Annotated in this window: 51 protein-coding genes (2 of these 51 cut by a window edge); 11 read left to right on the top strand and 40 right to left on the bottom strand. The window is 60.7% G+C overall.

From position 1 onward, the window contains the following. Positions 1-573, bottom strand: partial view of a DUF1826 domain-containing protein gene (locus AC3A5O_RS02870; protein WP_305468913.1) — the 5' portion only. Its footprint begins 78 nt before the window's first position; 573 of the gene's 651 nt are visible here — the first part of the coding sequence; the start codon lies at positions 571-573; its stop codon lies off the left edge, out of view. Further along, the gene (gene zigA, locus AC3A5O_RS02865) at positions 573-1,781 is read right to left on the bottom strand and encodes a zinc metallochaperone GTPase ZigA (RefSeq protein ID WP_122567645.1); all 1,209 of its coding nucleotides are present in this window, start codon (positions 1,779-1,781) and stop codon (positions 573-575) included. The genes AC3A5O_RS02870 and zigA overlap by 1 nt, the downstream gene beginning before the upstream one ends. A 146-nt stretch (positions 1,782-1,927) precedes the next feature. On the opposite strand from zigA, the gene AC3A5O_RS02860 reads away from it, so the two are divergent. From AC3A5O_RS02860 to AC3A5O_RS02840, 5 genes are all read left to right on the top strand, one after another. Next, on the top strand, positions 1,928-2,320 hold the full coding sequence (locus AC3A5O_RS02860) for a glutamine synthetase (RefSeq protein WP_122567646.1): 393 nt from the start codon (positions 1,928-1,930) through the stop codon (positions 2,318-2,320). 118 nt (positions 2,321-2,438) lie between these two features. After that, positions 2,439-3,335 carry a GTP cyclohydrolase FolE2 gene (folE2, locus tag AC3A5O_RS02855; RefSeq protein WP_305468916.1) on the top strand — a complete coding sequence of 299 codons (897 nt, stop codon included), beginning with the start codon at positions 2,439-2,441 and terminating at the stop codon, positions 3,333-3,335. After that, positions 3,332-4,000: a metal ABC transporter ATP-binding protein gene (locus AC3A5O_RS02850; protein WP_122567648.1), complete on the top strand. Its 669-nt coding sequence runs from the start codon at positions 3,332-3,334 to the stop codon at positions 3,998-4,000. The genes folE2 and AC3A5O_RS02850 overlap by 4 nt, the downstream gene beginning before the upstream one ends. Then, positions 4,000-4,866, top strand: a complete 867-nt coding sequence (locus AC3A5O_RS02845; protein WP_122567649.1) for a metal ABC transporter permease — start codon at positions 4,000-4,002, stop codon at positions 4,864-4,866. The genes AC3A5O_RS02850 and AC3A5O_RS02845 overlap by 1 nt, the downstream gene beginning before the upstream one ends. 11 nt (positions 4,867-4,877) lie before the next feature. Continuing rightward, on the top strand, positions 4,878-5,753 hold the full coding sequence (locus AC3A5O_RS02840) for a metal ABC transporter substrate-binding protein (protein ID WP_305468920.1): 876 nt from the start codon (positions 4,878-4,880) through the stop codon (positions 5,751-5,753). Positions 5,754-5,879: 126 nt separating this feature from the next. Here AC3A5O_RS02840 and AC3A5O_RS02835 read toward each other — a convergent pair whose 3' ends face one another. Further along, entirely contained in the window at positions 5,880-6,401 is a 522-nt protein-coding gene (locus tag AC3A5O_RS02835) for a DUF3617 domain-containing protein (protein ID WP_063323704.1), read from the bottom strand. Positions 6,402-6,542: 141 nt separating this feature from the next. Here AC3A5O_RS02835 and cls point away from each other — a divergent pair, with 141 nt between their 5' ends. Continuing rightward, on the top strand, positions 6,543-7,982 hold the full coding sequence (gene cls / locus AC3A5O_RS02830) for a cardiolipin synthase (RefSeq protein ID WP_305468924.1): 1,440 nt from the start codon (positions 6,543-6,545) through the stop codon (positions 7,980-7,982). On the opposite strand, the gene cfaB is transcribed toward cls, so the two are convergent. The 5 genes from cfaB to AC3A5O_RS02805 all read right to left on the bottom strand — a co-directional run bounded on the left by cfaB (position 7,979) and on the right by AC3A5O_RS02805 (position 15,311). Further along, the gene (gene cfaB / locus AC3A5O_RS02825; protein ID WP_487752828.1) at positions 7,979-9,166 is read right to left on the bottom strand and encodes a C17 cyclopropane fatty acid synthase CfaB; all 1,188 of its coding nucleotides are present in this window, start codon (positions 9,164-9,166) and stop codon (positions 7,979-7,981) included. The genes cls and cfaB overlap by 4 nt on opposite strands. A gap of 181 nt (positions 9,167-9,347) precedes the next feature. Then, positions 9,348-11,267 carry a heavy metal translocating P-type ATPase gene (locus tag AC3A5O_RS02820; RefSeq protein ID WP_487752827.1) on the bottom strand — a complete coding sequence of 640 codons (1,920 nt, stop codon included), beginning with the start codon at positions 11,265-11,267 and terminating at the stop codon, positions 9,348-9,350. Beyond that, the gene (gene hflK, locus AC3A5O_RS02815; protein ID WP_305491378.1) at positions 11,264-12,316 is read right to left on the bottom strand and encodes a protease modulator HflK; all 1,053 of its coding nucleotides are present in this window, start codon (positions 12,314-12,316) and stop codon (positions 11,264-11,266) included. Before hflK ends, AC3A5O_RS02820 begins: the two co-directional genes overlap by 4 nt. Further along, entirely contained in the window at positions 12,313-13,353 is a 1,041-nt protein-coding gene (gene hflC, locus AC3A5O_RS02810; protein WP_487752826.1) for a protease modulator HflC, read from the bottom strand. The genes hflK and hflC overlap by 4 nt, the downstream gene beginning before the upstream one ends. Next, positions 13,350-15,311 (bottom strand): SPFH domain-containing protein, encoded by a 1,962-nt coding sequence (locus tag AC3A5O_RS02805; protein WP_487752825.1) that lies wholly within the window; start codon positions 15,309-15,311, stop codon positions 13,350-13,352. The genes hflC and AC3A5O_RS02805 overlap by 4 nt, the downstream gene beginning before the upstream one ends. A 222-nt stretch (positions 15,312-15,533) precedes the next feature. Between AC3A5O_RS02805 and lpdA the strand changes: the two genes are divergently transcribed. Continuing rightward, positions 15,534-16,934 (top strand): dihydrolipoyl dehydrogenase, encoded by a 1,401-nt coding sequence (gene lpdA / locus AC3A5O_RS02800; protein WP_305491381.1) that lies wholly within the window; start codon positions 15,534-15,536, stop codon positions 16,932-16,934. Between the two features lie 134 nt (positions 16,935-17,068). On the opposite strand, the gene AC3A5O_RS02795 is transcribed toward lpdA, so the two are convergent. The 4 genes from AC3A5O_RS02795 to AC3A5O_RS02780 all read right to left on the bottom strand — a co-directional run bounded on the left by AC3A5O_RS02795 (position 17,069) and on the right by AC3A5O_RS02780 (position 22,258). Beyond that, on the bottom strand, positions 17,069-19,219 hold the full coding sequence (locus AC3A5O_RS02795; RefSeq protein ID WP_487752824.1) for a hypothetical protein: 2,151 nt from the start codon (positions 19,217-19,219) through the stop codon (positions 17,069-17,071). Then, a complete protein-coding gene (locus AC3A5O_RS02790; RefSeq protein WP_487752823.1) occupies positions 19,206-20,393 on the bottom strand; it encodes a DUF3142 domain-containing protein in 1,188 nt (395 codons plus the stop codon). The genes AC3A5O_RS02795 and AC3A5O_RS02790 overlap by 14 nt, the downstream gene beginning before the upstream one ends. A 210-nt stretch (positions 20,394-20,603) precedes the next feature. Further along, positions 20,604-21,230, bottom strand: a complete 627-nt coding sequence (locus AC3A5O_RS02785; protein ID WP_122567660.1) for a glutathione S-transferase family protein — start codon at positions 21,228-21,230, stop codon at positions 20,604-20,606. Positions 21,231-21,355: 125 nt separating this feature from the next. After that, a complete protein-coding gene (locus tag AC3A5O_RS02780; protein WP_305468939.1) occupies positions 21,356-22,258 on the bottom strand; it encodes a LysR family transcriptional regulator in 903 nt (300 codons plus the stop codon). A 333-nt stretch (positions 22,259-22,591) separates the two neighbouring features. Here AC3A5O_RS02780 and AC3A5O_RS02775 point away from each other — a divergent pair, with 333 nt between their 5' ends. Beyond that, on the top strand, positions 22,592-24,805 hold the full coding sequence (locus AC3A5O_RS02775; protein ID WP_305468940.1) for an LTA synthase family protein: 2,214 nt from the start codon (positions 22,592-22,594) through the stop codon (positions 24,803-24,805). A 60-nt stretch (positions 24,806-24,865) separates the two neighbouring features. On the opposite strand, the gene AC3A5O_RS02770 is transcribed toward AC3A5O_RS02775, so the two are convergent. Continuing rightward, positions 24,866-25,855, bottom strand: coding sequence for an aspartate-semialdehyde dehydrogenase (locus tag AC3A5O_RS02770; protein WP_305468941.1), 990 nt, complete (start codon positions 25,853-25,855; stop codon positions 24,866-24,868). Positions 25,856-25,986: 131 nt separating this feature from the next. Between AC3A5O_RS02770 and ftrA the strand changes: the two genes are divergently transcribed. After that, positions 25,987-26,973, top strand: coding sequence for a transcriptional regulator FtrA (gene ftrA / locus AC3A5O_RS02765; RefSeq protein WP_305468943.1), 987 nt, complete (start codon positions 25,987-25,989; stop codon positions 26,971-26,973). Here ftrA and nudK read toward each other — a convergent pair. The 4 genes from nudK to AC3A5O_RS02745 are packed head-to-tail and all read right to left on the bottom strand — an operon-like array spanning position 26,970 to position 30,329. Further along, a complete protein-coding gene (gene nudK / locus AC3A5O_RS02760) occupies positions 26,970-27,566 on the bottom strand; it encodes a GDP-mannose pyrophosphatase NudK (protein ID WP_305468945.1) in 597 nt (198 codons plus the stop codon). The genes ftrA and nudK overlap by 4 nt on opposite strands. 47 nt (positions 27,567-27,613) lie before the next feature. Next, complete coding sequence (gene nadE / locus AC3A5O_RS02755; protein ID WP_122567666.1) at positions 27,614-28,441, bottom strand: NAD(+) synthase; 828 nt, start codon at positions 28,439-28,441, stop codon at positions 27,614-27,616. Between the two features lies 1 nt (position 28,442). Continuing rightward, positions 28,443-29,672 carry a nicotinate phosphoribosyltransferase gene (pncB, locus tag AC3A5O_RS02750; RefSeq protein ID WP_122567667.1) on the bottom strand — a complete coding sequence of 410 codons (1,230 nt, stop codon included), beginning with the start codon at positions 29,670-29,672 and terminating at the stop codon, positions 28,443-28,445. A 9-nt stretch (positions 29,673-29,681) separates the two neighbouring features. Continuing rightward, positions 29,682-30,329, bottom strand: a complete 648-nt coding sequence (locus tag AC3A5O_RS02745; RefSeq protein ID WP_487752822.1) for a nicotinamidase — start codon at positions 30,327-30,329, stop codon at positions 29,682-29,684. Between the two features lie 183 nt (positions 30,330-30,512). Between AC3A5O_RS02745 and AC3A5O_RS02740 the strand changes: the two genes are divergently transcribed. Further along, positions 30,513-31,070 carry an adenylyltransferase/cytidyltransferase family protein gene (locus AC3A5O_RS02740; protein ID WP_122567669.1) on the top strand — a complete coding sequence of 186 codons (558 nt, stop codon included), beginning with the start codon at positions 30,513-30,515 and terminating at the stop codon, positions 31,068-31,070. Next, complete coding sequence (locus tag AC3A5O_RS02735; RefSeq protein ID WP_122567670.1) at positions 31,060-31,767, top strand: NUDIX hydrolase; 708 nt, start codon at positions 31,060-31,062, stop codon at positions 31,765-31,767. Before AC3A5O_RS02740 ends, AC3A5O_RS02735 begins: the two co-directional genes overlap by 11 nt. Positions 31,768-31,837: 70 nt before the next feature. Here AC3A5O_RS02735 and AC3A5O_RS02730 read toward each other — a convergent pair whose 3' ends face one another. The 23 genes from AC3A5O_RS02730 to yidC form a co-directional block, all read right to left on the bottom strand. Next, a complete protein-coding gene (locus tag AC3A5O_RS02730) occupies positions 31,838-33,274 on the bottom strand; it encodes an FAD-binding oxidoreductase (RefSeq protein WP_122567671.1) in 1,437 nt (478 codons plus the stop codon). A 9-nt stretch (positions 33,275-33,283) separates the two neighbouring features. After that, positions 33,284-34,441 (bottom strand): L-talarate/galactarate dehydratase, encoded by a 1,158-nt coding sequence (locus tag AC3A5O_RS02725; protein ID WP_122567672.1) that lies wholly within the window; start codon positions 34,439-34,441, stop codon positions 33,284-33,286. A gap of 70 nt (positions 34,442-34,511) precedes the next feature. After that, the gene (locus tag AC3A5O_RS02720) at positions 34,512-36,032 is read right to left on the bottom strand and encodes a tripartite tricarboxylate transporter permease (protein ID WP_014340981.1); all 1,521 of its coding nucleotides are present in this window, start codon (positions 36,030-36,032) and stop codon (positions 34,512-34,514) included. Between the two features lie 9 nt (positions 36,033-36,041). Continuing rightward, positions 36,042-36,515: a tripartite tricarboxylate transporter TctB family protein gene (locus AC3A5O_RS02715; protein ID WP_122567673.1), complete on the bottom strand. Its 474-nt coding sequence runs from the start codon at positions 36,513-36,515 to the stop codon at positions 36,042-36,044. A 76-nt stretch (positions 36,516-36,591) separates the two neighbouring features. After that, complete coding sequence (locus tag AC3A5O_RS02710) at positions 36,592-37,563, bottom strand: tripartite tricarboxylate transporter substrate binding protein (protein WP_122567674.1); 972 nt, start codon at positions 37,561-37,563, stop codon at positions 36,592-36,594. 521 nt (positions 37,564-38,084) lie between these two features. Continuing rightward, on the bottom strand, positions 38,085-39,917 hold the full coding sequence (glmS, locus tag AC3A5O_RS02705) for a glutamine--fructose-6-phosphate transaminase (isomerizing) (RefSeq protein ID WP_122567675.1): 1,833 nt from the start codon (positions 39,915-39,917) through the stop codon (positions 38,085-38,087). A 1-nt stretch (position 39,918) separates the two neighbouring features. After that, a complete protein-coding gene (locus AC3A5O_RS02700; protein WP_060739917.1) occupies positions 39,919-40,695 on the bottom strand; it encodes a DeoR/GlpR family DNA-binding transcription regulator in 777 nt (258 codons plus the stop codon). 208 nt (positions 40,696-40,903) lie between these two features. Continuing rightward, entirely contained in the window at positions 40,904-42,271 is a 1,368-nt protein-coding gene (glmU, locus tag AC3A5O_RS02695) for a bifunctional UDP-N-acetylglucosamine diphosphorylase/glucosamine-1-phosphate N-acetyltransferase GlmU (RefSeq protein ID WP_305468950.1), read from the bottom strand. Positions 42,272-42,386: 115 nt separating this feature from the next. Next, positions 42,387-42,812: a F0F1 ATP synthase subunit epsilon gene (locus AC3A5O_RS02690; protein WP_060739915.1), complete on the bottom strand. Its 426-nt coding sequence runs from the start codon at positions 42,810-42,812 to the stop codon at positions 42,387-42,389. Between the two features lie 45 nt (positions 42,813-42,857). Then, entirely contained in the window at positions 42,858-44,234 is a 1,377-nt protein-coding gene (gene atpD / locus AC3A5O_RS02685) for a F0F1 ATP synthase subunit beta (protein WP_003187186.1), read from the bottom strand. A 27-nt stretch (positions 44,235-44,261) separates the two neighbouring features. After that, positions 44,262-45,122 (bottom strand): F0F1 ATP synthase subunit gamma, encoded by an 861-nt coding sequence (atpG, locus tag AC3A5O_RS02680; RefSeq protein ID WP_030139034.1) that lies wholly within the window; start codon positions 45,120-45,122, stop codon positions 44,262-44,264. A gap of 50 nt (positions 45,123-45,172) precedes the next feature. Beyond that, complete coding sequence (atpA, locus tag AC3A5O_RS02675) at positions 45,173-46,717, bottom strand: F0F1 ATP synthase subunit alpha (protein WP_053126819.1); 1,545 nt, start codon at positions 46,715-46,717, stop codon at positions 45,173-45,175. A 21-nt stretch (positions 46,718-46,738) separates the two neighbouring features. After that, positions 46,739-47,275 carry a F0F1 ATP synthase subunit delta gene (locus AC3A5O_RS02670; RefSeq protein ID WP_122567678.1) on the bottom strand — a complete coding sequence of 179 codons (537 nt, stop codon included), beginning with the start codon at positions 47,273-47,275 and terminating at the stop codon, positions 46,739-46,741. Positions 47,276-47,287: 12 nt separating this feature from the next. After that, positions 47,288-47,758 carry a F0F1 ATP synthase subunit B gene (locus AC3A5O_RS02665; protein WP_122567679.1) on the bottom strand — a complete coding sequence of 157 codons (471 nt, stop codon included), beginning with the start codon at positions 47,756-47,758 and terminating at the stop codon, positions 47,288-47,290. 58 nt (positions 47,759-47,816) lie between these two features. Further along, a complete protein-coding gene (gene atpE, locus AC3A5O_RS02660) occupies positions 47,817-48,074 on the bottom strand; it encodes a F0F1 ATP synthase subunit C (protein ID WP_003097235.1) in 258 nt (85 codons plus the stop codon). A gap of 130 nt (positions 48,075-48,204) precedes the next feature. After that, entirely contained in the window at positions 48,205-49,074 is an 870-nt protein-coding gene (gene atpB, locus AC3A5O_RS02655) for a F0F1 ATP synthase subunit A (RefSeq protein ID WP_039593180.1), read from the bottom strand. 16 nt (positions 49,075-49,090) lie between these two features. Continuing rightward, positions 49,091-49,498, bottom strand: coding sequence for a F0F1 ATP synthase subunit I (locus tag AC3A5O_RS02650; RefSeq protein ID WP_122567680.1), 408 nt, complete (start codon positions 49,496-49,498; stop codon positions 49,091-49,093). Positions 49,499-49,646: 148 nt separating this feature from the next. Further along, positions 49,647-50,519, bottom strand: coding sequence for a ParB/RepB/Spo0J family partition protein (locus tag AC3A5O_RS02645; protein ID WP_060739912.1), 873 nt, complete (start codon positions 50,517-50,519; stop codon positions 49,647-49,649). Positions 50,520-50,528: 9 nt separating this feature from the next. After that, entirely contained in the window at positions 50,529-51,326 is a 798-nt protein-coding gene (locus AC3A5O_RS02640) for a ParA family protein (RefSeq protein ID WP_003207100.1), read from the bottom strand. A gap of 18 nt (positions 51,327-51,344) precedes the next feature. Next, positions 51,345-51,980, bottom strand: a complete 636-nt coding sequence (gene rsmG, locus AC3A5O_RS02635; RefSeq protein ID WP_487752897.1) for a 16S rRNA (guanine(527)-N(7))-methyltransferase RsmG — start codon at positions 51,978-51,980, stop codon at positions 51,345-51,347. Between the two features lie 5 nt (positions 51,981-51,985). Further along, positions 51,986-53,884, bottom strand: coding sequence for a tRNA uridine-5-carboxymethylaminomethyl(34) synthesis enzyme MnmG (gene mnmG, locus AC3A5O_RS02630; protein ID WP_122567681.1), 1,899 nt, complete (start codon positions 53,882-53,884; stop codon positions 51,986-51,988). A gap of 565 nt (positions 53,885-54,449) precedes the next feature. After that, positions 54,450-55,820: a tRNA uridine-5-carboxymethylaminomethyl(34) synthesis GTPase MnmE gene (gene mnmE, locus AC3A5O_RS02625; protein WP_122567682.1), complete on the bottom strand. Its 1,371-nt coding sequence runs from the start codon at positions 55,818-55,820 to the stop codon at positions 54,450-54,452. 79 nt (positions 55,821-55,899) lie between these two features. Further along, on the bottom strand, positions 55,900-56,743 hold the 3' portion of the coding sequence (gene yidC, locus AC3A5O_RS02620) for a membrane protein insertase YidC (RefSeq protein ID WP_122567683.1). Its footprint extends 839 nt past the window's final position; the window shows 844 of its 1,683 coding nt (coding positions 840-1,683); the start codon falls outside the window, past its right edge; it ends in the stop codon at positions 55,900-55,902.

Genomic DNA, 56,743 nt, shown 5'->3' with positions numbered 1-56,743 from the left:
CCCCTCATTACCGTGCCATTTTTCGCCTTTAAGCAAGCCGACATCACCGCAACCAAACTGCTGGATCACCAGCGGATCCGCCGGCTCTGCCTCAGGCTGTGCCAGGCGCCGGCGATCCATGGCCTCTTCCTTGAGCCACTGGCTGCCGACGCCCGCATAGGTGGTCAGCAGCCGCACCGGCACGTGATCAACGTGGAAGCGCGGGCACATGGCCTTGTCCAGCGTGCGCAGGCGCAGACCGACCCGTTGGGCGCCCAGTAGGCAGGCAAACGCACTGACCAGCCAGGACACATCGGCGATGAAGCCTTCATAGCCTTGCAGGTCGCTGAAACCTGCGGCCAAGCCGTGCAGCGTTGGCTGGGAGTCTTCCTCTGGCAAGTCGAGCACCCGTGACTCAGCCAACGGCTGGTCCATCGCCAGCACCATGGCCGCGAAGTCGCTGATGTGTGCGGGAAGCTGTCGCTGCCAGACCGCCAGGTTGGTGCCATCCTCCAGGATCTGCGTGAATATCCCCGGCGTATCACCTTGGACCTGCCGCACCCGCACCGCTCTTTTCAGACTGGGCGCCAGCATCACGCTGCAACCTCTTCACGCCATGGACCGAACGGATCCGGCAACAAACGCCAACTTTCGACGCCCTGGGCCATTTCCGCATCGGTGAGCAGGCAAGCGTCCAGTTCAGCGGCGAGTTGGCCAAAATCAATGTCCTGACCAATGAAGACCAGCTCCTGACGGCAATCGCCTGTGGCAGCCAGCCAGTTCTTCATGATCGCCGCTGTGCTCTCTTCATCCTGCGGCCATTGGTTTTTCGGCACGAACCGCCACCAGCGCCCGGCGAAGCCATGCCGCATCAAACCGCCGGCCTGGGACCAACTGCCCGCCTCCTCAGGTTTGCTGGCCAGCCAGAAGAACCCCTTGGAGCGCAGGAGTTTGCCATTGGGCCACGGCCGGTCGATGAAGTTGAAGAACCGCTGGGGATGGAACGGCCGGCGTGCCCGATAAGCGGTCGAGGCGATGCCATATTCCTCGGTTTCCGGCACGTGCTCACCGCGCAGTTCCTGCAGCCAACCAGGTGCCTGGGCGGCGCGTTCGAAGTCGAAAAGGCCTGTGTCGAGGATTCTGCCCAGTGGCACCTGCCCCATGACCATGGGAATGATCTGCGCCTGGGCGTTGAGACGCCGCAGAATCGCGGTCAGTTCTTCCCGCTCGTGCTGGCTGATCAGGTCGATCTTGCTGATCAGAATCACGTCGGCGAACTCGATCTGTTCGATCAGCAGGTCGGTGATCGAGCGCTCATCCTCCTCTCCCAGGGTTTCGCCCCGTGACGCCAGGCTTTCGGCGGCCTGGTAATCCAGCAGGAAATTCACCCCATCAACCACCGTTACCATGGTGTCGAGTCGCGCCACATCGGCCAGGCTTCGGCCCTCTTCATCACGAAAGGTGAAGGTTTCCGCCACTGGCAACGGCTCGGAAATACCCGTGGATTCGATCAGCAGGTAATCAAAACGCCCTTCCCTGGCGAGTTGCCCGACTTCTTCGAGCAGGTCCTCACGCAACGTGCAGCAGATGCAGCCGTTGCTCATTTCCACCAATTTCTCTTCGGAACGACTCAGGGTGACATCTCGCTGGACTTCGCTGCCATCGATGTTGATCTCGCTCATATCGTTGACGATCACGGCAACTCGCAGATTGTCGCGATTGCGCAGGACGTGGTTGAGCAGCGTGCTTTTACCGGCACCGAGGAATCCGGACAGCACGGTTACGGGAAGGCGATTGGGCATCGGTATATCCTCATCGGGCGGCCGCTTCGACGACGGCTCATTTCCAGGGTTTGGCTAGGTTCAGGGCCTGGATAGTTTTTATGTTATAGTATAACGATACGATTCAGCCAGCCCCGCCAGTCCTCTCATTGGTCTGAGATCAATCCATGCACAATCATCTGAAAATCGTTTTTGCCGTCCCGCTGTTGCTGTGGGCGCTAGGCGCTGCGGCCCAAACTCCGCTCTTGGCCAACTGCACCCGCAGCGCGAATTTGCTGGCCTGCGTGGATATACAGGGCAATGCCTATAGCGTCGCGACGGCTGGAAACACGATCTATTTGCGCGGCTTTGAAGCCGCCAGTCGCCGGTACTGGGCGCAAACGAACAGCCGTTACGGTCAGCTCACGTTCTTTACCGGCTTGGCGTCCGATGGAGAAAGTTGGGTGGGGTACAGTCGGCGTGTGGGCTGGACAACCCTCAATCGCTTTTCAAGCTCGGGCGGTAGCACCGGCGCATTTACATGCGGCCGCATGAACGGTTGCCAGGACTCATCGCGCTGATGTTTCACGTGGAACGTGGCGGTTGTTGGGGAGATGAAACTCCTTTCATGGAAAAGGTTTCTTAAAATTTACCGTTATACTATAACATCTAGTTTTGAACCTTCGATGGGCCTTGACCATGAATGCGTTAACGCTGCCCGACGTGGCTGCGCAGGTTTCACGTCAAACCCTGCCCCTTGATTGGGTAGGCATGTGTGGCATCGCAACGCCAGTGTTGATTGACGGCCAGCGTCTCAGAGCAACGGCCGATGCCGGTGTCAGTCTCGATGACGGCGAGGCGCGGGGCATTCATATGTCGCGCTTATACCTGGCGCTGGGGCTACTTGAAGAGACACCACTGTCGCCAGCGCTATTGCGCCGAATCCTCGAGCAATTTCTCGATAGCCATGAAGGCTTGTCCCAGGCGGCTTCGCTCAGCGTGCATACCGATCTGCTGCTCAAACGTCCGGCGCTAGTCAGCCCGCTGTCGGGCTGGAAAAGTTATCCGGTGAGCATCGAAGCTCACCTGAAAAACAAAATGTTCCACGTGGAACTGAAAATTCAGATCCCCTATTCTTCGACTTGCCCTTGTTCGGCAGCCCTTGCCCGACAGTTGATCCAACAGCAATTCGTCGACGACTTTGCCAACAAGAAACTTGAGCACGCCGAAATTCTCGCCTGGTTGGGTTCATCGAACGGCATTGTCGCCACTCCTCATAGCCAGCGCAGTACCGCGACCCTGACTTTGCGCCTTAACGCCGATGTCGAGGAATTGCCCCTGCAGTCCTTCATCAACGAGGCCGAAGCAGCTCTCGGTACCGCCGTACAGACCGCCGTCAAACGCGCCGATGAACAAGCATTCGCCCTGGCCAACGGCCAAAACCTGATGTTCTGCGAAGACGCCGCGCGGCGATTGAGCACGGCCCTGACCCGCTCATCGGCGATCACCGCCCTGGATGTCCGCGTCGTGCACGCCGAAAGCCTTCATGCCCATGACGCCGTGGCGCAAAGCCGCTGGACCCGGGAGCCATCATGATCAACTGCCAAGCACTGCGCTGGGGTGCGCCCGGACAACCCCTTACACCGCCCCTCGCCATGGAGCGACCGGCAGGCAGCCTCACCGCCATCATCGGTGCCAACGGCTCGGGCAAAAGCAGCCTGTTGAAAGTGCTCGCGGGGCTACAAAAGCCGCTAGCCGGAAAAGTCGCGTTGAATGTTCCACGGCGTGGCGGGATTTCATTCCTGCCCCAGCAGCAACATTTGGATCGGCAATTCCCCATCAGCTTGCAAGACCTGGTGGCGGCCGGCTCTTGGGGCAATCGCCACACACCAGCCATGCGTAGACAGTTGCTGCAAACCGTACTGGAGGACTGGGCACTGAACGGCCTTGAGCATCGTCCACTGATGGCGCTGTCGGGAGGCGAGTTGCAACGTGCCCTGCTCGCGCGCTTGGGCTTGGCCGAAGCGCCCTTGCTGTTGCTCGACGAACCCCACGCCGCCCTCGACGAACAAGGCCAAGCACTGCTGTGGAAGCACATTCATCGCTGGCACGCCGCAGGCAGGACCCTCGTGGTGGTGTGTCATGATCTGGCAGCGGTCCGCCAACATGTCCCCCATACGCTGCTCATAAAAAACACCGGCTGCGTGCTGGGCCGCAGTGTCGACTTGATTGCCCAACAACCCCATACGTGGGTGGCCTGATGCTTGCGGCCACTCATCTCTGGCAACCGTTCCAAGAGTTTGTCTTCATGCGCCGGGCTTTGCTAGGTGGTCTGGTGTTGGCGTGCAGCACGGCGCCGTTGGGCGTATTCCTGATTCTTCGGCGCATGAGCTTGATTGGTGACGCCGTGGCTCACGGTATTCTGCCCGGCGCCGCCCTCGGGTTCTGGTTCGCCGGGCTGAGCCTGCCGGCCTTGACTCTGGGCGGCCTGGGCGCGGGCCTGAGCATGGCCGGGCTCGCCGCCTGGATTACCCGGCGCACTGGCCTACGGGAGGACGCCAGCCTCGCGGCGATTTATCCCATTTCCCTGGCGGCCGGCGTGCTGATCCTCGGCATGGCCGGCAAACGCCTGGACTTACTACACCTGCTGTTTGGTTCGGCCTTGGCGGTAGACGGTCCGACACTTACAGGCATGCTGTGGGTTTCCGGCGCCAGCCTGGTGGCGATGGCGTTGATTTATCGACCGCTGCTGCTCGACACCCTGGACCCATTGTTCCTGCAAACCGTCAGTCGCCTCGGTCCGTTGGCCCATGGCGTGTTCTTGACCCTGGTGGTGCTGAACCTGGTGATCGGCTTCCAGGCCATCGGCGCGCTGATGGTGGTCGGCCTGATGATGCTGCCAGCCGCCGCGTCGCGATTCTGGAGCCGTCGCCTGCCGCTACTGATGCTGATCGCCGGGCTGCTCGGTTGCCTCTCGGTTTGGCTTGGCCTGCTGCTGTCTTTCTATTACTCACTGCCCAGCGGGCCGTCCATCGTTCTGGTGGCAGGCGTGTTGTATCTGTTGTCGGTGGTATTCGGTCCGGTGCACGGTTTGCTGCGCCGCCCGCCTTTGCTCACATCCCAATGAGGTGTCTCCCGATGCGCGTTCTGCTCGTGCTACTCAGTCTGATGCTGTCCATGTCCGTGTCCGCCGCCGAAAAACTCCAGGTCGTGACCAGCTTCAGCATCCTCGCCGACATGACTCGCCAGGTCGGCGGTGAGCATATTCAAATCACCAACATGGTCGGGCCGGACGCCGATGCGCACACCTACGAACCAACGCCAGACGACGCCAAGGCGTTGCTCAGGGCAAAACTGATCATCAAGAATGGCTTGGGCTTCGAGCCATGGCTGGATCGCCTGGTGACCAGCACCGAAACCAGCGCCCCGGTGATCAGCGCCAGCCGCGGCGTCATCCCACGGTCACTGGATGAGGATGGCGAGACCATTCCCGACCCGCACGCATGGCACAACCTGGCGAACGCCGAGCTGTACGTCAGCAACATCGCCAAGGCACTGGAGGCGGCCGACCCGGCCAACAAAGCTGATTACGAACGCAACAGCCAAGCGTACTTGAAGAAGATCTACGCCCTGCTCGCCGAAGCCAAGACCAAGCTCGGTACATTGCCTGCCGGTAATCGCAAGATCGTGACCTCCCACGATGCATTCGGTTACCTGGGCCAAGCCTATGGCATCGAGTTCATGGCGCCCCAGGGTTTATCCACCGAACGTGAACCGTCGGCGGCGGAAGTCGCGGCGCTGATTACCCAGATCCGTCAGGCGAAAGTCAAAGCGGTGTTCATGGAAAACATCAAGGATGCACGCCTGCTCAAGCAGATCGCCGACGAGAGCGGCGCGCACATCGGCGGCACGTTGTACTCCGATGCACTCGCTGCCAGCGGACCGGCCAGCACATTCACCGGCCTGTTCGAATACAACCTCAATACGTTGTATGAGGCACTGAGCCGGCCTTGATCGAGCACTGTGGGAGCAAGGCTTGCCCGCGATGAGCGGTGATGCGCTTGGCGATTCACCGAGTTGTCTGCATCGCTAGCAAGCTTTGCTCCCACAAGTTCACCAAGGGATTACCTCATACCCGATTCAAGCCCTCGGCTTGACCGTGCCGCAATCCTGCCCCAGCCATACCGCGCGCGTGTCGAGGCTGCCGTTCTGCTGGATGCCGGTGGCGTTAAACGTGCCGTTGACCTTGGTGGTGAATTCACGATCGCTTTGGAACGTCGCGACCCCAGTACCCTGGGCCTTTGGGCAACTGAAACGAAACTTCCATTGATTGCCAGTGCGCTCGGTGATCTGCTGCTTGCAACCCGATTGCGGGTCTTGCAGCGGGATGTCATTGGTTTGCACCTGCGCCGGGGTCAGGCATACGCGAATACCTTTACCGCCCATGGTAATCCCCTGCTTTTCCAGCATCGCCCGTTGCTCCGGGGTCATCTGGGTTTGCAACTGGCCGAGGATCAGTTGCAGGTCCGGCAGGTTCTGGTTATCGACCTTCATGTTGCTGGTGGTCAATTCCCACAAACCCGGCTGGAGCATCTGCGCCTGAGCCGCCATCGGAACCGACAAACCCATCGCCAAGGCCACACCCAGCAGACGAACATTCATTACACGAACTCCAGAGGACAAGTGGCCGTTAGACGCCGCCCACGGGCTTCGGTTCAGGGCTCAAACCAGTGAATTAATTAGCGACATTCGCCCTGGAACATGGTCTGTTAAGCATTGAAACTTCAGGAGCAAGGCTGCCCCATGGATTATTTCGGCCCGCATGTTTTCGGTTACCTGATCGCGCTGATCCATACCCTGGGTTCCATCGCCGCCGTCCACGCCGTACTGACGGTGCGCACAGCCCAAGGCTCGATTGCCTGGGCCCTGTCGCTGACCTTCATTCCCTACCTGACGTTGATTCCTTATCTGGTGTTCGGCCGCAGCACGTTCGATGGCTACATCAAGGCGCGTCGGCAAGCCAACGAAGAAATGCGCAAGGCGATCTCCGAGCTGAACTGGCGCCCGTGGGTCGAAGAAGCCCTGACCGCTCGCGCCTCCCAAGCCTACGCCTCGTTGCGGGCCATGCCGAAACTGGGGCGCACACCGTGCCTGGCGAATAACCAGGTGCGTTTGCTGGTCAACGGCCACGCCACGTTCGAGGCGATTTTCCAGGCCATCGAACAGGCACGAGAAGCTGTGCTGATTCAGTTTTTCATTATTCACGACGACCGCCTCGGTCAACGCCTGCACACACTGCTCTTGAAGAAAGCCGCCGAAGGCGTGGCGGTGTATTTGCTTTATGACCGCATTGGCAGCCATTCCCTGCCCCACCGCTACGTGCAAGCCTTGCGCGACGGGGGTGTCCACGTCAAAGCGTTCGCCACCCGCAGCGGCTGGCTCAATCGGTTCCAGGTCAACTTTCGCAACCATCGCAAGATCGTGGTGGTGGACGGTGTGCAAGGGTTTGTCGGCGGGCACAACGTGGGTGACGAATACATGGGCGACAAACCACCCTTGGCACCGTGGCGCGACACCCATGTGCAAGTGAGCGGGCCGGTAGTGGCGAGTATGCAAGAGTCGTTCGCCGAAGACTGGTTCTGGGCGGCCCGCTCCCTGCCCCCGCTGATCCTGCCGGACAGCTACCCGGACGACGGCGTGCTGTGCCAGTTGCTGGCCAGCGGCCCGGCCGATGCCTATGAAACCTGCTCACTGTTTTTCGTCGAGGCCATTCACGCCGCCAGCGAACGCGTCTGGATCACCACGCCTTACTTCATCCCCGACGAAGCAGTGTTTGCAGCCTTGCGCCTGGCTGTACTGCGGGGCGTGGATGTGCGCATCCTCCTGCCCTCGCGGCCCGACCACAAGATCGTCTACGCAGCTTCCAGCCTGTATGCGTTTGAAGCGGTACGAGCCGGTGTGCGGATGTTCCGTTATGGGCCGGGCTTCCTGCATCAGAAAGTGGTCTTGATCGACCGGGAAATCAGCGCCATTGGCAGTGCGAATCTGGACAACCGCTCGTTCCGATTGAACTTCGAGGTCATGCTGCTCACCGTCGATATCCCGTTCGCCACCGAAGTCGAGCAGATGCTCGAAGCTGATTTCGCCCAGGCCCAGGAAATCGACAAACAGGAAAGCCGGGAGACCCACCGCCTACAGAAGGTCGGCATGCGGATCGCCCGGCTTATTTCGCCGATTCTCTAAGGCGTGTAGATGTCGTCGCGGGTCCACGGCAACTCATGGCTACCGTCGGCATGAGCCTTCACCGCCAGGATCTGATGCAAGTTGATCCAGCCCTTGGCGAACGCGTAGGCGCAGCCGGCCAGGTACAGACGCCAGATCCGCAATGCCTGCTCCGGCACTTCCTTCGACGCCGCCTCGAGGTTGTCCTCCAGGCGCTCACTCCAGTGATCGAGCGTACGTGCGTAGTGCATGCGCAAGCTTTCCACATCGACGATCTCCAGTCCCGCTTCGCTGATGTGGGCGGAAATCATCGACAGGTGCGGCAGCTCGCCGTTGGGAAATACGTACTTCTCAATGAATTCGCCCGCGCCACGACCGACCGGACGCCCGTCGGTGTGCTTGGCGGTGATGCCATGGTTCATCACCAGCCCACCCTCGCGCACGGCGCCGAACAGCGTCTTGCAGTACTGCTTCAGGTTGGCGTGGCCGACATGCTCGAACATACCCACGCTGACCACCTTGTCGAAGCGGCCGTCCTGGGGCAGGTCACGGTAATCCAGCAGTTTCAACTCGACCTGATCCTCCAGGCCTTCGGCCTTGACCCGCTCCCGAGCCAGCGTCAGTTGCGCCTTGCTCAGGGTGATGCCGAAGACCTTGGCACCGAACTCCCGTGCGGCATAACGCGCCAGGCCGCCCCAGCCGCACCCGACATCCAGCAGATAGTCACCCGGTTGCAGTCGCAGCTTGCGGCACAAATGGCGGAATTTGGCTTGCTGGGCCTGTTCGAGGGTTTCGCTGCCCGTCTCGAAATAGGCACAGGAATAGGCCATGTCGCTGTCGAGCCATAGCTGATAAAACGCGTTGGAGAGATCGTAGTGGTAGGAGATCGCCTTGGCGTCGGTTTCCTTGTCGTGGACCGAGCGCACCGGCTGGTTGTCGGGATCGTCCTCCACCAACGCCTGGCTCAATTCATCGCAGACCCGAATGACTTCGTGGATCGAACCTTCGAGTTCCAGCTTGCCTTCGACAAACGCCGCCCCCAATGCGTCCAGGCTGGGGTGGGTGAATTGCGCGACCATTTGCGGGTCCTTGACCACAATCGTGACGCTGGGGTCGTCCCCCAGTGAAAATTCATGGCCATCCCAGAGCCGCAACCGAAGCGGTAGATGCAGATTCTGTAAGGCCGGTGGAAGTTGCGCGAGCATGGAAAATCCCCCTTGTTCAGACGTCTGAAATGAGGGTAGACCATGCTAGAAAAATAGCAGGCTATCGAATTTATAGCCTTTTTCTATCGCTGTCCCAAATCACTCCCTGTGGCGGGTAACTTCTGCGGTGGCACGCCCTCTCCAATAGCAGACTGCAAGTACAGCGCACAGTTCGCTGACCCTACCCAACGGTGCCCTTCGCTTGGATCTTGAGCAGTGGCTCCTGGAACCGCAGCAAGCGCCCGGCATTACCTAACACTAGCAGGGTACTGAGATTGTGCAGCAGCGCAGCGATCATTGCCCCCGCCGCGCCCAGCCAGCCGAAGGCGGCAAAGGCAACGATGGCCAGCGTCCAGCCCAAGCCAATGATCACATTGACCTGCAACGTGCGCCGACACTGGCGACTCAGTCGCACGCAGGTGCCGAGGCGCCGCAGGTCGCTGCCAATCAGCACAATATCTGCCGAGGCCAGGGCGATGTCCGCACCGCCCGCGCCCATGGCGACGCCCACCACCCCGGCCTTGAGCGCCAGGGAGTCGTTGATGCCATCGCCCACCACCATGGGACGAAACCCATGGTCGATTTCAGCCATGACCCGCTTGAGTTTGTCTTCCGGCAAAGCCTGGGCTTGCACATCGCCGATGCCGACATCCCGGGCCAGGTTCGTGGCCACGCTCTGGCGGTCGCCGGTCAACAACAACTGACGGCCCAAGCCCAACTCCCGCAGCTCGGCCATGGCCACCTGTGCCTCCGGCTTGACGCTGTCGGCCAACAGCAGCCAGGCGAGGAACTGCCCGTCCAGGGCCAAGCCGGCAATCGGGCCGTCGTGCTCAGGAACCGCTGAGGTTTGAATGCCCAGCTGTGCAAACAATTCCGGCCGACCGAGCGCCGCTTCGCCCTGGGCCGTCATTGCGACCACACCCAACCCTTGGCGCTCGCGAATGTCCGTCAGCGCCAGGCAGCTGTCCTGTTCCACCAACCCCGCCAACGCACGACTGACCGGATGGCTGCTGGCCGAACCGAGGCTGGCGGCCAACGGCAGCAACAACGATGCGTGAGCATCCCGGGCATGGTCGATGGATTGCAGGCGCAGCACGCCATAGGTCAAGGTGCCGGTCTTGTCGACCACCAATGAGGTCAAGTCCGCCAGTTCTTCCAGAAAGGCCGAGCTGCGAATCAGGATCCCGTGGCGCGCCGCCACGGCGATCCCGGCAATGGCAGTGGCCGGTGCCGATAGCACCAACGCGCAAGGACACGCGGCCACTAGAACCGCCAGCATCGCCTGGGCATCGTTGGTCACGAACCAGGTCACTGCCGCCAGCAACAACACCAATACCAGGTAACTACCGGCGTAGCGTTCCAGCAAGCGGGTGATGGGTGGTTTGGAGCGTTCGGCGTTTTGCATCAAGGCGATGACTTTGCCCAGGGTGGATTCTGCACCGGTGCGGGTCACTTCCAGCCGCAGCAGGCCATCGAGGTTGATCGCGCCACCAAAGACTTCCGTGCCGACCACCGCCTCCAGCGGCACCGACTCACCGGTGATGGGCGCGGTGTCGAGGCTGGCCTGGCCGGACAGCACCCGACCATCGGCCGGCACCCGGTCACCGGCGCGCACCTCCACCACATCACCGGCCTGGAGCGTCGCGTTGTCGACATCGATGATCGAGCCGTCGGCCTGTACCTTGCGACCTTGGCTGCGGGTCAGTTGGCCAAGGGCATGGATCGCCTCCTGGGAACCGATGACACTGCGCTCTTCCAGCACATGGCCGAAGATCATGATGATCGGCAGCAACGCCGCCGTCAGCAGATCGCCAGTGGCCCAGGCGCCGAGCATCGCCAGGGCGATCAGTTGGTCGGTGATCCCGTGCAGGCTTGGATAGCGCAAGCTGTACCAGGCCGAACGCATCACCGGCACCGCCACCAGCAGCGAGGCGAAACCCAACAGCAACTGGCTGACACCATTCTGCTCCGGCGACCAGCCGCGCCAGGCCAGACCCAGCGCGAGCAAGCCGAGAGCGAGCATCGCCAAGGTCAATTGCCGAGCGGCGATGCGTTGCTCAGCCGAGGACAACATCGGTACAGCAGGTGTTTGAGCGGTCATTGGCCGGCTCCCTGGATGATCAGACGAGAATCGTCTTTCGGGTCGACCGTGGTCACTGAACCGGCCTGGCGAAGGATCGCAGGCATGCGTTCGCGATACAGGCGCAGCAGCATTTGCGGATCGCTGCCTTGAGTCTTCGCCAGCCCGAGCACCGTGGCCGTGTCGGCCGACGCCTTGGCGAGCCGTTCGCTGGCCTGGGCATGGGCGACTTGCACGGCACGGTCGGCGTCTTGGCGTGCGACCTGGGTGAGTTTTTCCGCTTCAGTCCGGGCGTTGGCCACGGCTTTGTCGGCCTGCTGGCTGGCGGTCAGCACCGCGTTGAACGCACTCACCGCCGGCCCGGGCAGACTCGATTGCACGTCGACCCGCACCACTTCGATGCCCAGCCCCTGCCCTGTCGCCGCCAGATCAGCCAGGCGTCGGTTAAGTCCCTGCACCAGATCGCCCCGCAAGCGTTCGCGGCGCTCGGCAGCCTGGTTGTCACTGCCCATCAGTTCGGGCCGAGCCACCAGAATGGTGTCCAGGTCCCGGGCCGCAGTCAGGGCCACGGCACTGCGGGTCGCCAGTCGGTCCAGCGCCGGCAGGACATGTTCGCCTTGCAAGACGAAAGCGTAAGGGTCGGTGACCTTGTAGAACACCCGCACATCCAGTTGCACCACGCCGGCATCACCGGTCAATAAATAACCAGAACCGGCTAATGCATCGCTGACCGGCGTGGCGAAACTGGCCACACGATCAGCCTGCAAGGCCGCGTCCGAGCGCTGCAGATTCTCCACCCGCCGCTCAAGCACCCGATCCGCTGCTGGCAGCAGGACCACTTGTTCCACAGGACGCGGCCAGGCCAACAAGAGGCCGGCATTCTGGATTCGATCCAAGGCGCCAAAATGCAGCACCACTGCACGATTCTGCGGGTCAATCTGCCGCACGTTGGAAAAGACCCAGGCCAACGCCGCCAACACCGTGACGGCGTAAAGCGCCAGAAACGCCAAGCGACCGGCCTGAATCCACGGACTGGATAACTCGTTTGTTCCACGTGGAACCAAACTCATGGTTGTGTTCCACCTTTGCCTTCCACGGAAACAGGCCCGTCTACCAGGACACGGAACGGCGCGGCGTCGGTGCGCAAAATCAACTTTGTACTCGGGCTGACGATGGTGCCCAAGGTGTCCAGCGAACGGAGCAGGTTGTAAAGCTGGGGAGAGCCGGCGTACGCCCGGCCATAAATCTCGGCGGCTTCTACCCGGGACTGCGCCTCGATATCAGCGGCCTTCACGGTGGCATCAGCCTGCACGACGCGCGCATCACGTTCCGCGGCGGAGCGAATCTGCGCCGCTTCGCGTTTGCCGATGGCGGTGCGCTCAGTGGCGATGGTCTCGCGCTCGGCCCGCATGCGGTCCACCGTTGCGGTCAGCGTTACCGAGGGCAAGGTCAAGCGCTCGATACCGACTTGCAACACCCGCACGCCGTAAGTGGTGAGCAACTGCTGATCGATTTGCTGACGCAACTGCGCTTCGAAATCGGCGATGCGCACTTGGCTGGCATCGGTGTTGACCAGGTTCGCCAGGTCAAAACTGGCGGCTGTGGTTTCCAGCGCCGAGCCGACAAACGTGCGGATCTGCCGTGCGGCTTCGTCCGGCTGGTTCTGCACCGCACGCATGAAACGCTGCACGTTGTCCGGGTCACCCTGCACCTGCCAGGCCACGTAGGCCTGGACAATGATCCGCAGTCCATCGCGGGTCCCGACATCCTGCAGGCCGCTGGACGTGGTGCGCAATCGCAGGTCCACCGGGATCGCCGCCTCGAACGGCGCCGGCCAGCGCCATCCCAGGCCAGGTTGCAGCAGCACCCGGGCCGGATTGCCGAAACGGGTAATGACCGTGGCCTCCCCCGACCGTACTTGCACCAAGCTCGCGGCCGCAACGGCAAATGCCACCAGCAGCACCGCCCAGCCCATCCGCCGCCAAGGAAATGGCCCGGCCTGCTGCGGGTCGCCGTGATGGTGGTGATGATGGCCGTGGTGATGACCGGCATGGCCGTGATCGTGACCGGCGGGGTCGTGGTGACCGTGTGAAGAGGACTGGCTCAATGGGCAGCTCCTGGCGGGACGGGGTTACGCGGCGACGCGGGGTCGGCCGGCAGCGTGAAGGTACGCAAGTCGATGGTCGGTGCGTTGCTGCTACCGCCCAGGCGATGATCGAGAATCAGCAACTGGGCATTGCCGAGACCCTGGCTCAGTTGGCTCAAGTAATGTTCCAGCACAAAAGCGTGCCCCGCCGTGGCGTAGGCTTTGCGGTCGGCGTTGAAACGCAAATCGGCAGCCTGGGCGGTCGCGTTGATTTCCCGCGCAGTGGCACTGGCTTGATCATGGGCGATGCTGGCTTGCAATTGCGCCTGGTTGGTCTGTTCCGCCGCCGCGCCACGCTCCCGGGCGATCAATGCCTGGGCGCCGATCTGTGCCGCCTGTACGCCGTGGTAGGCATTGGCCGCACCGGCCGGCGGATGAATCGCCTCCACCACCGTCGCCAGGATTTCCACACCGCTATCGAGGGTCTGCAAATCCGCCTGTACGGCGCGACCGATTTCGTCGGCCAGGCTCACACGGTCGACGCCCAACAAACCATCCAACGTACGCGAAGCAAACTCATGCACCAGGATGCGGCTGGCGGTGCTGCGGATCAGCGTCGGCACATCGGCGCTGTTGTAAGTCGCCGCCAACGCCGCGGCATCCGTCAGGCCGATGCGATAGACAAAACGCACGTCCATGTTGACGATCTGGAAGCTCTGTTGGTTAGCACGACGACTGGCAATGACTTGGGACTTGTCGTTCACGTGACTGGCGTCCCACAACCGATTGGCAATGGCCGGTGCCGGCCCCTCCGCCGGTTCAGCCTCGACAACCGCTCGACTATCCGCAACGCTGGTCGCCAGTTCATGCACCACGCCATTCTCGACGTTGAGCACCCTGCCCCACGGCCAAGGTAAGGCGACGTGCAGGCCGGGCCCGAATACCTCTACCGGTTTACCAAAGCGCTCATAGATGCCCCGCCCCTGCAGCGGCACTTCGTGCACGCCTGTCAACAACCAGCCCACCAGCGCCACCAACGCCAACACCGGCAAAAAAGCCCGGCGCATGTAGCTGAAGGCCCAGATCTGGCGCAGATCGATGCCGAAACGGTTGTGCAGTTCATGTTGCAAGGCCAGCCAAGGTTGCGGCGGCCAGCGCAGCAGATCGGCGATGACACTGCGGCCCAGCGGCGTCGGCTCCAGGGCGTCCCGGCGCGGGATGAACAACGACAGCACCGCGCGCAACAACAACTCCGCCGCCACCAGCCCTGGCAATAGCCCCATCAGCACCGCCAGGCGCACCGGCCAGATGGACGTTTCTGCGGCGAACAGCAAGCACAGGGCGCCGAGCACCAACACGATGATCGCCACTCGCGTCAGTTGCCCCAGCGCTGGCGCTTCCGGCCATTCCACCGGGGACTGCTGGGCCAATTGCCGCTCGAACACCAATAACCCGAACGCCAACAATAACGACAGCACCGCCCCTACACCGGCCGAGACGCCAAGGGCGGCAGCCGGCAACTGCAAGTTCCAGGCTTGCTCCAGGCTGAGTAATACCAGCACGGCCCAACCGGCCAGCCACAACGCAGGCGCACCGATTTGCTTGAGCAGACCGACTGAACGGGCACCGATGCTATCCAGCAGCCGCTCATACCAACCCGGGTTATCAACAGGCTCGTTTTCCGTCGGCAGGTTATCCACAGCCGGCAACAACGCCTTGCTGCGCCATTGCGCCACCCACCAGGCCGATTGCAAGCCCGCCACCAGCACCAACAGTCCCGCACCTTGGCTGACAAGCAAGGCCGGCCACAGCGATTGCGGCGAAAACACCCCAATAAAAAATGCCAGGACCAAGCCCAAGCCCGCCACGCTTCCCAAGGCGTAGGCGATCCGCTTCAAGCGGCGCCCTTGAAACGACGCTCGCTGGAAACGCGGCCATTCGGCCACTTGTGTCCCCTCGATATCTAGATCGACTTGCATACCACCCCAGCTTTCGTGGCGATCAGAATCAGGGCCCGTGGACAGACGCCACCGACGCTCTGTTATATGCCGTTACCTTATAACGATTGCTGTGAAATTTCCGTTTTGAATTCTTCATGACAAGGCCCCACACCGACCTCTTGACTTAAGCCTTGACCGAGATCCGTGGAAACGCTCATATTACGTTCATAATTTTTTCTCAGGCCAAGCGGGAGAATAGCGATGAGCAACTACGACGTGGTCATTCTGGGCGGCGGGCCCGGCGGGTATAACGCGGCGATTAGGGCCGGTCAGTTAGGGTTGAAGGCCGCCTGTGTCGAGGGCCGGGCCACCCTGGGCGGCACCTGCCTGAACGTCGGTTGCATGCCTTCCAAGGCATTGCTGCACGCCTCGGAACTGTACGAAGCAGCCACGGGAGCGGAGTTCGCCAACCTGGGCATTGAAGTCAGTCCCACCCTCAATCTTGCGCAAATGATGAAGCAGAAAGACGAAAGCGTGACGGGCCTGACCAAGGGCATCGAGTTTCTGTTTCGCAAGAACAAGGTCGACTGGATCAAAGGCTGGGGCCACATCGACGGGCCAGGCAAAGTAACCGTCACCGCGGACGATGGCAGCAAGACCGAACTGAACGCCAAGGACATCGTCATCGCCACCGGCTCGGAACCCATGCCGCTGCCAGGCGTGACCATCGATAACCAGCGCATCCTCGACTCCACCGGTGCCTTGGCCTTGGGTGAAGTGCCTCGGCATCTGGTGGTGATCGGCGCAGGCGTGATCGGCTTGGAACTGGGTTCGGTCTGGCGGCGCTTGGGCGCCCAGGTGACGGTGGTGGAATACCTCGATCGCATCTGCCCGGGCGTGGACGGCGAGGCCGGCAAGACCTTGCAAAGGGCCTTGGCTAAACAAGGCATTCAATTCAAGTTGAGTTCGAAGGTCACCGGCGCCACGACCTCGGCCAGCGGCGTGCAATTGCAGATCGAACCGGCGGCGGGCGGAGAGGCACAGACCCTGGATGTTGATTACGTGCTGGTCGCCATCGGCCGTCGGCCCTACACGCAAGGGCTGGGGCTGGAAAACGTCGGGTTGAGCACCGATAAACGCGGCATGCTCGCCAACCAGCGTCACCGCACTGAAGCCCCCGGCGTCTGGGTGATCGGCGACGTGACGTCCGGACCGATGCTGGCCCACAAGGCCGAAGACGAAGCCATGGCCTGCATCGAACAGATTGCCGGCAAGGCCGCCGAGGTCAACTATGCACTGATCCCCAGCGTCATCTACACCCGTCCGGAACTGGCCAGCGTCGGCAAGACCGAGGAACAACTCAAGGCCGAAGGCCGCGCCTACAAGGTCGGCAAGTTTCCGTTCACGGCCAACAGCCGGGCCAAGATCAACCACGAGACCGAAGGGTTCGCCAAGGTCCTGGCCGATGAACGCACCGATGAAATCCTTGGCGTGCACCTGGTGGGCCCCAGCGTCAGTGAGATGATCGGTGAGTACTGCGTGGCCATGGAGTTCAGCGCCTCGGCCGAGGACATCGCCCTGACCTGCCACCCGCACCCTACCCGCTCGGAAGCGTTGCGCCAGGCGGCCATGAATGTGGAGGGGATGGCGACGCAGATGTAGGAACACGCCCCACTGGCGATAACACCCGCCCCTGTGGGAGCGAGCTTGCTCGCGATGGCGGCATTGCAGACGCTACAAGGACGTATGTGATGTCCTCATCGCGAGCAAGCTCGCTCCCACAAGGGTTCCTTATCTCAGGAGGCCGACATCCGCGCCTTGCGCTGGCGCCGGCTGATCAGCCCCAACCCCACCGCCACCACCAACACGACCCCGCCCACTTCCAGCCAAACCTTGTAAGGGCGCAGCGCCGAGCGAATCGGGTCCAGGGCCTGGGTCACGTAGCGTTTGTTCGCCGTGCTGAAATCCGGTTGCTGGCATTGATGACCAAAATCCCCGGCCCAATCCACGTACGGGCCTTCCTTCACATAGCGCTGATACAACGCGCTTTGCTCCTCAAGGCTGGAGTTGTACCCCACCGCTTTGCACAGCACCGCCGCAAACGCCTGGCTGGTATGGGGCAGATTATCCGCCGCCTGGCTCGCCAGCGCCGTGGCGACAAATCGATAGTGATAACGCATGTCCGGCTGCGCGGCGCTGGCCTGCTGGCGTTGCACTTCACCTTCGGCCACCAGCGGCCCGACGTTCAGCTCGACCGGTTCCAGGCTGTAATTGCCGCCAAGGCTGGCGTAATCCGGCGCCATCTCATAGCCGAGCAGCTCCATGCCCCAGTTGCGCGCCATCCAGGACGCATGGAAATACGCCTCGGCTCGCCGGGTTGGCCACCATTTGGACTCCGCGTCCTGGCGCAGTTGCCCATAGGCCCGGGCCTTGTTCTGCAGGTCCGGGTTATCGAAATAAGCCGGCGCCTCCTCAAAGCGCCCTTCCCTCAGCAAACGACGGCCCAGCAAATTGCGCAGGCTCGCGGCCACCGGCAGCGGCACGTAGTTATCCCGATCCTCCTGGCTCAACGCCGGTGGCGCCGGGACTTGGGCGTCGACGTACTGCTTGAGCTCATCCACCGTGAGCACACGCTCGGCAACGGCGGCAGCGTCGTACCAATAGTTGCTCTGGCCGCGATAGAGCTGATCGAAGGCTTGCAGGTAATCACCGCGCTGCAAGGCCAGGATCGCGCTTTCACCTTCGACCCGGCACTTGGGTTGCACCGATTCGTAATTCCAATCCGGTGTGCGCCGACTGCCCCAGGACTCATCGTTCGGAAACGCCTGGGCCGCCTTGGCATAAGCCGCCGCCGCGGCCACCTTGTCGCCGTCGCGCAAGGCCAACTTGGCGCGCACCCACCAGGCCAGGCCTGTGTCGGGAGCCTTTTGCACAAACGCCTGGGCGCTGGCGTAATCGCCGTGCTGGTAACTCACTGCCGCCAAACGGTCGGCATCCTCCAGATTGTCCCGGGCGTTGGCCTGCAGCAGTTTGACCAGCCTTTTCTCGCCCGAGGGCTCTTCACCGTCCCACCAGCCGATCCGGCTGAGCAGGTAGGCGGTGACCAGTCGCTGCACCGCTTTGGTCTTGAGCAGTTCATTCAAGCGCTCATCCGGCTGGACGCTCAAATCACCGGCCAATTGCAGCAACGAGCTGTAGCCGACCGGGGATCCTTGCAGGTTCTGGATCGCATACAGGGCGATGGCGCTGTCCCAGTCGTCAGCGGTGTAGGCCACCCGGGCTTCTTCGCCAAGGCTGGCGATGCCCAGTTCCAGTGGATCGCTGAAGCCAGCAATAGTCATTTCCCGGGCCTGGCGAAACGCTGCTCGCGCCTGATCCCGCAAGGCCACCGGGTCGCCGCTGCCCGCCCCGGCACTCTCGGCGAACAAGGCCCGTCCAAGAGAGTACGCGGCCCAGGTGCTGCGCAACCGACGCTGGTCAGCCGGTAACGTCAGCAGTTGCTGGAAGGCTTCCACGGCACGCTGATGCTCACCAAGGTTAAAAGCCGCCGCGCCGAGGGCATACAGGCGCAGCTCATCAGGCAGTTTGGCCGCTTCAGCCGCCACCTGGTCGATATCGGTCAGCGCCCGCAAGCGCTCCACCACCGCTTGTTGCGGCGGGGTCAAGCCAATCCGCTCGGCCTGGTTGCGTTGCTCTACGTAGGAAGGCAGGTCGTCATAGCTGTAGTCCGGGTTGCGCGTCGCCTCGGTGGCCGGCTTGAGCCCGGCAAGCGCCTGGCCGAGGCGGCTGACTTCGAAGCGAAAGCTGCCTTCGGGCAATTGCGCCAGCGTCTGGGCGCGGTTATCCAGCAGGCGCATCGGGAAATCCGGCCCGCAGGCCAGCGCCGGAGCCAGCGGTAGGCACAGGCTCAGGCACAGCAGGTGACGAGGCCACTTACGGGTAAACATTGAAACCTCCTTGGTCGATTTTCGTACAGCGCGCCCAGCCGATTGCCCGTTGGGCGCCGGCAGCCAAGCGACCTTCCTGAATGCGGGTGAAGGTAAGCAGTCCGGGGGCTTGTTGCAACGTATAACCGGCCAAGGCATCGACGCCGTCACACGCGCCAACAGCCAGTGTCAGGCGCTGGGGCCAGGGGCTGTCGAGATTGCCCTGGTTGACCAGGCGGATATCGTACAAACCGCCCTGCTCCGCCCACTTCAACGCCAGGCGACTGTCCAGGTGATCGCCCCGGGCGACGGCGCCGAGCGTGGTCAAGCTCCAGGCTCGTCGGTCGCCGGCCAGGGGCAGGCGAAACCAGATCAGCCCGGCGAGATGGTGCGGCGGATCAGCCCGCAAATCCGCCGCCAGCCCGGCCACTTGTTGCGGATCGGCCAGCAACTCTCGACGCTCGCCAGCGCGATCGATCGGCACCTCGCTTTCCACCACCGGCACGCCGCTCTCCTGGGTCAGCAGCGCCACACCGTAGGCTGGCAGGGCCAGATAAAACGGCCGCGGGGTGATCTTGCTCCAGCGTTGCGCCCAGTGCCGGGCCTGTTTCGGATCGAATAGCCCTTGCCGTGGATCACTCACCGCGTGGACCTGCAGCACACTGCTGTCCACCGTTTCCAGCAACCCCGGCAAGGCGGGGCTGTCGAGCCAGGCCGGTAGCGCCGTGATGCTGAGCCGCAGGTTGGCCGGCAGGATGTGCCGCAGTTGGCCGAGGAAGTTTCCATAGGCCGGCAGCCGTGCATTACCGGCATCGTGGTCGATCTCCACGCCCACCGGGGTCAGGCCTTGGGCTTGCCAATCCCCCAGCACTTGCTGGATTTGCGCGATGACCTCGTCCTGGTTCAGGGCCTTGAGCTGGCCGTCCAGGCGAATCACGACGATCAGTGGACGGCCGTCCGCCTTGAGCAGGGCCGGATCGATCCGTGCACGGCGCCAGCCCGCCCCGGGAAAAGCCTGCAACGCCAGCACCCGCAGCGTGGAAAAGTCGCTGTGGCTTTGGCGCAGCGCCAGCCCATGGGCCGGGGTCCATTGGCGTTGCCAGATATAGAGTTGTTGATCAAGGGCCGGGGGTTGTTCGCAGCCCCCTAAAAGCAACACGGCGAGGGCCAGGGAGAGCCGGGAAAGAAACGTCATGGAGCCTCACCACCCACAAAGACCGGCAGATTACCGCCCCCCGCGTCGAAGAGAAACTCTGTGGCGAGGGAGCTTGCTCCCGCTGGGCTGCGCAGCAGCCCCAAAGCCGACACCGCAGCCATGCCAGGCACACCGCGCGCCATTTTCAGGGGGTTGCTTCGCAACCAGCGGGAGCAAGCTCCCTCGCCACAGGGCGACCCATTCAAATGCTCATGGGTGCTTTTGCAACCCGACAACCGTACGCGGCATGCCCACGAACCCGGGCAAGGCTTCGATCCGTGCCAGCCAGGCCCGCACGTTGGCATAGTCTTCCAACGACACATTGCCTTCCGGTGCGTGGGCGATGTAGCTGTAGCCGGCGATATCCGCGACAGTCGCCGTATCACCCGTCAGAAACTCACGGCTGCTCAATTCCTGATCGATGACTTTCAACACGTTGTGGGACCGGGCAATCACGTCCTCGGCGTTGTAGGCCGCGCCGAACACCGTGATCAGTCGCGCCGTGGCCGGCCCCGCATGGATCGGCCCGGCCGCCGCCGACAACCAGCGCTGCACCTGCGCGGCGCCGACCGGATCGGTGGGCAGCCAGCGGCCCTTGCCATATTTATGCGCCAGGTACACCAGGATCGCGTTGGAATCCGCCAGCACCACGCCGTCATCGTCAATGACCGGTACCTGGCCAAACGCATTGAGTGCGAGGAAATCCGCCTGTTTGTGCGCGCCTTTGGCCAAGTCGACGAAGACCTCCTCGACCGGTAACCCGAGCAACGAAAGCATCAGTTGAACGCGATGGGAATGGCCGGAAAGCGGGAAGTGATAGTGCTTGATAGGGTTCATGGTCGACTCCGTTGGAAGTGACGCCATCAGCACAACGGCGTCGATGGGGTCATCTTCCGCTCCGAGCCAAAACAAGAGAATAACCCGTAAATGCAATCCATTGTTTCAGCCAGAGAAATAATACGTCAGCCGCTCAAGGCCGGATGTTCGCGCAACGCACTGACGACAAAATCGACAAAACTGCGGACCCGCACCGGCGCATTGCGTCCGCCCTGGTACACCACATGGATCGGCAGCGGCGGCAATTCGAAATCGGCGAGGACGATTTCCAGTTCACCGGCGGCCACGTTGCCCGCCACTTGGTAAGACAGGACTCGCGTCATTCCCAGCCCCTGGCAGGCGGCGGTGATCGCCGCCTGGTTGGCCGTCACCACCAGCCGAGGCACGGGCCGGACGGCCAACGGTTGGCCTGAATCGATGAAGCTCCAGCTTTTGACCTGGCCAGTGGCCGACGACGCCACCACCGGCATTTGCTCCAGATCATCCGGATGCCGGGGCCGCCCGTGCCGCGCGAAGAAATCCGGGGATCCGCACACCACTCGCCGCACTTCACCGACCCGCACGGCGTGCAGGTTGCTGTCCGGCAGGTCGCCAATGCGCAGGGCAACGTCGATGCCCTCCTCCACCAGGCTGACCGTACGATCCAACAACAAGGCGTTAATGCTGACCTCGGGGAACCGGTGCAGGTAATCCACCAACAGCGGAGTGACAAACGACTGGCCAAACAGCACCGGCGCGGTAATCGTCAATTGCCCGCGGGGCTGAACGTGACTGCCGGCCGCCGAATCCTCGGCTTCCTGCAAATCGCTCAGGATCCGCCGACAGTCCTCGAGAAAGCGCTGGCCGGCTTCGCTCAAGTACACATTGCGAGTAGTGCGCACCAGCAATGGCGTGCCGATACGTTGCTCCAACCCCGCCACCGCCCGCGTGACACTGGCCGCTGATAGCCCCAGGCGTCGCGCGGCCGCCGAAAAACCCGACGCCTGGGCCACGGCGAGAAAAACCTGCATTTCCTGGAACCTGTCCATCCATCCCCCGATGAGAAATCCTGATACAAGTTTTCTACACGCCTCAAAGCGGCGCAACGCGGCCATTGTAGAGGCCTGCGCCAGTGAACCACAGCGTAACGCAGCCGGACACCGGGACATTGGCCCGACCAGCGACGGCAGCCCTTGGTACCATCCCTTCTCATGACAGTTTCATGACCGAAGGAAGAACCCACTGAGGGCGAGCTTGCTCGCGATAGCGTCGGGTCAGCGGCAATCCATATGGACTGACACAGCGCTATCGCGAGCAAGCTCGCTCCCACAGGGTGAGTGTGTTGTTCAATGGATTGGCTTCAACTGAAAGGCCTGTTGCTTGTGAATATTATCTATCGCGCTTCAACCCACCCCCGCGCCGCCCTCATCACCCTGATTGGCTGCGTATTACTCGTTCCCATGGGCCTGCGTCTCGCCTTGGGCTGGTCCGACCCACTGGGCTATCTATCGGACCTGGGTATCGGTGGGTTACTGATCGCGTTGCTTTACCGTCGTCCCTGGTGGCTGACACTGCCGGTATTGCTGGCCTGGAGCGCGTTGACGCTGGCCAGCATCGAGTTGGTCAGTGCGGTCGGGCGGATGCCCAATCCTTCGGACATCCATTACCTGACCGACCCGCAGTTCGTTGAAAACTCTACCAGCGGCGGCTTCGCCCACCCCTGGCTGGCGGCGATCCAGTTGGCCGCGCTGGCGTTCTGGCTCGTGACCCAATGGACCCGCCGCCCACACCAGGCGCCACGCTTGCCTCGCCACGCCTGGGCCGTGCCCGTGTTGCTCCTGCTGAGCCATGGTGCGCTGCAGGCCTGGCGTCCCAGCGAAGCGGACCAATGGAACGTATTCAACCTGCCTCACCAACTCGTCACCGCAGGTATCGCCGCCGGGCAGGACCAAGCCCGGCAATGGCTCGATGGCGATGCCGTGGACCCCGCCCCAGCCATGGCGGGGCTGACCCGCCTGGACCTCGATGGCACCAAACTGCTGGCCGAACCGGGACGGGCGCGCAACGTCCTGGTCATCGCCCTGGAGGGCATTCCCGGCGCCTATGTGAGCGCCAACCGCCAAGCCTTGAAAAGCAGCTACCAGGAAAACCTGATGCCGCACCTCAGCGCCTGGGCCGAGCGCGGCATGAACACCCCCGATTACGTCCTGCACAGCCACCAGACCATTCGTGGCCTGTACGCGATGCTGTGTGGCGACTACGACAAGCTTGACGACGGCACGCCCAAAGGCGTCGAAATGCTCAACCAGACCCAGCGCAACCAAGCCTGCCTGCCGGCCCAGTTGCGCCAGAACGGCTTTTCCACGCATTTCCTCCAAGGCGCGGGCCTGCGGTTCATGGCCAAGGACCGGATCATGCCGCACATCGGCTTCGACACGACCCTGGGCATGGAGTGGTTCACTCGCCCCGCCTACCTGGAATTCCCTTGGGGCAAGGACGACAAGACCTTCTTCGAAGGCGCGCTGGACTACGTCGGGCAACTGCAACAAGCGGACAAGCCCTGGATGCTGACCCTGCTGACCGTGGGCACGCACCAGCCCTACTCGGCACCGGATGACTACCTCCAACGCTACGACACCGCCAAGCAGGCCGCCGTGGGTTACCTGGACGACGCACTGGCGAACTTTCTGGCAGGCCTGGAACGCCAGGGCATCCTGGACAACACCCTGGTGGTCATCACCTCAGACGAATCCCATGGCATCGACGATGTGCGGCTGGCCTCGTCCTGGGGGTTCAACCTGACGTTGGCGCCGGAACCGTTGCCCCGGATCAAGTCAGGCACCTACGGCCACGTGGACCTGACCGCCTCGATCCTCGATTACTTCGGCTTTACGGTGCCCACATCGTTGTCCGGTCGCTCGCTGTTCAGGGATTACCCGAAGGGCCGGGAAATCATGTCGTTCACCAACGGCAAGCTGCGCTACCACGACGGCAAGGGCACGTTCACCGAGTGCGATTTCCTTCAGCATTGCCGTTACTACAGCAGTGCAGGCTTCATCGCCGACCGCGCCACCTACGGCGGGCAATACAGCGGCCAGCGCGCCCGATTGATCAGCGCCCGGGCCACGGCCCTGGACCAGACCCTGTTACGCACGCCCCTGAACCAGCATTATCAGTTCGGGAGCGCGGATAAAATCCCACTGCCGGCCCAGGTCACCAACGACTGGACCGACAACCTGATCGGTGCCCAATACCTGGAAATGCCCAAGGGCTCACAGACCCGTGTCAGCCTGACCATCCGCACCGTAGAGGCTGACCATGCCGCCTACATTTCCCTCAAGGCCAAGGAGTTCGAGCAGGATGTGTCGATGGACCTGCCGACCGAGGTGGCGGTGACACCCGACCAGCCCCTGGTGATGAACATCAGTTTCGACAACCCGCAGCAGCGCAAGGCGTTTTCCTTCCATTTGCTCGGGCATGGGGTCGGCGCCATCGAGATCAGCGACTTCAGCGTCGTGACCGAACTGCCGGAACAGACGGACCAGCCGCAATACCTGGACGACATGCAGGAAGACAGCGAGGCCCAATCCAGCTGAACAAAAAACGCCCAGCCATTGAAACTGGCTGCGCGTTTTTATGTTCAAGGCCGGATTTGATCAATGCTTGATCAACTGCATGATTTCAAATGCGTTCAATGCCGCCCCCCGTAGTAACTGGTCGCCGCTGATGAACAAGTCCAACCCATGCTCGCCGTAGATCAGGTTGTAGCGAATCCGCCCGACTTCCACCGCGTGCTTGTAGGTTGAGGTCATGGGCATCGGATAAGCGCCAAACTCCGGCTCATCCACCACCTCAACCCCCGGCGCGCTGCGTAACAGCTCGCGCACCTGCTCCAGCGACTGGATGGGTGTGTTGAACCGCAGGCTGAGGCTCTCGGCATGGGAGCGCAAGGTCGGCACCCGCACTGCGGTGGTACTGATCGCCAGCGCCGGTTCGTCGAGCACCTTGCGCAGCTCCCAGACCACTTTCATTTCTTCACGGGTGTAACCATTGGCTTCGAACGAATCGACTTGGGGAATCACGTTGAAGGCCAGGTTATGGGCGAAGTACTCGCTGTCATCGCGGTCGCCATAGTCGCTAAAGGACCCGGCCTTCTCCCGCAGCTCCAGCATCGCCGGCTGCCCCGCACCGCTGGCGGCCTGATACGTAGAGATGATCGCGCTCTGCAGCCCGAACGCGTCATGCAGAGGACCCAGCACCATCAACGCAATAGCCGATGAGCAATTGGGATTGGCGATCAGTTTTTCACCCCTGTAACGGTGACCGTTGATGGGTGGCACCAGCAGTGGAATGGCCGGGTGATAACGGAAGGCCGAAGAGTTATCGATGACGTAGGCGTTCTCAGCCAGACGCTCGCCGTACTCCAGGGCAAAGGCCCCGGAAACACACAGGAAGACGATATCGCACGAGGCGCAGCCCTCGACCGAAAAGGCTTCGATCAGGTATTCGACATCACCCACCTTCAAGCGCTTGCCCGCCGAACGCCCCGAGGCCATGCAGACCACTTCATAATCGGTATCTTCAAGCAATTGCAGCATGGTCATGCCCACTGCACCGGTGCAGCCCACCACGGCGACTTTCTTCATTTCCCGTCCCTTATCCACCTGTGCAAAGGCTCAACCGTCTTGGTTTTCCTGATTGCCTGCGATCGATTGTAGGGTGACGGGCCCGTCCGCTACAGTGCAGCGCAAGACAATAAACGGTGGAATCACGCCAAATGCACGCTCACCCCGGAACCGTGGCGATCCTCGTTTATGAAGGCCTGTGCGTATTCGAGTTTGGCATCGCCCTGGAGATCTTCGGCCTGCCGCGTCCGGAACTGGATGTACCGTGGTACGGCCATCAAATCGTCGCCGTCGATCCAGGACCGATGCATGCCCTGGGAGGCCTTCGAATAGCCGTCGACGCGGGGCTCGAAGCCCTGGACAGCGCGCGCACCATCATCATCCCCGGCTGGCGCAGCCACCACGAACCGCCTCCCGAAGCGCTGTTACAAGCACTGCGCCGCGCCCACGCACGCGGCGCACGCCTGCTGTCGATCTGCTCGGGGGTGTTTGCCCTGGCAGCCACCGGGCTGCTCGACGGCAAGACCGCGACCACCCATTGGCAATTCTGCGCGGAGCTGGCCGAGCGATTCCCGCTGATCAAGGTTGACCCGAATGTGCTGTATGTCGACTCCGGGCCATTGATCACCTCAGCCGGCAGCGCGGCGGGCATCGACGCCTGCCTGCACCTGATTGCCCGGGACTTCGGCACACACATCGCCAACTCAGTGGCCCGGCGCCTGGTCATGGCCCCGCAACGGACCGGTGGCCAGGCACAATTCATCGTCGCGCCCGTGAGCAAGTCGCCACGCAACGAACTGACCCGCGTCCTGCAGTGGCTGCGCGAGCATCTGGATCAGCCCTTGAGCGTCGGCGACATGGCCGCCCGCGTCGCCATGAGCGAGCGCACCTTCCTGCGGCGCTTCGTCGAGACCACCGGCCTGCCGCCCAAGACCTGGCTGCAACAGGAACGCCTGAATCGGGCGCGGGCGCTGCTGGAAAGCACCGACCAGAGCACGGCCGACATCGCCCAGGCCTGCGGCTATCGGTCGGTGGAGAGTTTCCGGGCCGCGTTCCGGAACGCTATCGGCTTGCCGCCCACCGCCTATCGCGAAAGATTCGGCGGCGGTGCGCTCCGCCCGCAGCAGGCCTGGGGTTAATCCAGCAACCGATGCAGCTTGGCGTACTGCAACAGCATGATGGTCTTGCCGTCACAAATCTCCCCGGTCTCGATCATGCCCAAGGCGTGGTCGAGGGACAGCTCCAGCACTTCGATCTCTTCGCCCTCGGCTTCAAGGCCACCGCCTTCGTGCTGTCTGTCTTCGTCGAAATACTCGCCGACGAAAAAATGCACCCGCTCAGTCACCGAGCCCGGGCTCATGAAGGCTTCGAACACCTTGCGCACGTCCTGGATGATATAGCCGGTTTCCTCCTGGGTTTCCTTGCGGATGCAGGTGTGCGGGTCGTCGTTGTCCAACAGGCCGGCGCAGGTTTCTATCAACAGGTCATCGTGGCCGTTGACGAAGGCCGGGAAGCGGAATTGCCGGGTCAACACCACCGTTTGCTTGGCCTTGCTGTACAGCAGGATGGTGGCACCGTTGCCCCGGTCATAGGTCTCGCGCGTCAGTTCGCGCCATTGGCCATTGCGGCCGAGGTAGTCATAGGTGGTCTTGCGCAACACGTACCAATCGTCCGAGAGCACTTCGACGTGCTTGATGCGTACGCGATCCTTGATGCCAATTGCCTGTTTCATTTGCCACTCCGTTCGAGGCCAAAGGTCCCATTAAAACCCTATTACAACTATGCAGGAACGCGTGGCAATGCTCGTTTGTGGGCCGTCTTGAGGTAGGCGCGTTCGATGAGCTGTCGCGCCTGGGGCAACACCTCTTCGCCCATCAGGTACGCATCGATTTCCTCGTAGCTGCAGCCATACGCCACTTCATCCAACTTGCCGGGCGCCAGGTCTTCCAGATCCGCAGTCGGTGCCTTGCGCACCAGGTACGCGGGAGCGCCCATTGCGTCGGCCAACCACCGCACCTGGGTCTTGGTCAGCCCGGACAGCGGTGCCAAGTCGCACGCGCCGTCGCCGAACTTGGTGAAAAACCCCATCACCGCCTCTGCCCCATGGTCGGTGCCCACCACCAATCCATTGCTCAGATTGGCAATGGCGTATTGCGCCAGCATCCGCGCCCGAGCCTTGGCGTTGCCTTTGGCAAAGTCGGTGAGCTCGGCCGAAGGCTGCAAGCCATCGATGGCGATACTGCCCATCAGCCCGTCGACACACGCGGCGATGTTGCTGGTGGTGATCGCGTCCGGCCGGATGAAGTCCAGGGAAGCCTGGGCGTCCTGCTCATCGGCCTGGGCCTTGTACGGCAGCCGGACGGCGATAAACCGCGCCGCGTAGTCTTCACCCCGCAGTTGCTCAACCGCCAATTGGCATAGACGCCCTGCGGTGAGCGAGTCGACGCCGCCACTGATCCCCAAGACCAGGGACTGGCAACCCGACTCGCGCAAAGTCTGCTTGATGAATTCGATGCGGCGGGCAATCTCGGTGGCTACGCCACCCTGGGTGAGTTGGCGGTCGATGCCCAGTTCCCGGGCAATGCGCTCTTGTTGAAGCGTAGTCATATCAGGCTCCCAACTGTGGATTGATCAGGGCGACGTTGAACACTTGGGCGGCATACCGCAGAAACGAGGCATCCTCGCAGACGTTCTTGATCGGGTCGTCGGAGAACTTCACGACCGGCTCGCCGTGGACCCGCACCAGTTTCATGACGATGCTCAGCGGTTCGACGCCGTCGACATCGCAGGCCAGGCTGGTGCCCATGCCAAAGCCGAATCTGGCCTTGCCGCGAACATGACGCAGGATCGGCAGACACTTTTCGAAATTGAGGCCATCGGAGAACATCAGGTCCTTGGTCCGCGGGTCGATGCCCAGCTCCTGGTAGCGCCCCAGCACCTTGTCGGCCCAGACGATCGGGTCACCGGAGTCCTGGCGCAAGCCGTCGTAGAGCTTGGCAAAGTACAGGTCGAAATCCTTGAGGAAAAAGTCGGTGCTGATGCAGTCCGTCAGGGCAATACCGAGGCGGCCGCGATACTCGCGCACCCAGTTTTCCAACGCCGCGTTCTGGCTCTCGCGCAAGCGCCCGAGTTGCTGGTGCACCATCAGCCACTGGTGAGCCATTGTGCCGATCAACGGGAGATCGAATTCGTAAGCCAAGTGCGCGTTGCTGGTGCCGACAAAGACCCCAGGAAAATCGCTGCGCATCACATTCACCACCTCCCGCTGGGCCCTGAACGACAGCCGCCGCCGGGTGGAGAAGTCTGAAACGCGAAACTCGGCGAGCTCTTCACGACTGGCGTTTTTCTCCAGCCATTCGAACTTCTGGTACAGCTTGCGGGTGACGTCGGCCAACTCGACTTCGGGGTATTTCTCGCGGTTGCGCAATTCGCTGACCATCGCCAACACCGGTTGCTCGAACATGATGCAGTGCAGCATCGGCCCACGGACGCGGATGTGCAGTTGGCCGTCGACTTCCGCAACGTGTATGTAGCGCAAATTGAAGCGAAACAGGCCAAGAAACTGTTCGAAGTCTGGTGTCAGGTACTCACGGAAACGCTTGTTGAACAAAAACCGCTGCTCTCCCTCGCGCAACTGCAACCCAGCGAGCTTCTCCAACTCCACACGAATGTCCGGGATCAGGTGACCGAGCCGCTCCTTGGAACGCACGATGAACTGGTATTCCACCTCGACATTCGGGTGCTGGTGCAAGACCGCCTGCATCATGGTGAAGGTGTAGTAGTCGGTATCCAGAAGGCTCTGGATGACGCCGTTGCTTGAATCGTATGCACTGTCCATGGTTCGTCCTTATGCGTTTGCCAGGCAGATGGTTTCTTCGCGAGTCGCGGCAACCGAGACGCCGGCTTGCTGCATGTCGTGAATGGCTTGAACGGCCCCTTGCTCACTGATGGCCCGGCAGGCCGGGAGGTGAATGATCACCTTGAAGCCAGCGGCGGCCAGTTGCAGCGCGGTGGTCTTGACGCAGAAATCCAGCGCCAGCCCGCCAACAATGACCTGCTCCACACCCAGGCCTTTGAGGTACTCGATCACCCCGGTGGACAGCTTGCCGTGCAGGTCGTGGTAGCAGGCGCCATACGGGTGCAAATCCGGCTCGACACCCTTCCAGACGAAATAGTCGTAGTCATAAGGGGTCGGCAGTTGATCCAGCAAGGCGAAACCTTCGGTACCAGGAACGCAGTGGCTGACCCAGGTGATGTCGGCGTGCTCGAGCCCGGTGGGCACGAACATCTTTGCGTGATCGGCGACCACCCACGGGGCCAGGGGCGTATGGGCGTCCTTGCTGCCGATACGGAGGCTGGCCAGGGACGCGATGAAATTCAGCTCACCGGCAATCTGGTCACCGCCCGGCACAGGAAGCTCATCGGGGCACAGCGGCGTGAAGCTCTTTTGCGCATCGACATCGAAGGAAGCTGTTTTCCGGGTCAAGCTGTTCATGTTGGGTTTCTCCTCTTCATGGCAACGAGAGTACATAAGATGTACTTTCATGACAACCTACTTGCAGAAAATATTTTTGATGATTGTTCTTTTATTCAATGGATATGGTTCAGAGCAGAGCAGGTTTTCATCAAAAAGATTTTGCTGATAGAGTACATGTCATGTACCAAAAGAGGATAAGCCATGTTCGAGATAGCCCTTTATGGCGGTGCCTTCAATCCGCCTCACGCAGGACACGCCCAAGTGATGATCGAGGCCTCGCGCCAGGCCAGACGCGTGTTGGTGGTGCCCAGCTTCAGGCATCCCGATGGCAAGCAAATGGTCGACTATGAGGTGCGCCTGAACTGGCTGGAATCGATCGTCGAGAAGGTTCAGCCGCTGTGCTGCGCCGAAGTGCGGGCAAGCCGGGTGGAGCAGGTCGTGGCCCGTGGCGTTGAAGGCGCCATCTACAGCTACACCCTGCTCGCCCACCTCGCCGACAGCCTGGCCCTGGACGGCAAGCGGATCGCGTTGGTGGTGGGTCGGGATGTCGCGGATCGGCTGCCGACCTTCTATCGCGGCCAGGAATTGCTGGCGCGTTTCTCCATCCTTTGCGTGGAGGAAAAGATCCACGTACGCAGCACGGTGGTTCGCGAACGACTGGCCCTGGGCAAGCCGCTTCCCAGCGACTGGATGGCACCCGGCATGAACCCGTTAAACTATGACCTTTACGCTACCCACGGAAATCGACATGCCCACTAGCACAGCCCCCGCGCGCGGTTATCTGCACACCATCGATCTCTGTGTGCTGCGCTTCTGCCGGGAGACCCAGGCGCTGGAAATCCTCCTGAACCGACGGGAAGCCGAGCCATTCGCCGGCCATTGGGCGCTGCCCGGGATCGTGGTCAATGGTGGCGTAGAAGATCTGACGCTGAACGACGCCGTGGAGCGCCTGCGCAATTCAAACAAGGTCGGCATGCCGCTGGCGTGGATCGAACAGGTCGGCACCGTCGGCGACGCGTTCCGCGATCCGCGCTGCTGGTCATCCTCGACGTTCTACCTGGCGATTGTCAGCGAGGCGGTCCAGCTCGCCGAACACCAGGGATTTTTTCCCCTCAAGGACGTCGCAGACGCCTCGATCAAACTTCCTTTCGACCACAACAGCCTGGTGGCGGCGGTCCAGGAGCGGTTGTTGTCCAAAGCCCTCTACAGCAGCCTGCCGCTGATGTTCCTGGGCCCGGAATTCAGCGCGCCGGAAGCGGTGAGCATTTTCTCCGTGGTGCTCGATCGCCCGGTGCTCAAGACCAGCATGCGCCAGCGTTTGCTGAAGATGACCGAGGCCGGTTATTTGCAGGAAACCGGTCGCAAAAAAAGCGGCGACGGCGGCCGCCCGCAACGCACGGTGGAAAATCTCAAACCGGGTAGCGTTTATCTGTTTGATCGGTGTTTTCTGGAGTAGCGCTTAGCGGGAAAGCGCAATCAGAGCCGTCTGATATTCGAGCGAGGAAGGCCAGCAGCGACCTACTCGATCACTCCAGTCCGGCAGTGAAGACCTTACCGGGGTTCATTAGCCCGGTCGGGTCCAGCGTACGTTTGATGGTACGCATCAGCTCCATCTCCAGAGGATCCTTGAAGCGGACCGCCGCGTCGGGTTTGGCTTGTCCCAGCCCATGTTCAGCACTGATGCTGCCGTTGAAAGCACGGGTCATACGGTAGATGACTTGCATGATCGCGTGTTCGCGGGCCTTGAACGAAGCGTCCGCATCGCCGACCGGCTTGCTGATGTTGTAGTGCAGATTGCCGTCGCCCATGTGGCCATAGGAAACGATGCGCACGCCCGGGAAGTCCTGTTGCAGGGCTTTGTCGGTGCGTTCAATGAATTCCGGTATCCGGCTCACGGGCACGCTGATGTCGTGCTTGAGGCTCGGCCCCTCATGATTCTGCGCCTCGGAAATACCTTCGCGCAGTGCCCACAGCGCCGCCGCCTGTGCCTGGTTGCTGGCAAGTACCGCATCGGTAACCCAACCCTGCTCAAAAGCATGAGCCAGGCCGTTTTCAAGCAACAGCGTCAATGGCGCATCGGGCACCGTGTCACGTAGCTCGATCAACGCGTACCAGGGATGTTTGGTTTCCAGTGGATCACTGCAACCCGCCACATGGTCCAGGACAAAGTCCAAGCTCTGGCGCGACATCATCTCGAAGCCCGTCAGGCGGTCGGCGCACAGGCTGCGAACATGGCCGATCAAGTCCACCGCCGCTTGCGGCGAAGGCAGCGCCACCCAGGCTGTCGCCGTGCTGTGGGTCGCCGGAAACAGTTTCAGCACCGCCGCCGTGATGATGCCCAGCGTGCCCTCCGAACCAATGAATAACTGCTTGAGGTCATAGCCGGTGTTGTCTTTACGCAAGCCCCGCAAGCCATTCCAGACGCGACCGTCAGGCAGCACCACTTCCAGGCCGAGGGTCAGCTCACGCATGTTGCCGTAGCGCAGCACCGCCGTGCCGCCGGCATTGGTCGCCAGGTTACCGCCCACCGTGCAGCTGCCCTGAGCCCCCAGCGACAGCGGAAACAGGCGACCGGCCTGGCTGGCGGCGTCCTGTAGCTGCTGCAATATCACCCCGGCCTCGACCGTGATGGTTTCATTGGCCAGGTCGATCTCACGGATGCGCTTCATCCGGGTCAAGGACAGCACCACCTGTCGACCGGAAGCGTCCGGGATCGAACCTCCGCACAACCCAGTGTTGCCTCCTTGAGGTACCAGCGCCACCCCAGCGTCATGGCAAAGCCGCACCACCGCCGCCACTTCCTCGGTGCTGCCAGGGCGCACCACCAACGCGGCCAAGCCTTGATAAGCGTTGCGCCAATCGGTCAGGTAGCCCTGCATGAGTTCGGGATCGCGCACCAGCCCGGCGGGACCGACCAAACGCTCGATGTTTTCGATCAACTCCTGACTCAACAGCGACGGCATCGTACCTCCTCAAGGGCGCTGGCCGATCTCGACCTGTTGCGCAGTCCAACCGGCGACTTGTTCGCTGAGCGACAGGCCAAGCCCTGGCCGGGTCGGCACGAGCATGCGTCCATCGCGGGTTTGCATGCGCTCGTTGAACAGCGGCTCCAGCCATTCGAAATGTTCCACCCAGGGCTCGCGGCTATAGGTGGCGGCTAAATGGATGTGCAGTTCCATGGCAAAGTGCGGCGCGATCATCAGCCCCGCCTGCTCGGCCAATGCCTGGACCTTGAGATAAGGGCTGATGCCACCGACACGGGGCGCGTCGGGCATCAGGTAATCGGCCGCGCGCAGCTTGATGAATTCCCAGTGCTCGGCAACGCTGGTGAGCATTTCACCGGTCGCGATCGGCGTATCGAATTGCTGGGCCAGCGCGGCATGACCTTCGGCGTCGTAGCAATCCAGCGGTTCCTCGATCCAGACCAGGTTGAGCGGCTCAAGGCGTCGGCACATGCGCTGTGCAGTGGGTCGGTCCCATTGCTGGTTGGCGTCGACCATCAAGGGGAAGTCATCCCCCAAGTGTTTGCGGATGGTGCTGACCCGGTGCAGATCCAGCGCCTGGTCAGGCTGGCCGACTTTGAGCTTGATCCCCCCGATACCCTTTTCCCGGGAGAGGTCGGTATTGATCATTAATTGTTCAAGAGGGGTGTGCAGGAAGCCACCCGACGTGTTGTAGCACTGGACAGAATCGCGATGGGCGCCAAGCAAGCGAGCCAGGGAAAGATTGGCCCGCTTGGCTTTCAAATCCCACAGGGCGACATCAAACGCACCGATCGCCTGGGTGGCCAGGCCGCTGCGCCCCACCGAGGCCCCCGCCCAGCAGAGCTTGTCCCACAATTTGGAAATGTCGCTGGGGTTTTCGCCAATGAGGCTGGGGGCGACTTCCTGGGCGTGGGCAAATTGCCCCGGGCCACCGGCGCGCTTGGAATAGCTGAACCCCAGGCCACGGTGGCCGTCCCTGGTTTCGATTTCCACAAACAGAATAGCGATTTCGGTCATTGGCTTTTGCCGACCGGTCAGCACCTTGGCATCGCTGATGGGGTTGGCCAATGGCAGAAAAACCGAGGCCACGCGCACCCAGGCAATGCGATCGTCATCGGCAGAAGACAGTTGAGGCGTGTCTTGCATGGCTATGCTCCGAACGTTTGGGTTCGGCTGCTGCAACACGGGTTCGTGTTACAGCAGCAATTGCAATGGGCTAGCTGCGCATCAATTCGATAGCAGCGCTTTTCCTGTTGCGAATGACCGTCACCAGGTGCCAGGAGATGGAGGCGGCGGCCAAGATGAGAAAGCCCGCTGAGATGGGATTGGTCAGGAAGCCGCCGAAGTTGCCATCGGACAGCATCAAGCCACGGCGCAAGTTGGTTTCAGCCATCGGACCGAGGATGAAGCCGATGATGAACGGTGCAATCGGCAAACCGGCTTTGACGAACCCGTACCCCAGCAAGCCAAACAGCAACACCGCCCAGACGTCGAAGATTCGGCTGTTCAGGCCAAAGGCGCCGACCACACAGAGCACCAGGATAATCGGCAACAGAATGTGCTTGGGCACCGCCAGCAGTTTGATGAACATGCGCAGGCCGTAGAACTCGAGCACCAGCATCAGCACGGAAGCGAGGATCAGCGCGGCGAAAATCGTGTAGACCAGCGGTGCCTGGCTGATGAACAGCAGGGGCCCGGGCTGGATGCCGTGGATCATGAAACCGCCCAGCATCACCGCCGTGGTGGTATCGCCGGGAATGCCCAGCGTCAGCAGCGGAATCATCGCGCCACCGATGCCGGCATTGTTAGCGGTCTCGCTGGCGACCACGCCGTCGATCTTGCCTTTGCCGAATTCCTCAGGGGTTTTCGAGCGTTTCTTGGCCACGATGTAAGAGACGATGTTCGACGTACCGGCACCGATGCCGGGCAAGATGCCTATACCAAGGCCAATCAGGGATGAACGAGTGGCGTTGGGCAGTTGGCCGACAAATTCCTTCATCGAAAAGCCGAAACCTTTCACGCCTTTCATGCTGACGTGCTGTGGTTTGGCCCGGTGGCTCAGGCGCGCACTCTCAGCAAACTTCAGCACTTCGGCGACGGCGAACATACCGATCATGACCGTCAACATGGCGAAGCCGCCATTGAGGCTCGGCAGGTCAAAGGTAAAGCGACGGATGGCCTCGACCGGGGCGATCCCCACCGTGGAGAAGGCAAAGCCCAGGGCACCGGCAAACAAGCCTTTGACCAGCGAGCCGGTGGACAGCGTAGCGATCAATGTCAGCGAGAAAATCGCGATGGAAAAGTATTCGTGCGGGCCAAAGCTCAGGGCCAGTTCCGCCAGGATCGGGGCGATGAACATCAACGCCGCGATACTGAAAATCGTGCCGAGAAACGAGAACACCACGCCAATCCCAAGGGCCTTGACGCCATGGCCTTGTTTCATCAGCGGCCAACCATCGAACGTCGTCGCGATGGAGGCCGGCGTTCCCGGTATGTTGAGCAATATCGCCGATATCAGCCCTCCAGAGGTGGCGCCGACGAACAGTGCCACCAGCAACGCCAGGCCAGGACCTGGCCCCATCGAGTAGGTCAGCGGCAAGCACAATGCGATCGCCATGGTAGCCGAGAGCCCGGGCACCGCACCAAAAACGATCCCCACCGCAACGCCGAGGGTGATAAGGAGAAAAACGTAGGGTGTAAGTACGGCCGCGAAGCCTGTTTGCATGAGTTCAATCATGGCCGTCCCCTAGAAATCCAATAAACCGACAGGCAGGAGCAAGTCGAAGCCATGGCGAAAAATGTAAAAAATCAGAACTGCCGAAACGACCGCTATCAACGCGTATTGAAGATGCTTGACCTTTTGTTCCGCGGGGGTCAGTACGATGAACTGGGCATAGAGATACAGCACCGTCATGATCACGAAACCCACGGTCTCCAGCAGCGCTGTAAAAAGCAGCACCAATGCCAGGGATTTGAAGACCGTTGGATAATCGATCGACTCAGGCTTTTCCGCCGGTTCAGGGCTTTTGTCCGGCAGCTTTCGCCACGCCCATAATTGCAACGCGCCCAACAGGCACAACGCGATGGCGAGCAGCCAGGGTACAAACGCGGCATCGACGAAACCGCGACGCGGCAGGTTCATGGTCAACACCAGATAAGCTACACCGGCGCCGAGCATGGCCAGGCCGGCAATCAGCTCTTTTCTTTTATAGGAATCCATACAGGCTCCTCTTGCTGGGAAGGACTGGTTGTCGGGCGCTGGCCAGCGTGGCGCGCACCCGAACCGTTACGCAAAATTATTTCGCTTTACGCATCTCGTCCTTGAACTCCATGAAGCTGTCGCGGGTTTTATTCAATGTAGCGATGGCTTCTTCGGGGCCCTGGAAGCTGACCGGCTGCTTGAAGGACTTCTTCAGTTCCTCGGCATATTCCGGCTCTTCGGTGATTTTCTTCATGGTGTCGGCCATTTTCTTGACGATGGCCGGGTCCGTACCTTTCGGGAAGGCAACGACGTAAGGCTTGTCCAGGATCAGGTCCACGCCTTGTTCCTTGAAGGTCTTGACGTCGCCCAGCAGCGCGTTGCGCTCAGCGTTGGGCTGGCCCAGGGCGGTCATCTTGCCGCTGGAAATGTAATCCTGGACCGAGCCATAGCTGATGGCGCCGAGGTCGATGCGCTTGCCCAGCAAGGCAACGATTTTTTCGGACACCGTGCCGCTGTCGACCATTTTCAGTTTCACGCCAGCGAGCTTCTCGAACATCAGGCCCTGCAGATGAGAGAAGTTGCCCATCTCGGTGCCGTAGGTGATGGTGCCGGGCTTGGCCTTGGCTTTTTCAATCAGTTGGTCGAGGCTGTCGATGCCCGAGCTTTTCGCCGAGACGAACACCGCGCCTTTGTCGACGCCGGCGATGCAGGAGATATCAAACGCATCAAAGCGGTCCTCCGACAGTCCCGCGACTTCGTTGACGATCAACTGGCCGGTGTGAGTGAACAGGATGGTATTGCCATCCGGCGCCGCGCTCTTGACCGCATCGGCGGCAATCGTCCCGCCCCCACCGGCCATATTGGTCACCACCATGGATTTGCCGGTGAGCTTGGTGAAGTACTTGGCCATCATTCGTGCGTTGAAATCCGTGTCACCGCCGGCGTTGGCAATCACCACCACCTGCACCGGACGGCTTGGCCAATCGCTGGCGTCGGCGGCCATCGCCGTGCCAGCGGTCAAGCTCAGGAAGGAGGCGATCAAAGAGGCGCAGAGTGTTTTCTTCATTATTGTTCTCCAGGTGCTGCCATTCATTGTGGGGTTGAAATTGAGCACAAAACGAGCACGCCCAGCGCTAACGCCTGGTGAGGCAGGCGCGCAGGCCTGAACGCTGGGATCGGGAAATTGGATTGCACTTGCGAGCCCGCACGGGGCTTTCGGGAAAGAGGGAAAGATAGCTGGCGTCCCGCGATAACGCGTGGGGACGGTAACCTACAAACTCGCTGGGCGGTAAATGTAGAAGACATGACTGCGCCTTTCGTTTTTATTATTTTCTTGGTCATACGTTGTCGTATGACTTGATCTCATCACCTATGCCCCATGTTGTCAACGCGGTTGTTCAGCGGCTCGCTGTGAATACGACGAACAGGGCTGGCGGCCAAGACGCAATTGAATCGTTGTTCCTGGCCTGAGCCGGCACAAAACTTTACTGTCAGCCATAAAAAACCCCCTGAATTCAGGGGGTTGGTTTTCTGTGAGGGTTTTCGGGTCCACGCCGACAGGCTGGCTCCCTTGCCTGCGCTACAGCCTTACTCAACCGTTACCGATTTAGCCAAATTACGCGGCTGGTCCACATCAGTCCCCTTGAGCACCGCGACGTAGTACGACAGCAGTTGCAACGGAATGGTGTAGAGGATCGGCGACAGGATGTCGTGGATGTGCGGCATGTGCACCACGTGGGTACCTTCGCCATTGGTCATGCCGGCCTTTTCGTCGGCAAAGACAATCAACTGACCGCCCCGGGCGCGGACTTCCTGCAGGTTGGACTTGAGCTTTTCCAGCAGCTCGTTGTTTGGCGCGACGGTGACCACCGGCATGTCGTTATCCACCAGCGCCAGCGGGCCGTGCTTGAGTTCACCGGCCGGGTAGGCCTCGGCGTGGATGTAGGAGATTTCCTTGAGTTTCAAGGCCCCTTCCATCGCCACCGGGAATTGCGCGCCACGGCCCAGGAACAGGGTGTGATTCTTCTCGGCGAATAGCTCGGCGATCTTTTCCACAGTGCTGTCCATGGCCAAGGCTTCACCCAGGCGGGCCGGCAGGCGACGCAGTTCTTCCACCAGCTTGGCCTCGACGCCTTCACCCAGGGTGCCGCGAACTTGGCCCAGGGACAAGGTCAGCAACAACAGGCCCACCAACTGGGTGGTGAACGCCTTGGTCGACGCCACGCCGATTTCACGGCCGGCCTGGGTCAGCAGGGTCAGGTCGGACTCACGCACCAGCGAGCTAATGCCGACGTTGCAGATCGCCAAGCTGGCGAGGAAGCCCAGTTCCTTGGCGTTGCGCAGGGCGGCCAGGGTATCGGCGGTTTCGCCGGACTGGGAAATGGTCACGAACAACGAGTCGGGTTGCACGACCACTTTGCGATAGCGGAACTCGCTGGCCACTTCGACCTGGCACGGGATACCGGCCAGCTCTTCCAGCCAGTAACGGGCGACCATGCCAGCGTGATAACTGGTGCCGCAGGCCACGATCTGCACGTTGCGGACCTTGGCGAACAACTCGGCCGCCTGTGGACCGAACGCCTGGACCAAGACCTGGCTCTGGCTCATGCGGCCTTCCAGGGTACGTTGCACCACGGCCGGTTGTTCGTGGATTTCCTTGAGCATGAAGTGGCGGAACTCGCCTTTGTCGGCGGCTTCGGCACCGTCGCGGTACTGGACGGTCTCACGCTCTACGCTTTTGCCATCGAGATCCCAGATCTGCACGCTGTCGCGGCGGATCTCGGCGATGTCGCCTTCTTCCAGGTACATGAAACGGTCGGTGACCTGACGCAGCGCCAACTGATCGGAAGCCAGGAAGTTTTCCCCCAGACCCAGGCCGATCACCAATGGGCTGCCACTGCGGGCTGCGACCAGGCGATCGGGTTGTTTCGCGCTGATGACCGCCAGGCCATAGGCACCGTGCAGCTCCTTGACGGTGGCCTTGAGGGCGACGGTCAGGTCCACCAGGTCCTTGAGCTTGTGGTTGAGCAGGTGGACGATGACTTCAGTGTCGGTGTCCGAAGTGAACACATAACCGAGCGCCTTGAGCTGTTCACGCAGGGCTTCATGGTTTTCGATGATGCCGTTGTGCACCACCGCCAGGTCGCCAGAGAAATGCGGGTGAGCGTTACGCTCGCACGGCGCGCCATGGGTGGCCCAACGGGTGTGGGCGATGCCCAGACGACCGAGCAGCGGTTCGGCGTCCAGCGCCTGCTCCAGCTCGCTGACCTTGCCCGGGCGACGCATGCGCTCAAGCTTCTCGTCGTTGGTGTACACCGCCACACCGGCGCTGTCGTAGCCGCGGTATTCCAGGCGCTTGAGGCCTTCGAGCAAGATTGCTGTGATGTTGCGTTCAGCAACGGCGCCGACAATTCCACACATGCTATTTCTCCTGGCTGACAGGCGCGCAGATCACGGTGATGCCGCGGGCCTGAATCTGATCGCGGGCCTCTACGGGCAGGCGATCATCGGTAATGAGGGTATGGACGCTGCTCCACGGCAGCTCCAGGTTGGGGATCTTGCGGCCGATCTTGTCGGCCTCCACCATCACGATGACTTCCCGGGCAACCTCAGCCATCACGCGGCTCAGGCCCAGCAGTTCGTTGAAAGTGGTGGTACCTCGAACCAGATCGATGCCGTCGGCGCCGATGAACAACTGGTCGAAATCGTAGGAACGCAGAACCTGCTCGGCCACCTGCCCCTGGAACGACTCGGAGTGAGGGTCCCACGTGCCGCCAGTCATCAACAGCACCGGCTCGTGCTCCAGTTCGCTCAAGGCATTGGCGACGTGCAGGGAATTGGTCATCACCACCAGGCCCGGCTGTTGGCCGAGTTGAGGGATCATGGCGGCGGTGGTGCTGCCGCTGTCGATGATGATCCGCGCGTGTTCGCGGATCCGCTTCACGGCGGCCCGGGCAATGGCGAGTTTGTACTTGGAGACGGTTTGCCCGTTATCGGCCACCAACTCCTGCGGCATCGGCACCGCGCCACCGTAGCGACGCAGCAGCAGGCCATTGGTTTCCAGGGCAGCTAGATCCTTGCGAATCGTAACCTCCGAGGTTTCGAAGCGCTTGGCCAGCTCATCCACACTGACCTCGCCCTGCTCTTGGAGCAAAGCAAGGATGTTGTGGCGGCGTTGTGGTGTATTGCGCTTCGACATGACGGGATAAGTTTCGATTCGAAAGATAACGTAAGCAATCAAAACCTATTGAAGGGATATCGTCAAGGCGGGAGAAGAAAAATTCAGAAATCCCCAAACACTGTGGGAGCGAGCTTGCTCGCGAAGAGGCCATGTCGGGCAATGATGCTTTACCTGATACACCGCTATCGCGAGCAAGCTCGCTCCCACAGAGGGGTTGTGGATAACTTTAGGGCTTCTTGATTTTTTCCGGCCGCTTCCAACCGTCGATATTGCGTTGGCGAGCGCGTGCCACCGCCAATTGGCCGTTATCCACATTCTGGGTGAGGGTCGAACCGGCCGCCGTGGTTGCACCGCTAGAGATATCCACAGGCGCCACCAAAGAGTTGTTGGAGCCGATGAAGACATCCTCACCCATGACGGTTTTCCACTTATTGGCGCCATCGTAATTGCAGGTGATGGTGCCGGCGCCAATGTTGGTGCGGGCGCCGACTTCAGCGTCACCCAGGTAGGTCAAGTGGCCGGCCTTGGCGTCTTCACCCAGGTGAGCGTTCTTGAGCTCGACAAAGTTACCCACATGGGCCCGGGCTTCCAGTACGGAGCCGGGACGCAACCGCGCAAACGGGCCGGCATCGCTGCCTTCGCCCATGACCGCGCCATCGAGGTGGCTGTTGGCCTTGATCACCACGCCTTTACGCAGGGTGCTGTCCTTGATCACGCAGTTCGGGCCGATGACCACGTCGTCTTCGATGAAAACTTTGCCTTCGAGGATGACGTTGATATCGATTACCACGTCGCGCCCCACGCTGACTTCACCGCGAACATCGAAACGGGACGGATCGCGCAGGGTCACGCCTTGGGCCATCAGGCGGCGGGCGGCGCGCAATTGATAGTGGCGCTCCAGCTCGGCCAGTTGCCGGCGATCGTTGGCGCCCTGCACTTCCATGGCGTCCAACGGCTGCTCAGTGGCAACGACCAGCCCATCAGCAACGGCCATGGCAATCACATCGGTCAGGTAGTACTCGCCCTGGGCGTTGTTATTCGACAGACGACTCATCCAGTCGCCCAGGCGCTCGGCCGGCACGGCGAGAATTCCGGTGTTGCCCTCGGTGATCGCGCGCTGGGCTTCGTTGGCGTCCTTTTGCTCAACAATCGCCGTCACCTGGCCGTCGGCGCTACGCACAATGCGACCGTAACCGGTAGGGTCATCCAGCTCGACGGTCAGCAGGCCCAACTGCTGGGGGGCGACGTGCTTGAGCAGGCGCTGCAAGGTCTCGACTTCGATCAGCGGCACATCGCCGTAGAGAATCAGCACCGTATCGGCGGTAATGAACGGGACGGCCTGGGCCACCGCATGGCCGGTACCCAGTTGTTTGTCCTGCAGGACGAAATTCAGGTCATCCGCCGCCAGGCGTTCGCGTACCGCATCGGCCCCATGGCCGATCACCACGTGAATGCGCTGTGGATCAAGTTGCCGCGCGCTGTGGATAACATGGCCGAGCATGGAATTGCCGGCGACCGGGTGCAAGACCTTGGGCAACGCCGAACGCATGCGGGTGCCTTGGCCGGCCGCGAGGATAACGATTTCAAGAGACATGACTGGCTACCAATCCTGGGTGGTCAGCGGCTGCGACCAGGTAATGAATGTGGGGAAAAGAAAAAAGGGTAGCCGAGGCTACCCTTTTTAATCAATCGCACAGAAAGCGGACGGCTTAGCCGCCGAACTTCTTGCGGATCTGCTGGACGGTGCGCAGCTGGGCTGCGGCCTCGGCCAGACGTGCGGCAGCAGAGCCGTAGTCGAATTCCGCGCCGCGCTCGTGCAGGGCCTTCTCAGCGGCCTTGACGGCCTCCTGAGCGGAGGCTTCGTCCAGGTCGGCAGCACGTTGCACGGTGTCGGCAAGGACCTTGACCATGTTCGGCTGAACCTCGAGGAAACCACCGGAGATGTAGAACACCTCCCGTTCCCCGCCCTGCTTGGTCAGAGTAATCGGACCTGGCTTCAAGCTGGTGATCAGCGGTGCGTGACCCAGGGCGATACCAAGATCACCCAGCTCACCGTGCGCAACCACAAACTCGACCAGACCGGAGAAGATTTCCCCTTCCGCACTGACGATATCGCAATGGACTGTCATAGCCATCTGATTGCCTCAACCTAAATTAGCGCCCGTTGCCGGGCGCCGGGATTACAGTTTCTTGGCTTTCTCGATCGCTTCTTCGATGCCGCCGACCATGTAGAACGCTTGTTCTGGCAGGTGGTCGTAGTCACCGTTGAGGATGCCTTTGAAGCCAGCAATGGTGTCTTTCAGGGAAACGTATTTACCCGAGGCACCGGTGAAGACTTCAGCCACGAAGAACGGCTGCGACAAGAAGCGCTGGATCTTACGAGCACGGTTTACCAACTGCTTGTCGGCTTCCGACAGCTCGTCCATACCCAGGATCGCGATGATGTCCTTCAGTTCCTTGTAACGCTGCAGCACGTACTGAACGCCGCGAGCGGTGTCGTAGTGCTCCTGGCCGATCACGTTCGGGTCCAGTTGGCGCGACGTCGAGTCCAGTGGGTCTACCGCTGGGTAGATACCCAGGGAAGCGATGTCACGGGACAGAACGACGGTGGCGTCCAAGTGGGCGAAGGTGGTCGCTGGCGATGGGTCGGTCAAGTCGTCCGCAGGTACGTATACCGCTTGGATCGAGGTGATCGAGCCTTGCTTGGTCGAAGTGATGCGCTCTTGCAGCACGCCCATCTCTTCAGCCAGGGTCGGCTGGTAACCTACTGCCGAAGGCATACGGCCCAGCAGTGCGGATACTTCGGTACCGGCCAGGGTGTAACGGTAGATGTTGTCGACGAACAGCAGAACGTCGTTACCTTCGTCACGGAACTTCTCGGCCATGGTCAGGCCGGTCAGGGCTACGCGCAGACGGTTTCCCGGCGGCTCGTTCATCTGGCCGTAGACCAGTGCCACTTTGTCCAGAACGTTGGAATCCTTCATCTCGTGGTAGAAGTCGTTACCCTCACGAGTACGCTCACCCACACCGGCGAACACGGAATAACCGCTGTGCTCGATGGCGATGTTACGGATCAGTTCCATCATGTTTACGGTCTTGCCTACACCGGCACCACCGAACAGACCCACTTTACCGCCCTTGGCGAACGGGCAAACCAGGTCGATAACCTTGATGCCGGTTTCCAGCAGTTCGTTGCCACCGGCCTGTTCAGCGAAGGTTGGCGCAGGACGGTGAATGCCCCAGCGCTCTTCGGTGTCGATCGGGCCAGCTTCGTCGATCGGGTTGCCCAGTACGTCCATGATCCGGCCCAGGGTCGCTTTACCGACCGGTACGGAGATGGCTGCGCCAGTGTTGTTGACGTCCAGACCGCGCTTCAAGCCCTCGGTGGAGCCCATCGCAATGGTACGAACCACGCCGTCACCCAGCTGCTGCTGAACTTCCAGGGTGGTTTCGGCGCCTTGAACCTTCAAGGCGTCGTAGATGCTCGGTACGCTGTCGCGTGGGAATTCCACGTCGATAACGGCGCCGATGATTTGAACGATACGTCCGCTACTCATAGCTGGATCCTCTGAATATTTGAACCGTTAAACCGCGGCAGCGCCGCCGACGATTTCCGAGATCTCTTGGGTGATCGCAGCCTGACGCGCCTTGTTGTAGATCAGCTGCAAATCGCTGATCAAATCACCGGCGTTGTCGGTAGCGTTCTTCATCGCGATCATCCGCGCCGCTTGTTCAGCTGCGTTGTTCTCGACCACCGCCTGGTAGACCTGCGACTCCACGTAGCGGACCATCAAGCCGTCAAGCAGCTCCTTGGCATCCGGTTCGTAGAGATAGTCCCAGTGGTGCTTGAGTTCCTGTTCCGGGGTCGCCACCAGTGGAATCAACTGCTCCACGGTCGGCTGTTGCGTCATGGTGTTGATGAACTTGTTGGATACCACGGACAGGCGGTCGATCCGGCCTTCCAGGTAAGCATCCAGCATCACCTTGACGCTGCCGATCAGGTCATTGATCGACGGTTCTTCACCCAGGTGGCTGATAGCAGCGACGACGTTACCGCCGAAGTTGCGGAAGAAAGCCGCACCCTTGCTACCGACCACGCACAGATCGATCTCGACGCCTTGTTCGCGGTTTACCGCCATGTCCTTGACCAGGGCCTTGAACAGGTTGGTGTTCAAGCCACCGCACAGACCACGGTCACTGCTCACCACAACGTAACCGACGCGCTTGACGGCGCGGTCGATCATGAACGGGTGGCGGTATTCCGGGTTGGCGTTGGCCAGATGACCAATCACCTGGCGGATGCGCTCCGCATAAGGACGGCTAGCAGCCATGCGCATTTGTGCCTTGCGCATTTTGCTGACCGCCACTTTTTCCATGGCGCTGGTAATCTTTTGCGTGCTTTTGATGCTCGCAATCTTACTGCGAATCTCTTTTGCGCCTGCCATGTAACACCTATCAGGTTAGCAAGCGGGAGCCTTGCGGCTCCCGCTGCGGCTTACCAGGTTTGGGTGGCCTTGAACTTCTCGATACCGGCCTTGAGGCCAGCGTCGATTTCGTCATTGAAGTCACCTTTAACGTTGATCTTGGCCATCAAATCGGCGTGATCGCGGTTGAAGAAAGCGATCAGCGCTTGTTCGAAGCTGCCGATCTTGGCGATTTCAATGTCAGTCAGGAACCCACGCTCAGCGGCATACAGCGACAGCGCCATGTCAGCGATCGACATCGGTGCGTATTGCTTCTGCTTCATCAGCTCGGTAACGCGCTGACCATGCTCAAGTTGCTTACGGGTCGCTTCGTCCAGGTCAGAAGCGAACTGGGCGAATGCCGCCAGTTCACGGTACTGGGCCAGGGCGGTACGGATACCACCGGACAGCTTCTTGATGATCTTGGTCTGAGCGGCACCACCCACACGGGATACCGAAACACCGGCGTTCACAGCAGGACGGATGCCCGAGTTGAACATGGCCGATTCCAGGAAGATCTGACCGTCGGTGATGGAAATCACGTTGGTCGGAACGAACGCGGAAACGTCGCCAGCCTGGGTTTCGATGATCGGCAGAGCGGTCAGGGAACCGGTCTTGCCAGTCACGGCGCCGTTGGTGAACTTCTCTACGTACTCTTCCGAAACGCGGGATGCGCGCTCCAGCAGACGGGAGTGGAGATAGAACACGTCGCCTGGGTAGGCTTCACGGCCTGGTGGACGGCGCAGCAGCAGGGAAATCTGGCGGTAGGCCACTGCTTGCTTGGACAGATCGTCATAAACGATCAGCGCGTCTTCACCGCGGTCGCGGAAGTATTCGCCCATGGTGCAACCGGAGTACGGTGCCAGGAACTGCAGTGCGGCCGATTCGGAAGCACTGGCGGCAACGATGATGGTGTTAGCCAGTGCACCGTTCTCTTCCAGCTTGCGAACCACGTTGGCGATGGTCGATTGCTTCTGACCGATTGCCACGTAGACGCAGAAGATGCCGCTGTTTTTCTGGTTGATGATCGCGTCGATCGCCAGAGCGGTCTTACCGATCTGACGGTCACCGATGATCAGCTCACGCTGGCCACGGCCGACAGGGATCATGGCATCGACAGCCTTGTAGCCAGTCTGTACAGGCTGGTCTACCGACTTACGCCAGATCACGCCTGGAGCAACTTTCTCGACCGCGTCGGTCTCGGTGTTGTTCAGCGGACCTTTGCCGTCAACAGGGTTACCCAGTGCGTCGACAACGCGACCCAGCAGTTCCTTACCAACCGGAACTTCGAGGATGCGGCCGGTGCACTTGGCGCTCATGCCTTCAGCCAACGTCGTGTACGCGCCCAATACCACGGCACCTACAGAGTCTTGCTCCAGGTTGAGGGCCATACCGTAGACGCCGCCCGGAAACTCGATCATCTCGCCGTACATGACGTCGGCCAGACCGTGAATCCGCACGATGCCGTCAGATACGCTGACGACAGTGCCTTCGTTACGGGCTTGGGAGGTCACATCGAGTTTGTCGATGCGGCCCTTGATAATTTCACTTATTTCGGAAGGATTGAGTTGCTGCATTGCTCTGCTGCCCCTTCAAACTCAAGATTTCAATGCTTCGGCAAGTTTCGCGATTTTGCCGCGAATCGAGCCATCGATAACCAGGTCGCCGGCGCGGATGACAACGCCCCCAATCAGGGACTTGTCTTCCTCGACTTGCAGGCGCACTTCCCGGTTGAGTCGTGCACTGAGAACCTTGGCGAGTTTGTCTTGCTGTTCTTGGTTCAATGCAAAAGCACTGGTGACTTCCACGTCTACCGATTTCTCTTGCTCGGCCTTGTACAGGTCGAAAAGAGCGGCGATCTCCGGCAGAAGCGGGAGACGGTCGTTTTCGGCAACGACATGAATGAAATTCTGTGCCTTGGCATCGAACTTGTCGCCGCACACGTCAATGAACGTGGCGGCCTTTTCTGCGCTCGTCAGTCGCGGGGCCTTGAGCACGCGCTGCATGGTGTCATCTTTCGACACCGCTGCTGCCAGGCCGAGCATGGCTGACCAATTGGCCAGTTGCTGGTGGGCCTGAGCGTGCTCGAAGGCCGCCTTAGCGTAAGGTCGGGCCAACGTGGTCAGTTCTGCCATGATCGCCCTCGCTTAGATTTCAGCAGCCAGTCGGTTAACCAGCTCTGCGTGCGCGTTTTGATCGATTGTGGCACCCAGGATCTTCGAAGCACCGCCAACGGCCAGGCTACCCACTTGGGCACGCAGCGCGTCTTTGACACTGTTGAGTTCCTGTTCGATCTCGGCTTGAGCCTGAGCCTTCACACGGTCAGCTTCGACGCGAGCCTGTTCACGGGCTTCGTCGACAATCTGGGTACCGCGTTTCTTGGCTTGCTCGATGATTTCAGCTGCCTGAGCCTTCGCTTCGCGCAGTTGCTGACCCACTTTCTCATGGGCCAACTCCAGGTCGCGAGCTGCACGGCTGGCAGCGTCCAGACCATCAGCGATCTTCTTTTGACGTTCGTGCAATGCCGCAATGACCGGAGGCCATACGAACTTCATGCAGAACAGTACAAAAATCAGGAACGCAACGGACTGGCCAATCAGGGTCGCATTAATGTTCACGCCAACACCTCGCAGTTACGTTGTCCATCACACCAATCTACTCGAGACATCCGAGTAATTAGCCAGCGATTTGACCAACGAACGGGTTCGCAAAGGTGAAGAACAGCGCGATACCAACACCGATCATGGTCACGGCGTCGAGCAGACCGGCCACGATGAACATTTTGACTTGCAGCATTGGAACCATTTCTGGCTGGCGCGCTGCGCCTTCCAGGAACTTACCGCCCAACAGGCCGAAACCAATTGCGGTACCCAGTGCGCCCAGGCCGATCAACAGTGCAACAGCGATAGCGGTTAGACCAACTACAGTTTCCATCTTTCCTCCCGACTTTTACGTCGTATGGTTTAGGTTTTTTAGATTAAAGCGGTAAAACAAATCGTTTCATGCCCTGGTCGGGCCCCTTCCCGTTTGACCGGGAAGGACATCAGACTAGTCGAGACTGGCCTTAATGGTTTTCTTCGTGCGCCATCGACAGGTAGACGATGGTCAGCATCATGAAGATGAACGCCTGCAGGGTGATGATCAGGATGTGGAACACAGCCCACGCCCACTGCAGAACTACACCCAGGCCGCTGAGCCACAGCAGGCCGCTGCCGAACATCACAGCGATCAGGATGAACACCAGCTCGCCGGCATACATGTTGCCGAACAGACGCAGTGCCAGAGAAATCGGTTTGGCGATCAGGGTCACGAATTCCAGCAGGAAGTTCACCGGGATCAGCAGCGCTTGAACCAGGATGTTCTTGCTGCCGAACGGGTGCAGGGTCAGTTCGCCGATGAAGCCGCCGATGCCCTTGACCTTGATGCTATAGAAAATGATCAGTGCGAAAACCGAGAACGCCATGCCCAGGGTCGCGTTCGGGTCGGTGGTCGACACGGCGCGGAATGGGATGTGTGCATCACCGGAGATCAGGATGGCCAGCTGAGGAATCCAGTCGACCGGTACCAGGTCGATGGCGTTCATCAGGAACACCCAGACGAAGATGGTCAGTGCCAGCGGTGCAATCACCGGGCTGCGGCCATGGAAGCTGTCTTTCACGCTGCCATCGACGAATTCGACCAGTACTTCAACGAAGTTCTGCAGTGCACCTGGCTGACCAGAGGTCGCCTTCTTGGCCGCCATGCGGAAAAGAAGAACGAAAATCAGGCCCAGTGCGACCGACCAGCCGAGGGTATCGACGTGGAAAGCCCAGAAGCCCATTTCCTTGGCTTCTGCTGCGGTGTGGGCAAAGCCCCAGCCGCCGTTGGGTAGCTGACCGAAGGTCAGGTTCTGCAAGTGGTGCTGGATATAGCCCGAAGCGGTTGTCTCTGCCATGGTTGCCTCAAACGCCCTAAGGTCTCGAAAGTCTTGTTCTCATTAGCAGGGGAGCGAACCAGCTGACCAGTTGGGTCAGCACGAAGACGCCGAATACAGCCAGCGGCGCCAATGGCTTCACACCTGCAAACGTCAGTGCAAACAGCACTGCCGTCAAAATCAGTTTCCCCGCCTCGCCGGCATAAAAAGACCGGACGATAGCCTGGGCTGCTCGGGCGCCGGAAAACCGAAAGGCCCTGTGAGCAAAGTAAATATTGGGAAGCAAGGCTATCAGGCCTCCGCAAAGTCCTGAGTATCCGGCGACGACTCCTTTCCATTGCCAGAGCGCCAATGCGGCGATCAGTACGACGGTGAATTGAGCCATCAGAACCGGGAAAACTGCCAGACGATGGAACGGCAAGCGGTTTGGCGTGCGGGTTTCCATCGCTTTTGCTCTCCAATAGTCGGCCGCCATAATTCAATAACTTGGCATAATTTGTGCCGACAAAATGCGCGCAGAGTATAGGGGCGGTTCTGCCCCTATTCAACTGCCAGGTAGTGATTTCCGACTGCGCGCTACAAGAGCAATTGTTTCAGCGAATGTGCGCAAGGACGCCTTGCAACTCATCGAGGGAGTTATAACCGATCACCAATTGGCCCTTGCCCTTCTTCCCGTGGCGAATCTGCACCGCAGAGCCCAGGCGCTCGGCCAGGCGTTGTTCGAGGCGGGCGATATCCGGATCGATCTTGGGGGCCTCGACAGGTGCCGGTTTGCCACTGAGCCACTGGCGAACCAGTGCCTCGGTCTGGCGCACGGTGAGGCCGCGTGCGACAACGTGTCGCGCCCCTTCAACCTGTTGATTTTCCGGCAAACCGAGCAATGCCCGGGCATGACCCATTTCCAGGTCGCCATGGGACAGCATGGTCTTGATGACTTCCGGCAACGCAATCAGGCGCAGCAGGTTGGCCACGGTCACGCGGGACTTGCCCACCGCCTCGGCGACCTGTTGCTGGGTCAGCTGGAATTCCTGCTGCAAGCGCTGCAGGGCCACGGCTTCCTCGATCGGGTTGAGGTCTTCACGCTGGATGTTCTCGATCAACGCCATGGCGATGGCCGTTTCATCCGGCACATCGCGGACCATCGCCGGGATGGTTTCCTGGCCAGCCTGCTGGCTGGCGCGCCAGCGACGTTCGCCGGCGATGATCTCGAAGCGCCCATTGGCGATCGGCCGGACCACGATCGGCTGCATCACACCCTGGCTCTTGATCGACTGGGCCAATTCTTCCAACGCCTGCGGGTCCATGTCTCGGCGCGGCTGGTATTTGCCGCGCTGGATCAGGTCCAGGGGCAGGTGCTGCAGCTCGCGCTGGTCGGCCTGTACGGCCTGTTCTTCCAGCGAGCTGACAGTCGGACCGCTGAGCAGTGCATCCAGTCCACGTCCGAGACCTCGTTTCTTGACGGCCATGGGGTTTCCTTAAGTTGGCTGGGCTGCAGCGGTGCGTGGGTTGCGGCGCTGACGGCGAACCATCTCGCCCGCCAGGGCCAGGTAAGCCAGCGCACCACGGGATTGTTTGTCGTAGGCCAGAGCCGGCATGCCGTAGCTCGGCGCTTCGGCCAGGCGGATGTTACGCGGGATGACGGTGTCGTAGAGCTGCTCGCCAAAGTGTTCCTTGAGCTGGGCCGAGACATCGTTCATCAGGCTCAGGCGCGGGTCGTACATGGTCCGCAACAGGCCTTCGACCTTCAGGTCCGGGTTCAGCAGTTCGGCGATTCGCTTGATGTTATCCACAAGGTCGCTCAACCCTTCCAGGGCGAAGTACTCGCACTGCATGGGGATAATGACCCCATCGGCGGCCACCAGGGCGTTGAGGGTCAGCATCGACAGCGATGGCGGGCAGTCGATCAGGATGTAATCGTAGTTTTCCCGGATCGGCGCCAAGGCGCTGCGCAGGCGGCTTTCCTTCATCTGCATTTCCAGCAGCACCACTTCGGCCGCCGTCAGGTCACGGTTGGCCGGCAGCAGTTGATAACCGCCATGTTCGGAGAAGTGCATGGCCTGGCCCAGATCGCATTCGCCGATCAGGACGTCGTAGATGGAGTTTTCCAAGCCATGTTTATCCACACCGCTGCCCATGGTGGCGTTGCCCTGTGGATCGAGGTCGATCAACAGCACCCGGCGCTTGGTCGCGACCAGGGATGCTGCGAGGTTGATGCAGGTGGTGGTCTTGCCCACACCACCTTTCTGGTTCGCTATCGCGAATACCTTAGCCATTCTTGCTTGTGTTCCCAATCATGCCGTGCGGCGCAGTATCAGCAGATGGCGTTGGCCTTGGCAACCGGGTACGGCCAAGGCGTGTTCGCTATCGAGGTGGAAGTCTGCCGGCAATGCTACCAGCTCATCGGCCGGATGAACGCCCTTCATTGCCAGCCAGCGCGTATCGGCGTCACCCAGGTGGCGAGTCCAGTTGCTGAAGTTTTCCATGCTGCTGAACGCCCGGGAGATGATCCCGTTGAACGGCTCGGCAGGCTGGAACGCTTCGACGCGGCTGTGGATAACTTGCAGGTTATCCAGTTTGGATTCGAGTTTGACCTGGGTCAGGAAGCGGGTCTTCTTGCCGTTGCTGTCCAGGCAGGTCACTTGCGAGTCGGGAAACAGGATCGCCAGCGGGATGCCCGGCATGCCACCGCCACTGCCGACGTCCAGCCAACGACCGTTTTCGATGAAGGACATCACGCTGAGGCTGTCGAGCAAATGCCGCGAGACCATTTCATCCGGATCGCGCACGGCGGTCAGGTTGTAGGCCTTGTTCCATTTGATCAACAGCGCCAGATAACCCAGCAATTGCGCGTGCTGGGCTTCGGTCAGGCTGACGCCGAGCTGACGGGCACCTGTGGATAACTCTTCAGCGTGTTGCGAGGTGACCATCGAACTCAAGCGCTTTGCTCCAACTGGCGGCCCGCGCCGCGTTTTTTCAAATGAATCATCAACAGGGAAATCGCCGCTGGCGTGACGCCGGGAATGCGCGAGGCCTGGCCCAGGGTCTCTGGACGGGTCGCGCCGAGCTTGCTCTGGATTTCTTTCGACAACCCGGAAATGCCGGTGTAATCGATATCCACAGGCAGCTTGGTGTCTTCGCTGGCGCGCAGGCGGGCGATTTCATCTTGCTGGCGGTCGATGTAACCGGCGTACTTGGTCTTGATCTCGACCTGTTCGGCCACTTGCGGATCTTCCGCGCCCTGGCCGGTGACTTCCACCAGCCCGGCGTAATCGATTTCCGGACGGCTCAAGAGGTTGAGCAGGTTGTATTCATGGGTCAGCGGAGTGCCGAATTTCGCCGCAATGGCATCGCCCTGCTCGGTACCGGGACGAACCCAGGTGCTTTTCAGGCGCTGCTCTTCCAGTTCGATACTCTCGCGTTTCTTGCAGAACGCGGCCCAGCGCACGTCATCCACCAGACCCAGCTCGCGACCTTTCTCGGTCAGGCGCAGGTCGGCGTTGTCTTCACGCAGGATCAGGCGATATTCAGCGCGGGATGTGAACATCCGATATGGTTCCTGGGTACCCAGGGTAATCAAGTCGTCCACCAGCACACCGATGTACGCCTCATCGCGGCGCGGGCACCAGGCTTCTTTGCCCTTGGCGAGCAGTGCGGCGTTGGCTCCGGCGAGCAAACCCTGGGCACCCGCTTCTTCGTAACCGGTGGTGCCGTTGATCTGCCCGGCGAAGAACAGACCGCCGATAGCTTTGGTTTCCAGGCTGTACTTCAAATCGCGCGGATCGAAGTAGTCGTACTCGATCGCATAACCCGGACGCACGATGTGCGCGTTCTCCATGCCACGGATCGATTGCACGATCTGCAATTGCACGTCGAACGGCAGACTTGTGGATATCCCGTTCGGATATAGCTCATGGGTGGTCAAACCTTCCGGTTCGATGAACACCTGGTGGCTTTCCTTGTCGGCAAAGCGATGGATCTTATCTTCGATCGACGGGCAATAGCGCGGGCCGACACCTTCGATTTCACCGGCAGCGGAATACATCGGCGAACGATCGAGGTTCGCCGCGATGATTTCGTGGGTGCGGGCGTTGGTGTGGGTGATCCAGCAACTGACTTGCCGTGGATGCTGTTCCTTGTTGCCCATGAACGACATCACCGGGATCGGCGTATCGCCAGGCTGCTCGGTCATCACCGAGAAATCCACGGACTTGCCGTCGATGCGAGGTGGCGTACCGGTTTTCAGACGCCCGACACGCAATGGCAACTCACGCAGACGGTGAGCCAGAGCAATCGACGGCGGATCACCGGCGCGACCGCCAGAAAAATTCTGCAAACCGATGTGGATAAGTCCGCCGAGGAAGGTCCCCGTGGTCAACACCACGGAATCGGCGAAGAAACGCAGGCCCATTTGCGTGACCACACCGCGGACCTGGTCCTGCTCGACGATCAGGTCATCGGCCGCTTGTTGAAATATCCACAGGTTCGGCTGGTTTTCCAGGATTTCACGGACAGCGGCTTTGTACAGGACTCGGTCAGCCTGGGCGCGAGTAGCGCGCACGGCCGGGCCTTTGCGGCTGTTCAATACGCGAAACTGGATACCACCCTTATCGGTGGCCATGGCCATCGCACCGCCAAGGGCATCGATTTCCTTGACCAGGTGGCTTTTGCCGATGCCACCAATGGCAGGGTTGCAGCTCATGGCACCGAGGGTTTCCACGTTATGCGTCAGCAACAGGGTTTTTGCCCCCATGCGTGCTGATGCAAGTGCTGCCTCGGTACCGGCATGACCGCCGCCGATGACGATCACTTCAAAACGGGAAGGGAAATCCACCACGCACCTCGTGCCTGCTTTATTCAGGTAATTCGGAAATAGGTTTTGAGTCTGGCCCTGGGCGTTTTTCGAGCCAGGTCGGCAAGTATAGGGACTTCGCCCTTTCTAAAGAACCCTTTGCACAAAATTTAACCAGCTGTGGAGAACTCGCGGTTAAAAAAATAAAAAAGAAAGAAATTTATAAAATCTTTGTTTTTATGTTTATTCTTACTGACCACGCTATCTGTGGATAAAGCTCTGTAGGCCTTATTTTTCAATATGTACAGAGATTCAAAACCCTGTGGTCATGTGCCAGTGAGGGGCTTGGATAACCGGTGTAAGCCTGTGGATGAATGAGGTGGTTATCCACAGAGACGGTTATCTTCAGTTTTGGAGGCCGCTTATCAACCGACCTCAATGGCAGTTATTCACAGGGCTTAATCCACAAAAACAGCCGCTACGAGGTCGCAGCAGCATCCACAGATAAGCCGCCATCAAGGGCAATCGGTTTAAAAAAGAGAGGAGGAACCGGGTTTGCGTTGCACTCGATTGGCTTTCGAGGACAAACCCGGTTGCAGAGGTGGGGCTATTTACCGATGCAGAAGCTGGAAAAGATCCGGCCCAGCAAGTCATCGGAGCTGAAGGCACCGGTAATTTCCCCCAGGGACTGTTGCGCCTGGCGCAGGTCTTCGGCCAACAACTCACCAGCCCCCGCCAAGGTCAGCTGCGCCCGACCGTGTTCCAGGGCTGCACTGGCATGGCGCAACGCTTCCAGATGCCGTCGGCGAGCGCTGAAGCTGCTTTCAGAGGTCTGCTCGTAGCCCATGCAGGCCTTGAGGTGCTCGCGCAGCAACTCCAGGCCTTCACCCGCCGACTTCGCGCTCAGGCTGATGGTTACGTGCCCGTCATCGCTGACGTCCAGGGCGATCGCTTCCCCAGTCAAATCGGCCTTGTTGCGAATCAGGGTGACTTTCGCCGGATCTGGACGGACCTCGAGGAATTCAGGCCATAAGGCAAAGGGATCGTCCGCTTCCGGCGCGGTGGCATCCACCACCAGCAATACCCGGTCGGCTTCACCGATGGCCTTGAGCGCCCGTTCGACGCCGATTTTTTCCACCTGGTCCTCGGTGTCGCGCAAACCGGCCGTGTCCACCACGTGCAGCGGCATGCCGTCGATGTGGATATGTTCACGAAGGATGTCCCGGGTGGTGCCGGCGATCTCGGTGACAATCGCCGCCTCGCGGCCGGCCAGGGCATTCAACAGGCTGGACTTGCCGGCATTCGGTCGTCCAGCGATCACCACAGTCATCCCGTCGCGCAACAAGGCACCCTGCCCGGCTTCGCGCAGTACTGTGGATAACTCATCGCGCACCTTATCGAGCATGCTCAGCACGTGGCCATCGGCGAGGAAGTCGATTTCCTCTTCCGGAAAGTCGATCGCCGCCTCGACGTAGATCCGCAGGCCGATCAATTGTTCGGTGAGGTTATGCACACGCTGGGAAAACGCTCCTTGCAAGGACCGCAATGCGTTGCGGGCGGCCTGGGCAGAACTGGCTTCGATCAAATCGGCAATCGCCTCGGCCTGGGCCAGGTCGAGCTTGTCGTTGAGGAAAGCCCGTTCGCTGAACTCACCCGGACGGGCCAGGCGGCAGCCCAGTTCAAGGCAACGTTTGAGCAGCATGTCCAGCACGATAGGACCACCGTGCCCTTGCAGTTCCAGCACGTCTTCGCCGGTGAACGAGTTTGGCCCTGGGAAATACAAGGCCAGCCCTTCGTCCAGCACCTGCTGGTCATCACTGAAAAACGGGCCGTAATGCGCGAACCGCGGCTTGAGTTCACGACCGCTGATTGCCTTGGCTGCGGCACTGGCCAAGGGCCCCGAAATACGGACGATGCCGACACCGCCGCGACCTTGGGCGGTGGCAACGGCGGCGATGGTTTCACGCGGTGCGCTCATAAACCGGTATCCAGACAAAAATGGCAGATAGCAAAACGCCCCACTAGGGGGCGTTTTGTGTGGTTATCCACAGAGCAAGTTACGCCTCGGCTTTTTTCGTCGCCGCTTCGATCTTACGCGTGATGTACCACTGCTGAGTGATGGACAACACGTTGTTCACAACCCAGTACAGCACAAGACCCGCCGGGAACCACAGGAAGAAGAAGGTGAAGATGATTGGCATCATTTTCATGACCTTCGCCTGCATCGGGTCCGGAGGCGTTGGGTTCAGTTGCTGCTGGATGAACATGGTCGCGCCCATGATGATCGGCAGGATGAAGAACGGATCCTTGATCGACAGGTCGGTAATCCACAGCATGAACGGTGCCTGACGCATCTCCACGCTTTCCAGCAGAACCCAGTAAAGCGCGAGGAACACGGGCATTTGCACAAGAATCGGCAAGCATCCACCCAGCGGGTTGATCTTCTCTTTCTTGTACAGCTCCATCATGGCCTGGGACATTTTCTGCCGGTCATCGCCATGTTGTTCTTTCAGGGCGGCCAGTTTCGGTGCCACTGCACGCATGCGCGCCATGGATTTGTAGCTGGCGGCCGACAACGGGAAGAAAATCCCCTTGATCAGCATGGTCAGGAAAATGATCGACCAGCCCCAGTTACCGACGATGCTGTGGATATGTTGCAGCAGCCAGAAGATCGGCTGGGCAATAAACCACAGGAAGCCGTAGTCCACGGTCAGTTCCAGGCCTGGGGACAACTCTTTCAGCACCGCCTGGCTTTTTGGACCGGCATACAGAATGGCGCTGGTTTCGGCTTTTGCACCTGGCGCGGCAGTCAATGTCGGGCCGGTGTAACCGATGATGAAGTTGCCCTTGCTGTCTTTACGCGTCTGGACGACGTTGCTGTCGCCTTTCTGCGGAATCCAG

This window comes from Pseudomonas sp. Soil_N_39, from assembly GCF_057655955.1.
This window is presented reverse-complemented; position numbering and strand designations above follow the sequence as displayed.

What these genes read in the sequence shown, in the direction of transcription:
- AC3A5O_RS02730 (WP_122567671.1), bottom strand. Translation starts at nt 33,274, where the DNA reads ATGCCGTCGCTGTTGAGTCAGGAGTTGATCGAAAACATCGAGCGTTTG.
- AC3A5O_RS02700 (WP_060739917.1), bottom strand. Translation starts at nt 40,695, where the DNA reads ATGTCGAAGCGCAATACACCACAACGCCGCCACAACATCCTTGCTTTG.
- mnmE (WP_122567682.1), bottom strand. Translation starts at nt 55,820, where the DNA reads ATGAGCGCACCGCGTGAAACCATCGCCGCCGTTGCCACCGCCCAAGGT.
- nadE (WP_122567666.1), bottom strand. Translation starts at nt 28,441, where the DNA reads ATGACTACGCTTCAACAAGAGCGCATTGCCCGGGAACTGGGCATCGAC.
- lpdA (WP_305491381.1), top strand. Translation starts at nt 15,534, where the DNA reads ATGAGCAACTACGACGTGGTCATTCTGGGCGGCGGGCCCGGCGGGTAT.
- AC3A5O_RS02850 (WP_122567648.1), top strand. Translation starts at nt 3,332, where the DNA reads ATGATCAACTGCCAAGCACTGCGCTGGGGTGCGCCCGGACAACCCCTT.
- AC3A5O_RS02845 (WP_122567649.1), top strand. Translation starts at nt 4,000, where the DNA reads ATGCTTGCGGCCACTCATCTCTGGCAACCGTTCCAAGAGTTTGTCTTC.
- cls (WP_305468924.1), top strand. Translation starts at nt 6,543, where the DNA reads ATGGATTATTTCGGCCCGCATGTTTTCGGTTACCTGATCGCGCTGATC.
- ftrA (WP_305468943.1), top strand. Translation starts at nt 25,987, where the DNA reads ATGCACGCTCACCCCGGAACCGTGGCGATCCTCGTTTATGAAGGCCTG.
- AC3A5O_RS02860 (WP_122567646.1), top strand. Translation starts at nt 1,928, where the DNA reads ATGCACAATCATCTGAAAATCGTTTTTGCCGTCCCGCTGTTGCTGTGG.
- AC3A5O_RS02820 (WP_487752827.1), bottom strand. Translation starts at nt 11,267, where the DNA reads ATGACCGCTCAAACACCTGCTGTACCGATGTTGTCCTCGGCTGAGCAA.
- AC3A5O_RS02835 (WP_063323704.1), bottom strand. Translation starts at nt 6,401, where the DNA reads ATGAATGTTCGTCTGCTGGGTGTGGCCTTGGCGATGGGTTTGTCGGTT.
- AC3A5O_RS02805 (WP_487752825.1), bottom strand. Translation starts at nt 15,311, where the DNA reads ATGCAAGTCGATCTAGATATCGAGGGGACACAAGTGGCCGAATGGCCG.
- AC3A5O_RS02690 (WP_060739915.1), bottom strand. Translation starts at nt 42,812, where the DNA reads ATGGCTATGACAGTCCATTGCGATATCGTCAGTGCGGAAGGGGAAATC.
- AC3A5O_RS02640 (WP_003207100.1), bottom strand. Translation starts at nt 51,326, where the DNA reads ATGGCTAAGGTATTCGCGATAGCGAACCAGAAAGGTGGTGTGGGCAAG.
- AC3A5O_RS02735 (WP_122567670.1), top strand. Translation starts at nt 31,060, where the DNA reads ATGCCCACTAGCACAGCCCCCGCGCGCGGTTATCTGCACACCATCGAT.
- atpD (WP_003187186.1), bottom strand. Translation starts at nt 44,234, where the DNA reads ATGAGTAGCGGACGTATCGTTCAAATCATCGGCGCCGTTATCGACGTG.
- AC3A5O_RS02785 (WP_122567660.1), bottom strand. Translation starts at nt 21,230, where the DNA reads ATGAACCCTATCAAGCACTATCACTTCCCGCTTTCCGGCCATTCCCAT.
- rsmG (WP_487752897.1), bottom strand. Translation starts at nt 51,980, where the DNA reads ATGGTCACCTCGCAACACGCTGAAGAGTTATCCACAGGTGCCCGTCAG.
- AC3A5O_RS02715 (WP_122567673.1), bottom strand. Translation starts at nt 36,515, where the DNA reads ATGGATTCCTATAAAAGAAAAGAGCTGATTGCCGGCCTGGCCATGCTC.
- atpG (WP_030139034.1), bottom strand. Translation starts at nt 45,122, where the DNA reads ATGGCAGGCGCAAAAGAGATTCGCAGTAAGATTGCGAGCATCAAAAGC.
- AC3A5O_RS02840 (WP_305468920.1), top strand. Translation starts at nt 4,878, where the DNA reads ATGCGCGTTCTGCTCGTGCTACTCAGTCTGATGCTGTCCATGTCCGTG.
- glmU (WP_305468950.1), bottom strand. Translation starts at nt 42,271, where the DNA reads ATGTCTCTTGAAATCGTTATCCTCGCGGCCGGCCAAGGCACCCGCATG.
- nudK (WP_305468945.1), bottom strand. Translation starts at nt 27,566, where the DNA reads ATGAAACAGGCAATTGGCATCAAGGATCGCGTACGCATCAAGCACGTC.
- AC3A5O_RS02770 (WP_305468941.1), bottom strand. Translation starts at nt 25,855, where the DNA reads ATGAAGAAAGTCGCCGTGGTGGGCTGCACCGGTGCAGTGGGCATGACC.
- AC3A5O_RS02740 (WP_122567669.1), top strand. Translation starts at nt 30,513, where the DNA reads ATGTTCGAGATAGCCCTTTATGGCGGTGCCTTCAATCCGCCTCACGCA.
- cfaB (WP_487752828.1), bottom strand. Translation starts at nt 9,166, where the DNA reads ATGCTCGCGCAACTTCCACCGGCCTTACAGAATCTGCATCTACCGCTT.
- pncB (WP_122567667.1), bottom strand. Translation starts at nt 29,672, where the DNA reads ATGGACAGTGCATACGATTCAAGCAACGGCGTCATCCAGAGCCTTCTG.
- atpB (WP_039593180.1), bottom strand. Translation starts at nt 49,074, where the DNA reads ATGGCAGAGACAACCGCTTCGGGCTATATCCAGCACCACTTGCAGAAC.
- AC3A5O_RS02710 (WP_122567674.1), bottom strand. Translation starts at nt 37,563, where the DNA reads ATGAAGAAAACACTCTGCGCCTCTTTGATCGCCTCCTTCCTGAGCTTG.
- hflK (WP_305491378.1), bottom strand. Translation starts at nt 12,316, where the DNA reads ATGAGTTTGGTTCCACGTGGAACAAACGAGTTATCCAGTCCGTGGATT.
- zigA (WP_122567645.1), bottom strand. Translation starts at nt 1,781, where the DNA reads ATGCCCAATCGCCTTCCCGTAACCGTGCTGTCCGGATTCCTCGGTGCC.
- atpE (WP_003097235.1), bottom strand. Translation starts at nt 48,074, where the DNA reads ATGGAAACTGTAGTTGGTCTAACCGCTATCGCTGTTGCACTGTTGATC.
- folE2 (WP_305468916.1), top strand. Translation starts at nt 2,439, where the DNA reads ATGAATGCGTTAACGCTGCCCGACGTGGCTGCGCAGGTTTCACGTCAA.
- AC3A5O_RS02670 (WP_122567678.1), bottom strand. Translation starts at nt 47,275, where the DNA reads ATGGCAGAACTGACCACGTTGGCCCGACCTTACGCTAAGGCGGCCTTC.
- AC3A5O_RS02780 (WP_305468939.1), bottom strand. Translation starts at nt 22,258, where the DNA reads ATGGACAGGTTCCAGGAAATGCAGGTTTTTCTCGCCGTGGCCCAGGCG.
- AC3A5O_RS02745 (WP_487752822.1), bottom strand. Translation starts at nt 30,329, where the DNA reads ATGAACAGCTTGACCCGGAAAACAGCTTCCTTCGATGTCGATGCGCAA.
- glmS (WP_122567675.1), bottom strand. Translation starts at nt 39,917, where the DNA reads ATGTGTGGAATTGTCGGCGCCGTTGCTGAACGCAACATCACAGCAATC.
- AC3A5O_RS02795 (WP_487752824.1), bottom strand. Translation starts at nt 19,219, where the DNA reads ATGTTTACCCGTAAGTGGCCTCGTCACCTGCTGTGCCTGAGCCTGTGC.
- AC3A5O_RS02650 (WP_122567680.1), bottom strand. Translation starts at nt 49,498, where the DNA reads ATGGAAACCCGCACGCCAAACCGCTTGCCGTTCCATCGTCTGGCAGTT.
- AC3A5O_RS02725 (WP_122567672.1), bottom strand. Translation starts at nt 34,441, where the DNA reads ATGCAAGACACGCCTCAACTGTCTTCTGCCGATGACGATCGCATTGCC.
- AC3A5O_RS02790 (WP_487752823.1), bottom strand. Translation starts at nt 20,393, where the DNA reads ATGACGTTTCTTTCCCGGCTCTCCCTGGCCCTCGCCGTGTTGCTTTTA.
- atpA (WP_053126819.1), bottom strand. Translation starts at nt 46,717, where the DNA reads ATGCAGCAACTCAATCCTTCCGAAATAAGTGAAATTATCAAGGGCCGC.
- AC3A5O_RS02720 (WP_014340981.1), bottom strand. Translation starts at nt 36,032, where the DNA reads ATGATTGAACTCATGCAAACAGGCTTCGCGGCCGTACTTACACCCTAC.
- AC3A5O_RS02645 (WP_060739912.1), bottom strand. Translation starts at nt 50,519, where the DNA reads ATGGCCGTCAAGAAACGAGGTCTCGGACGTGGACTGGATGCACTGCTC.